We start from the raw sequence: 52,598 nt of genomic DNA on the forward strand, positions 1-52,598 counted from the left end.
TGCCTAGCAGGAGAGCACGGTGCGTTCAGCTTGCGGTCGTCACGGATGCCGTTGCAGGCCGGTGTTGACCGCTGGATCGGGCACGCGACGGGCACGGCGACCGCTGATCCCCGTTGGCGGCCCTGGAGATCTACGATCGCGATTCCCGGCACTGTTCGACAGGAGGCCACGTGAGCTTCACCGGCCGCCGACTACGCCAACGGAACACGGTGTTGTCCGGCTTCCTCACCGGCGCGCTGGTCCATGCCTTCGCCGTGGTGGCCTTCGCGGCCCTTGTGCTCTTGAAGATGGAGGGATGCAACGCCCACGACGGGCGGGCTGGGACACTGACGGCGGCTGTCATGGTTGACCTGCTGCTGACCGGACCCCTGCTCTGGATTGTTGTTCGAACCCACAGAAACGGCCGACTCGCAGTGTTGGCCGGCTGGGCATTGAGTCTCGTCTCGGCGCTTGCGCTGCTCACCGCAGCTGCGGTGCATCTCAACTCGCTGCCGGCTGGTTGCCCCGTCTAAGCGCTCGAGGCAGCGGAGGATCTCCTGCTTGCTCAAGCCCTCCGAGATGCGTCGGTGCATGTGAGATCGGCGCTGCCTGAAGCGCTACAACGCCCGAGACGCCTACCGCATGCTCATCGAGATGGGCCATCAGCAGTAGTGATATCCCGCCTAAACTGCCGCGATGGACTCGCCATCCCACGAGCGGAAAATCCGCCCGTCCCAGCCCGGTCCGGCCGCCGCTCGACGCCCAACCAGCCCTGCTCCGCACCATCCCGGCCGTCCCCAAACCCTCGGCCACGAAGCGAAGACGACGGATAGAGGAACGCAACCAGAAACAGCAGCAGGCGCGGTAGTCGGCATTATTGGCGGACTCACGGCAGTTGGGGGAATGATCTTCCTTCTCTACCAGTACAACGCACCCACCACCCCCAATCTGGTCCTCGGGGCAGCGCTCGTGTTCGGTGGCCTGCTACTCCGCATCGAGTCGGCGATTCGGGGCACGGGCGGGCGTGGGAAGTCCTGACCGCGTTACACGGTGACTCCGCTTGATGGGTTGGTCGGAGGCCATCAACCGACGGCCGACCGCTAACCTACGAGGTTCTTGGTCATGATGTGCTCGCGACGCACGCCGTCGGGCATGAGGTCGCCGAGTTCACCCGTGTCACGGAAGCCGTTCCGCTGGTAGAGCGCCCAGGCGTGCATGTTGCCCTCTACAACGGCCAGCCGCAGCGTCCGCGCGCCCACCAGCGGGGCCCACTGCTCGACCGCCTGCACGAGTTGGTCACCCACGCCTTGCCCACGTCCCATGGGTGCCACGTACATCGAAATCAGCTCGACGACCCCGTCGTGGTCGGTTGGCACCCCGCTGGCCATCCCGACGGGTTGTCCGTCGAGCATCGCCACGATGTTGTACGAGCCGGGGATGGCCAGTCGACCGCGCCAGCGTTCCTCGCGGTCGCCGTCGCCCTGCCAGTCCGCCAGCTGGGCACCGAAGGCGTACCCAGCCTCCCCCAATGCAGCGAGCCGCAGTTCCCGCCACATCTTCCAATCGCCCTCGCCGAGCACGCGTGTATCGATCATGCGGAGAGGGTTCCTCAGGCGTGGCGAGCAGGCAACCCGATATCCGGTGACGCAGTGTGACGACGAAGGCCCCTCTCGCACGGCGAACTGTCACGCCCCCGATCCGATCAGGAATCGAGAAGCGGCCGGGGGCCGTCGGCCCTAGCCTTCCTTGAGACGGCCGGCATCTCGCCGAGCCTTGAGCGTCGAAAGGCAGACCGGAAATGCCCGCGAAGAATCCCAAGACCGAGTCCGACGGCTTCAGTGCCGAGGAGCGTGCCGCGATGAAGGCGCGCGCGGCCGAGCTGCGTGCCGAGGGCAAAAAGGGAGCCAAGAAGGCCGACGGGCTGCAAGCGGTCCTCGACAGCATCGCGAAGATGGCGCCGGAGGATCGTGCGCTCGCCGAGCGCGTGCATGTGACGGTGACCGCCACCGCTCCCGAGCTGTCGCCAAAGACCTGGTACGGGATGCCCGCCTACGCGAACGCGGACGACAAGGTCCTCGTCGCCTTCAAGAACTCGGGCAAGTTCAACTCCCGCTACTCGACTCTGGAATTCCAGGACGCGGCCAACCTCGACGACGGAGACATGTGGCCGGTGTCGTACGCGCTCCAGAAGTGGAGTCCCCTCGTAGAGCAGAAGGTCATCGAGCTGGTGAAGACCGCCGTCTCCTGACCCGGCAGTCCGGATTCAGACGTTGAAGCGGAACGCTGCTTCTCCCCTGACCTGCGGCGGCCTGGTCGGCGCGCTGGTCACGCTTGCTCCTGGGCTCGCGTCGTTGATGGCTGGTTGCCGACGTTTCACAGTGTCTTGTGCCCCGTGTGTGCCCCGGAAGACTCCTTGACCCCCAGGCAACAAACACGCGGCCTTGACCTGCCGATTTACCGGCCTTCACCTGCGAACACGGTCCCTCAAGGTCCGTGCTTGTCCGCCCGCGTCCGTCTGGGTTGTCACCCAGCTAGTCACTCAGCCCCCGCAGTCGGCGAACCTCGTCGAGGATCTCGCCGTCTGTAGGGACGATGAGCACCCTGCGGTCGGCCGAGTCCCGTTCAACTACGACCATGTCCAGCGCGAGGGCCAGAGCAGCACGAAGGTCGCCGAGTTGCTGTTCCGGATCCCCGGCAAGTTCTGTGGCCGAACCCGCGACATGGGCAAGGCCGCTTCGTTGCGCGATCTCGTTGACCTCCTGGAGAGCGCCGACGAGGCTTTCAGGTCCCCCACCCTCCTCATCCCAGCGACCGGCGAAGGCAGGGCTGAGATACACCAACGCCCTTGCTCGGCCGATGTTCACGTCCAGCAGTTCGCGTACGGCATCGATGCACTCGATCTCACTCAGTCCGCCGGCTCGCAGCGTGGCCAGTACGGAGTTGGGGCGGCCCCCGGCGCTGAGGTGTCCTCTCGCGCGGTCGACTGCGGCCCGGTACCGCTCCTCCTGCATCGGCCAATCTTGACACTCGGTCTGCCCAGACGGGCGCACCGTCAGGTTGGAAGGTGCCTTGGCCGACTCCAGTCGCCGATTAGGTCTACGAGGTGAGCAGGCGTGAGACTGGTCGCGAAGGACGGAGCAGCGCGGTCCGAGGCCGTGTCGGTGCCGCTGCTGACCCGTGTTGACCGCTAGATCGGGCACGGGTCGGGCACGCTGGCAGTTTCTCCGAGTCCCTTCATTGACTGATGCCGCTACCCTACGGGTGTGGCCGGGATTCGCCTCGCGTGGCTCGCTTTGCCCCTGCTGGTCGTCCTTGTGTTGGTCGTCGTGGTACTGCGGCGTCGGCGCGGGGCGTCGTCCCTGACGGACAGCAGGCAAATGGAGCTGGCTACTGCGCGCAAGGCGATCCGTCAGAGCGCCCGCGAGAGCCGCCGGCGTCGCCGTGGCAGTCTTCGCGGTAAGGGCGGCGGTGGTAACGAGGGTCAGGCTATCGACGCCGGCTTGGCGAGTGAATCCGGCGGCATGCCGTAGTCTGCTCGGTCGTCTGTGCGCCTGATGCTGCGGCATGGATCTGGCACGCTGGGTCCTCCTGAGCGTGGCCGGCCGCCCGGCCGATGCCGGCCAGAGGTCGCCAGCAGGCCGGGGCCGGGCCAGCGTGCCCCATCCTATGGGCCGTCTTGACCCGTTCGGTGTGAACGAACGACCGGCCGGCGAGGAGCTGCGTAAGCCGCAGGGCTGAGCTGCCCCAACGGTCCGTCAACGTCCATGGGCGTCCGGCCTCGGTCGCCCCCGTCGTCACCCACTTGGTCACCCAACCGGTGTCACTGTTGCCTACCGGGTGGGGCTACGACGGCCTTCGCCGGGAGCGGTCGGCTCGGGTGCTGGCTTGCAGTCATTCGAGCACTTCACGTATGTCCGGCCAATGCCTCCCAGGACAACGGTGGACTCGCTCAGTTGGGCGTAGAGGGATGTACTGCGGTTCTCCGGGACAGTCCGAGGACCGACGGAGAGTGCGGTGATCCGTAGATTGATGACAGACATCGCCCCGCTCTTGTCGCGCTCAAGCTGCCAGGTGCCGGAGCCATCCAGGCGGTCTCGCGACTGGTCGAAGGGTGACGGTCGATACTTCTCAAGGTCACCCGAATAGAGCCTCTCAGCGATGTCTGTCGCCTCGAAACTGCCGTCGGCAGTGAAGTGCAGCAGTGCACCACTCGCCTCATGCTGCCAAGATCCGACGACGTCGGCCGGCGTCATCGACGCCGTGGACGCGTAGGTGCGGCATGACTCCCCGAAGCAGCCGGTGAGCATCGCGAGCAGCAGAATCGCGAGTACAAGCTTGCGCATGCCTGTCATCGTGACCGCGATCGATCATCAGGCACAAATCACGTGCGCCGTCGTTGGGAAACGGCGCTTGCTGATGGCCTCCGAACCTGCGTCAAGGTCACGTTGACGGCTCGTTCGAACGCCGCGACGGGTCGTCGCGCGACGAGGCTGTGGTGGGGATGCGGCGCGAGCATCACGGGCAGGCCCCCGCCTGCCGGCAACGCCGGCCCGAGGGGTCGCAGAGGCTCCGGGGTCAAGGGCGGCCCGCAGGGCCGTCGCGCAGCGATGCGAAGCACCCTTGAGGCCGGAGGGGCGGCCCCGCATCCTCCGCGCCGCATCCCCACCACGGCCGGCGGTGACTCGCCCTACGGCGCGGCGGCGCGACGGCCGCCGCGCCCCGGCCGGCTGCCGGCCCGCGAACCTTCACCATCCTCGGCGCTGCCGTCTGCGGCGGCCCCGGGCTCCCCGCTCTCCGCGCCAGCCACCGGGCGTGTTGCGTGGCCGGCGTGGAGCGACAGCGGAGCGTCGGACGCGCGCCCAGGCGGCGGCGCGTGCGGCCCGTTCAGGGCCGCCTTGACGCCTGGCGGCCGTCGTGCCCTCCGAGGTGCAGGCGTGGGCGGCTGACCGGGCCAAGGTGCTGGCTCCGTCGACCCTGCGCAACCTCGTCGGGCTGCTGCGCTCGATCTACGCAGCGGCGGTGCTGGATCGGCTCGTGGGCCGCTCCCTCGTGGTCCGGGTCAGCCTGCCGTCAGCTCACCGGGAACGCATCGTGCCGCTCACCGTCGACCAGGTGCGCGCGCTCGCCGAGGCGATTCCCGCCCGCAATCGCGCGATGGTCGTCACACAGGCCGGGTTGGGCCTACGCCTCGGCGAGCTGCTCGCGCTTCGCGTCCAGGACGTCGATTTCGCCTCGCGCCTGGTGCGCATCGAGTGGCAGTTCGCGCCGCAGTCCAAGGTGAGGACGGAACCCAAGACGCCCCGGTCCCGCCGGACCGTGCCGCTGCCGAAGATCGTCGCCGTCGCCCTCCGCGAGCACATAGCGGCCTTCCCGCCGGCTGATGACGGGACCATCTTCACGACCCGCTTCGCCGGCCCGTACCGGCACGACTACTACGGCTCGCTCATCTTCGGCGCGGCCGTCCGGAAGGCCGGCCTACCCGAGAGCATCACGACCCACGACCTGCGCCACCACTACGCCTCGGTGCTGTTGATGCAGGGCGAGTCGGTCATCGTGGTCGCCGAACGGCTGGGGCACGAAAACGCGACCCTGGTCCTGTCGACGTACGGACACCTGATGCCGGACTCGGAGGAACGCACCCGCCGGGCGGTCGATGAGGCGTGGGGGTGTGCCCCCGGTGTGCCCCAGAGCGAGGGCACACCATCCTGACCTGCGGGAACAGTCCGGATTCAGACGTTGAAGCGGAACTCGACGACGTCGCCGTCCTGCATGACGTACTCCTTGCCCTCGATCCGGACCTTGCCGGCGGCCTTCGCCGCCGCCATCGATCCGGCCGCGACCAGGTCGGCGTAGGAGACCACCTCGGCCTTGATGAAGCCGCGCTGGAAATCGCTGTGGATGACCCCCGCGGCCTCCGGCGCGGTCGCGCCGACCGGGACGGTCCAGGCCCGCGCCTCCTTGGGGCCGGCCGTCAGGTACGTCTGCAGCCCGAGGGTACGGAAGCCGACCCGGACGAGCTGGTCCAGCCCGGGCTCGGACTGCCCGATCGACTCCAGCAGCTCGCGGGCCTCCTCCTCGGGCAGGTCAACCAGCTCGGACTCGATCTTGGCGTCCATGAAGACCGCCTCGGCCGGGGCGACCAGGGCGCGCAGTTCGTCGAGGAACTCGGCGTTGCCCAGTTCGGCCTCGTCGACGTTGAAGACGTAGAGGAACGGCTTGGTGGTGAGCAGATGCAGCTCGCGCAGATGCTCCAGCTCGATCTTGGCGGCGGCCGCGCCCGCGTACAGGGTGGTGCCGCTGTCCAGGAGGTCGATGGCCTTCTTCGCGGCCTCGACGGCGGCGGCCCGGTCCTTGCGGAGCTTGGCCTCCTTCTCCAGCCGGGGCAGCGCCTTCTCCAGCGTCTGCAGGTCGGCCAGGATCAGCTCGGTGTTGATCGTCTCGATGTCGTCGGCCGGGGAGACCTTGCCGTCGACGTGCACCACGTTGGGGTCGGAGAAGGCGCGCACCACCTGGCAGATCGCCGTGGCGTCGCGGATGTTGGCCAGGAACGCGTTGCCCCGGCCCTGCCCCTTGGAGGCACCCCGGACCAGACCGGCGATGTCGACGAACGAGACCGGCGCCGGCAGCAGCTTCTGCGAGGAGAAGATCTCGGCGAGCTTGCCCAACCGCTCGTCGGGGAGCCCGACCACGCCGACGTTCGGCTCGATGGTGGCGAACGGGTAGTTCGCCGCGAGCACGTCGTTCTTGGTCAGCGCGTTGAACAGGGTGCTCTTGCCGACGTTGGGCAGGCCGACGATGCCGATGGTGAGACTCACGACGAGCCAGCTTACGCGGTTCGCCGCGACGACCGGGCAGGCAGGCCCCGCGGCGGCCGGGAAAGGGACAGCGGTCACGCCGGCCCAGGTCTTCGACGCCGTACGCCGCCGGGCTCAGCGGGACTGAGCGGTCAGCAGCCGAGGCTCGATCCGGGTCTCCCGCACGCTGCCGTCCGCTTCCCGGGTCACCCTGTACGCGGCGACGCCCTCCCGCTCCGCCACCGCCTCGGCCAGCCGGGTGCCCCGGTAGACCAGCCCGACCCCATCGTCCGTGCAGTAGCTGGTCGGCAGCGTGCCGTCGCCGACCAGCTTGTGCATCAGCGGCCGGCGCTGCTCCTCGCCGTCGTAGTGCACGCCGTTGCCGTAGGGGAGCCAGCCCAGCCCCTCAGTGAACGGTCGCAGGGTCGGGCCGAAGCTGTCGGTGGCGCCGCCCAGGTGCCAGCAGATCGACCCGGCCGAGACGCCGCCCAGCACCACCCCGGCCAGCCAGCACTCGTGCAGGATGTCCTGCAGGCCGTGCACCCGCCACACCGCGCAGAGGTTGGCGACGCTGCCGCCGCCGACCCAGATGATGTCCTGGGCGAGCAGGTGGGTCCGGAGGTCCTCGACGTTGGGCATCGGGAACAGGGCCAGGTGGGACGAGCGGAACCGGGTGCCGGCGAACGCGCCGTAGAACACGGTGTAAGAGGTGGGCTGGTCACCGACGGCCTGGTTCAGGTAGCAGATCCTCGGCGCGTCGCCGGCCTCGGCCAGCTCGGCCATCAGCTCGAAGACCGGACCGGGCTGCGCGTCCCACGGCCCGCGGTGGCGGCTGCTGAAGCCCATGCTGGTGGCGACGATGGTCGGCTCGCTGGCGGGCATGCTCGTCCTTCCGGTCGGTGACGATCGAAAACATCCTGCCCGATCGGGCTCGTCCGCCTCGGCAGCGGCCCACCGGTGATCCGGCGGCCGGGCCGGTGCTCAGCCGGCGAGCAGGCGCGGCCACTCCATCGCCTCGTCGCCCCGCTCTGGCAGCGCGCCCGGCGGCAGCTCGACCGCGGCGGCGAGCGGCAGCGTGAACCGGTGCGGGGCGGCCGGGCCGGCCAGGTACGACTGGTCGAGCAGCCAGCGCACCTCGTCGACCGTCCAGCCCAGCCCGCGCCGGCCGGCGATCTCCCGGACCAGCCGCAGGCCGACCCGGGTGTCGTCGTCGTAGAAGCGCATGCACCAGTGGTGCGCCCACATGCCGAGCGCCCGCAACCCGGCCGCGTCGAGCGAGCCGACGAGCCGGCCGCAGGCGGTCTCGGCGAAGGCGCGCCCCGGGTCGTCGGCCCGGTCCCGTTCGATCGCGCCGTACGCGGCCGCCGCCACCACCCGCATCCGGTCGTAGAAGCCCTGCACCACTGTGCGGTCCAGCCGTATCCGCCCCGACCACATCAGCGGGCACCTCGCCCGGCCACGCTCGCCATACCCCCGCACCTTTTCTTGAGTTGGTTGGCGGGACCGTACCGGCCACTACCGACACTTTCGACGGCGGAAACCGTTGCCGCGTCAGGGATAGCAGGCCTGAGCTGGATCGTCTGTATTGGTGACAGAGAAAGAGCGGGAGGGTGCGTGGACGAGGACGACCGGGCCCGGCTGGCCGATTTCGTGGCCAGCCGTACGCCGGCCCTGATGCGGGTCGCGTACCTGCTCACCGGCGACCGGCACGCCGCCGAGGACCTGTTCCAGTCGGCGCTGGCCAGGACCATCCCGAGGTGGCGGTCACTGCGGCACGCCGATCCGGAGGGATACCTGCGGACGGTCATGTACCGGGAGCAGATCAGCTGGTGGCGCCGGCTGCGCCGGCGGCGGGAGACGGCGCTCACCGGGGACGAGGCGATCCAGTCGGATCCGAGCGCGGGCACCGACGTACGCCTGGCGATGCGGGCGGCGCTGCGTCATCTGCCGCCGGCCCAGCGCGCGGTGGTGGTCCTGCGCTACTACGAGGATCTCCCCGAGGCCCGGGTGGCCGAGGTGCTTGGTTGCACGGTCGGCACGGTACGCAGCCGCACCCACCGTGCGGTGACCCGATTGCGCCAGCTCCTACCGGACGTCGAACTCCTGGAGGTACGGCAGTGACCAGCCCGTTCGAGGACCTCATCCGCACCACCCTCTCCGACCTTGCCGAGGAGGCACCACCAGTGCAGGATCAGTTGACCCCGGCGGAACGCCGGACCCGGAACCGCAAGCGCGTCACCACGGCGCTCACCGTGGCGGGAGCGGTGGCCGCCGTACTCGTCGCCGCGCCGTTCGCCGTCGCGGCGACCGGCGGGGAGGCGCCCGGCCCCGCCGCCCCGCGCCCACCGGCGGCCGACCTCCCCTCCCCGCCGCCCTCCGCCCCGGCCGACCTCCCCTCCCCGCCGCCCTCCGCCCTGGCCGACCTCCCCTCCCCGCCGCCCTCCGCCCCGGCCGACGCCCCCTCTCCGAGCGCCCCGCACTCCGCCCCGGCCGACGCCCCCTCCCCGCCGCCCTCCGCCCCGGCCGACATCCCCTCGCCCAGCCCCTCGGCTGGCTGACCAACCCACCCGCCGCACTCGAGTCGAGGCCCCTCTTTCCTGGGAAGGGGGGCCTCCCGGCGCGGAATGCCACGCTTCCGGTGAATCTGCGGGCATCTGGGGATGGGAGCCGGAGACAGGGCGTACGGTCGGGTCCGAATCCCGCCAGCCGAGGGCTGGACCTGCGAGGCAGTATCGGTGGCGTGGAGTTGGACTTCGAGCGGTGCTACCGGGCCGTCGACAGCCGCGACCAGCGGTTCGACGGCTGGTTCTACACCGGCGTGACGTCGACCGGGATCTACTGCCGGCCGTCCTGCCCGGCGACGACGCCGAAGCGGCAGAACGTCCGGTTCTTCCCGTCGGCCGCCGCCGCGCAGGGCGCCGGCCTGCGGGCCTGCCGCCGCTGCCGCCCCGACGCCGCCCCGGGCTCGCCGCAGTGGAACGTCCGGGCGGACGTGGTCGGGCGGGCGATGCGGCTGATCGCGGACGGGGTCGTCGACCGGCACGGCGTGCCGGGGCTGGCGTCCCGGCTCGGCTACACCGAGCGACACCTGCACCGGATGCTCAGCGCCGAGCTGGGCGCCGGGCCGCTCGCGCTGGCCCGGGCCCAGCGCGCCCAGACCGCCCGGATCCTCATCGAGACCACCGGGCTCGGCCTGGCCGAGGTCGCGTTCGCCGCCGGCTTCGGCAGCGTCCGGCAGTTCAACGACACCGTCCGCGAGGTGTACGGGGCGACGCCGTCCGAGCTGCGGATCAGCCGGGCGAGGCGACCGGCGGCGGGCGGGGCGGGCACGATCACACTACGGCTGGCGTACCGGCCGCCGTTGCACGCGGCGGCGCTGCTGGACTTCCTCGCCCTGCGCGCCCTGCCCGGCGTCGAGGAGGTACGCGACGGGACGTACCACCGGGCGCTGCGGTTGCCGCACGGCGCCGGCACCGTCGCGCTGACCCCGGCCGACGGGCACGTGGCCGCCACGCTGCGCCTGGCCGACATGCGCGACCTGGCGCCCGCGGTGGCCCGCTGCCGCCGTCTGCTCGACCTCGACGCCGACCCGGTGGCGGTCGACGCCACCCTGGCCCAGGACCCCGCCCTCGCCCCGGCGGTCCGGGCGGAACCGGGCGTCCGCCTCCCCCACGCCGTCGACGGCTTCGAGATGGCCGTCCGCGCCATCACCACCCAGCAGATCTCTCTCCGCTCCGCCCGCACCACCCTCACCCACCTCCTCACCGCGACCGCCGCAGGCCACCCTGTTGATCATGGAGTTGTTGCCGACCGGCCTGGCGTGTCACGACAACAAGCTCATGATCAACCCTGGCCGGAGCCGGGGTCGGACTGCGCGCTGCAGGGGTTTCCGGGGGCGGAGGAGGTGCTGTTGGTGCCGGACTCGGGGTTCCGGATGCCGGGGGCGCGGCGGGAGACGATCCGGTCGGTCGCGCGGGCGATCGCCGAGGGCGCAGTGGACCTGGAGCCCGGTGGGGACCGGGAGGAGGCGGTACGGCGGCTCACGGCGCTGCCCGGGATCGGCCCGTGGACCGCCGGCTACGTGGCCATGCGGGCCCTCGGCGACCCCGACGTCTTCCTCCCCACCGACCTGGGCGTACGGCGGGGCGCCGCGGCGCTCGGCCTACCCGACGACCCGAAGACCCTTGACGCGTACGCGGACCGCTGGCGCCCCTGGCGGTCGTACGCGGTGATCCGACTCTGGAGAGCGGTATGACCACCCTGGACAGCACCATCGTCGGCACCCCCGCCGGCCCGCTGAGCGTCCTCGCCGGACCGGACGGGGCGGTCCGCGCGGCCGGGTTCACCGCCGAGCCGGCGGCCCTGGTGCCGCTGATGCACCCGAGCCTGCGCGGTGAGCTGCGGGACCGGGCGGACCTCGGCCCGGTGACCGCCGCGGTCCGCGCCTACCTGGGCGGCGACCTGACCGCGATCGACGCGGTCCCGGTCGAGCAGCACACCGGCGGCGCCTTCCTGGCCCACGCCTGGCGAATGCTGCGCGACGTGAAGCCGGGCGAGCCGGTGACGTACACCGGTTTCGCCGAGCTGGCCGGGCGGCCGGCCGCGGTACGCGCCGCCGCGGCGGCCTGCGCCCGCAACGCCGCCGCCCTCTTCGTTCCGTGCCACCGGGTGCTGCGTACCGACGGCACGCTCGGCGGCTACCGCTGGGGGCTGGACGTGAAGAAGTGGCTCCTCGGCCATGAGCGACGCCCGACGGCAAGCTGACCGGGACGTTCCGTGGCGGACGCGGCACGGAATGCCGTGGAGCGACCCGGGTCGGCTGCCTACCATCGGCTGATGACGGATACGGCGAGGACGGCCCGCACCGGTGCCCCCGAGCGTCCAACCCTGGACGGCATCGAGGAGACCTGGGCGCGCCGCTGGCAGGAGGACGGGACGTACGCGTTCGACCGCACCCGGGCCGGGGAGCGCCAGCACGTGTACGCGATCGACACCCCGCCGCCGACCGTATCCGGCGAGCTGCACATGGGACACGTCTTCTCGTACACGCACACCGACACGGTGGCCCGGTTCCAGCGGATGCGCGGCCGGACGGTCTTCTACCCGATGGGCTGGGACGACAACGGCCTGCCCACCGAGCGGCGGGCGCAGAACGTGTACGGGGTGCGCCCCGACCCGGCGCTGCCGTACGACCCGGACTGGCGGCCGCCGGCCATCCCGGTGACCGACGACGCCCGGAAGAACCCGATGGCCATCTCCCGGCGCAACTTCATCGACCTGTGCGAGCTGCTCACCGTCGAGGACGAGAAGGTCTTCGAGGCGCTGTGGCGGCGGCTCGGGCTGTCGGTGGACTGGTCGCTGACGTACACCACGATCGGCCGGGTGGCCCGGGCGACCAGCCAGCGGGCGTTCCTGCGCAACCTGGCTCGCGGCGAGGCGTACCAGGCGGAGGCGCCGACACTCTGGGACGTCGGGTTCGCCACCGCCGTGGCGCAGGCCGAGCTGGAGGACCGGGAGCGGCCCGGCGCGTACCACCGGCTGCGCTTCCACGGGCCGGGCGGGCGCGAGGTGCTGATCGACACCACCCGGCCGGAGCTGCTGCCGGCCTGCGTGGCGCTGGTCTACCACCCCGACGACGAGCGGTACGCGGACCTGGTCGGCGCGTCGGTGCGTACCCCGGTCTTCGGGGTCGAGGTGCCGGTGCGCGCGCACCCGCTGGCGGACCCGGCCAAGGGTACGGGCATCGCGATGGTCTGCACGTTCGGTGACCTGACCGACGTGACCTGGTGGCGGGAGCTGCGGCTCGACACCCGGGTGGTGATCGGCCGGGAGGGGCGGCTGCTGCCCGAGCCGCCGGCCGGGGTGCCGGCGGAGCCCTACGCCGCGCTGGCCGGGCAGACCGTGAACGGCGCCCGGCGGACGATGGTCGAGCTGCTGGCCGACGCCGGCGACCTGGTCGGCGAGCCGCGCCCGATCACCCACCCGGTGAAGTTCTACGAGCGCGGGGACCGCCCGTTGGAGATCGTCTCGACCCGGCAGTGGTACCTGCGCAACGGCGGCCGGGACGCCGGGCTGCGGGAGGAGCTGCTGGCCCGGGGCCGGGAGCTGCACTGGGTGCCGGAACACATGCGGCACCGCTACGAGCACTGGGTGGGCGGCCTCACCGGGGACTGGCTGGTCAGCCGGCAGCGCTTCTTCGGCGTGCCGGTGCCGGTGTGGTACCGGCTCGACGACGCTGGCGAGCCGGACTGGGCCCAGCCTCTCACACCGGACGAATCGATGCTCCCAATCGACCCGTCCAGCGAGCCGCCGCCGGGATACGAGGAAGCGCAGCGCGGGCTGCCGGGCGGCTTCGTCGGCGACCCGGACGTGCTGGACACCTGGGCCACCTCGTCGCTGACCCCGCAGATCGTCGGCGGTTGGGAGACCGACCCGGAGCTGTTCCGCCTGGTGTTCCCGATGGACCTGCGCCCGCAGGGGCAGGAGATCATCCGTACCTGGCTGTTCGCCAGCGTGGTCCGGTCCCACCTGGAGCACGGGGTGCTGCCCTGGCGGGACACTGTGCTCTCCGGCTGGATCCTCGACCCGGACCGGAAGAAGATGTCCAAGTCCAAGGGGAACGTGGTCACCCCCCTGGCCCTGCTGGAGCAGCACGGCTCGGACGCGGTCCGCCACTGGGCCGCGAGCGGCAAGCCCGGGATGGACCTGGCGTTCGACCCGGCGCAGATCAAGGTGGGGCGGCGCCTCGCCACCAAGCTGCTCAACGCGTCGAAGTTCGCCCTCGGGCTGGGCGCCGCCGACGCGTTGCGCGCCCCGGCGACCGAGCCGCTGGACACCGCCATGCTCGCCGAACTCTCCGGCGTGGTCGGGGTGGCGACCGCCGCGTTCGACGGGTACGACCACACCGCCGCCCTGATGGCGACCGAGGCGTTCTTCTGGCGGTTCTGCGACGACTACATCGAGCTGGTGAAGGAGCGCGCCTACGGCTCCGGGCCGGGGGCCGACTCGGCCCGGGCGGCCCTGGCCACCGCGCTCTCGGTGCAGTTGCGGCTGTTCGCCCCGGTGCTGCCCTTCGTCACCGAGGAGGTCTGGTCCTGGTGGCGGTACGGCTCGGTGCACCGCGCCCCGTGGCCCACCACGTACGAGGTTGGCCGGGCGGTGCAGGGGCCCGGTGACCCGGAGCTGCTGCGGCTGGCCGCCGACGCGCTGGGCCAAGTGCGCCGCGCCAAGTCTGAGCGGAAGCTGTCGATGAAGGCGGAGGTGCCGCTCGCCGAGGCGCTCGGTCCGGCGGCCCTGCTCGACCAGCTCACCCTGGTCGCCGACGACGTCCGGGCGGCCGGCCGGATCACCAAACTCGACCTCCTCCCCAACCGCACGCCGGAGCTGGTCATCGCCTGCGCCTTCTGACTCGGGGCATACTCCAAGATCCACGCACCTTCGGGGAAAGTGCCGCCTCCGCACGACGGGAGGCAGCACTTTCCCCGAAGTTGCCGCCGCCCCGGGGAGGGTGGGGCGGCGGCGGGGATCAGCTCGTTTCGCCGGCCACGCTGAAGGAGCGGAGGCGGTCGACGGCGAGAGCGGTGGCGCCGATCGCGACCAGGGCGGTCAGGGTCGCGGCGACCGGGACCGAGACGGTGGTGCCGAGCAGGTCGGTGGGGGCCATCCGGTCGGCGAGAGCGATCACCCACTGCTGGATCGAGAGCACCTTGGTGCCGTCCACGAACCGGCCGAGCAGCCCCTCCCAGATCAGCACGTAGACCAGGCCGAGCAGCACGGGCCGCCGGGTCAGCAGGCTGAGCGCCAGGAACAGCGCCGAATACGCCAGCGCGCCCAGCGCCGACGCGGCGGCGAGCGCCAGTCCGAGTCGTACCGACTCGGCGAGCACCCCCGCGACGTAGAGCGGGACAGCGACGGTGGCCGCGCTGACCCCGGTCGCCACCGCGAGCTTCGGCAGCACGATCTGCCAGCGCGGCAGCGGCTTGGTGAGGATGTGCACCACTGTGCCGTCGTCGATCTCGGCGCCGAGCACGCCGGTGCCGACGATCAGCGCGACCACCGGCAGCACCACGGCCAGCCCGAGCCCGACCAGCACCGGCGGCCCCCACTGGGCCGGGTGGACGCCCAGGGCGCGGGAGACGATCGCGAGCGCCAGCAGCAGCGCGGGCAGCGGGAGCAGCAGCAGGAACCGGCGCCGGCCGAAGAGTCCGCGCGCGGTGATCCAGGTAACGGTCGACATCAGTCAGCTCCCCACCAGGTAGGAGAAGACGCTCTCCAGCGATTCGTCCTCGGGCGTCAGCGACCGGACCCGGACGCCCCGGGCCAGCGCGATCTTCGGCAGCGCCCGGGTGAAGGCGCCGTAGTCGCCGGCCCGGACGGTGAGCCCGTTCCGGCCCAGCTCCACGCCGGTCACCGACGGCTCGGCGATCAGCGCGACCGCCAGCGCGCGGTCGTCGGTGGAGCGGACCGCGAAGACGTGCGGCCGGTTGGTCATCAGCCGGCGGATGGTCCGGTAGTCGCCGGAGGCGGCCAGCCGGCCGGCGACCATCACCTGGACGGTGCCGGAGACCTGCTCGACCTCCTCCAGGATGTGCGAGCTGAACAGGATGGTCCTGCCGGCGTCGCCGAGGTGGTGCAGCAGGGCCATCATGTGCAGCCGCTGCCGTGGGTCCATCCCGTTGAACGGCTCGTCGAGCAGCAGCACCTGCGGGTCGTGGACCAGCGCGGCCGCCACCCGGGTGCGCTGCCGCATGCCCTTGGAGTACGTGCCGATCCGCCGGTCCTGCGCGTCCGCCATCTCGACCAGGTCGATCGCCCGGCGGGCCGCGGCCTCCGGGTCGGGCAGCCGGTGCAGCTTCGCGCTGGCCAGCACGAACTCGTACGCGGACAGGAAGCTGTGCACCGCCTCCCGCTCGCTGACCAGGCCGAGCCGCCGGTAGACAGCCGGGTTACGCCAGGTCGGCTCCCCGTCGAGGGTGACCGCGCCCCGGGACGGGGCGAGGAAGCCGGCCATCATGTGCAGCAGGGTGGTCTTCCCCGCGCCGTTCGGCCCGAGCAACCCGGTCACCCCGGGCCCGAGCCGCATGGTGATGTCGTTGACCGCCACCACGTTGCCGTACCACCGGGAGACCCCGGCGAGGTCGAGGGTGGACGCGGGAGTGGTTGGCGCCGCCGACTGTGGGCCGGCACTGATCGTGGTCATCGGGCGGCCACCTTCCGGTATCGCAGCAGCAGCAGGGCGACGCAGCCGGCCACCAGCATCACGGCGACGGCCACGTAGACCGGTCCGAAGTGGCCGATCTGCGCTTCGGTCTGCCCGCCGGGAGCGAGCAGGTCGCCGAGGGTGTACTGGCCGACAGCATGGATCAGGCTGGTGGGCGAGCCGAGCATCGCCAGCTCGTTGACCGTCCGGGACGGCATGATCGAGAGGATGCCGACGATCGGGGCGGTCATCAGGAACACGGCCACGATGCCGCCGGCCGCGAACGCCCGCTTGCCGGTGAGCGAGGCGATGAGCAGCCCGACCGAGGCGAAGACCACCGCCCACAGGGCCGCGTAGAGCAGGCCGGGCAGCAGGTCGAGCAGCTCGTCCCAGACACCGCGCATCCCGGTCTTGGTGGTGAACGCGGCGCCGAGGAACATCACCAGCTGCGGCGCGCCGAGGAGCATCCAGAGCGCGGTGCCCAGCGCGCCGAGCTTGGCCAGGGCGTAGTCGCCGCGCGGCAGCGGGCGGGAGAAGTAGAGCGGCAGCACGCCGCTGAGCAGGTCGCGGGAGACCAGCTCCGGCCCGACCACCGCGACGAAGAAGATGACCAGCCAGCTCATCGCGTCGGCGAATTGGGCGTACGTCATGACGACCTGGCCGGTCTGGGTGCGTACCGCGGTCAGCCCGGCGGCGACGATCACCACGATGCCGACGACCAGCCAGGGGAAGATCTTCGCCTTGGCGGAGCGACCCAGCCCGAACGCGGTCCGCAGGCCGTGCAGGTAGAGCGCCCCGAAGACGTGCCGGCGGCCCAGCCGCGGGCCGGTGTAACGCTGGTATCCGATGTCGTGGATGACGCCGGTCGGCTCAGGCATGGCTGGGCTCCCTCGTGGCGAAGAGTTCGGCCACCCGGTGCCGCCGCTGGTCCAGCCGGTGCAGCGGCAGGTCCAGCTCGGCGACCGCGCCGAGGATCAGGTCGTAGGTGGCGTCGTCGGCGAGCGGGACGAGCAGCAGCCGCCCCTCCCGGGACACCGGCAGGTCGAGCGCGGCGAGCCGAGCGGCCAGGTCCTCCGTACCCTCGCTCACCTCGACGGCGAGCACGTCGGTGGCGGAGGTCATCGCGGCCACCCGGTCGGCGCGCAGCAGCCGGCCGCCGTCGATGGCGACCAGGGTGTCGCAGATCCGCTCCACCTCGCCGAGCAGGTGCGAACAGACCACCACGGAGATGCCGAACTCGGTGCCGATCCGGTGGATCAGCGCGAGCATGGCGTCCCGGCCGGCCGGGTCGAGGCCGTTGGTGGGCTCGTCGAGCAGCAACAGGTCGGGGTCGTGCACCAGGGCCTGGGCGAGCTTCACCCGCTGCTTCATGCCGGTGGAGTAGCCACCGACGGCCCGGTGGCGCTCCTCGTGCAGGCCGACGTGGCGCAGCGCCTCGGAGGCCCGCTCCCGGGCGACCGTACGCGGCAGCCCGCTGATCCGACCCAGGTGGGTGACCAGTTCGGCGGCGGAGAGGTCGGGCGGGAGGGCGTCGTGTTCGGGCATGTAGCCGACCCGGGCGCGGACCGCCGCGGGGTCGGTGGTGGGGTCGAGGCCGAGCACGGAGACTCGGCCACTGGTCGGGGCGAGCAGGCCCAGCAGGATCTTGATCAGGGTGGACTTGCCGGCGCCGTTGGCGCCGACCAGCCCGATGATCCCCGGCTCGACCGACACCGTGAGGTCGGCCAGCGCGGTGACCCGACCCCCGTACGTCTTCGTCAGCGACTCGGTCGCGAGCAGTGTCACGACGACCAGCGTAGGCACTCGGGGCCGTTCCCGGGGCCGGCTGCGACCCCGGCGATTCCCTGATCCCTGGCGATCCGGCCCCTAGGTGGCCACCACTCGCGCCGGGTTGACACTCGGTAACGGGTCGGCAACCTAGGATGACGATCAGGCGTCCAACATGGGGAGCCGGCGTCGCCGACCGGGGCGCGGCCGGAACGGACCAAACCGGGGAAAAGTCATGACCGTCGACACGGACTGTCCCAAGGTGAGCGTGGTGGTCCCCACGCACAACTGCGGGCCGCACATCGACCGGCTCGTCGCGTCGCTGGCGCGCCAGTCGCTGCCGCCCGGGGAGTTCGAGGTGATCTTCGTCGACGACGGCTCGACCGACGACACGCCGGGGCGCCTGGCGGACCTGGCGGCCACCCACCCAAACTTCCAGGTGGTGCACCAGGAGAACTCGGGGTGGCCGTCCCGGCCGCGCAACGTCGGCGTGGAGCAGGCCCGGGGCGAGTACGTCTTCTTCGCCGACGACGACGACTGGTTCGCGGACGAGGCGATCGAACGGCTGTACTCCTGCGCCCGGACGTACGACGCGGACATCGTGGTCGGCAAGATGGCCGGGCACGGGCGCAGCGTCCCGCGCGAGCTGTTCCGGAAGAACCGGTTCGACGCCACGCTCGCCAACGCGCCGTTGATCGACAGCCTGACCTGCCACAAGCTGTTCCGGCGGGCGTTCCTCGACAAGCACGAGCTGCGGTTCGCGGAGGCCCCCCACCGCCGGCTCGAGGACCACCGCATGGTGGTCCGGGCGTACCTGGTCTCCGGGCGGACCTGCGTGCTGGCGGACTACACGTGTTACCACCACTACCGGCGGACGGACGCGGGCAACGTGACGGCCAACCGGCTCGACCCGGCGGAGTACTACGGCGCGCTGCGCGAGGCGCTCGACATCGTGGACGCGCACGTCCCCCCGGGTGCGTTGCGCGACCGGCTGCACCGGCGGTGGTTGCGCAACGAGATGGCGGAGCGGTTGCGCGGGCGCCGGATGACCGATGCCCCGGAGGACTGGATCGAGCAGGTCGCCGGGGAGATCCGGCAGATCGTCCGGGAGCGGTTCGCCCCGGGCGTCGCCGCCGGCCTGCCGCCGCTGCACCGGGCCATCGCGTCCCTCGCCGAACAGGGCCGGGTCGCGGATCTGCACCGGCTGGCCGAGTGGGAGGCGGGGGTCCGGGCGTACGCCGAGGCGCCGCGCTGGGAGCTGGCCGGTGCCACCCTGACGGTCGCCTTCGTGGCCCAGCTCCGCGCCGGCGACCGGCCGATGCGGTTCGCCGCCGACGGTACGGAGCTGCCGCTGTTCCCGGTGGACGGCATCGAGCCGCCGCCGGACGCCGCGCCGGCCGGGCGGCCGAAGGTCGACCTGGTCGCCTGCCGGCTGGAGACCCGGGAGGAGATCTTCCTGCCGGTCACCGTCGACACCCTGCGCGTACCGGACGGGGACGCCCTGCAGATCCGGCACCGGGCGACCGCGACGGTGGACTTCGCGGTGTTCAACGGCGGCCGGACCCGGGGCACCTGGCAGTTGAAGGCCCGGGTGACCGGCGCGGGCTGGACGCGGGACGTCGGTCTGGCACTGCTCGTGCACTGCGCCGCCGACGGCGCCCCACCGCGGGTGGAGTACGAGCGAGCCTTCTGGTCCCGGCTCCGCCGGCTGGTGACGCGGCTGCGCCACCGACCACGCCGCCCCCACCAGAGTTGGGAATCACTCGTCTAGGCTCCTGGCCACTCCGTACCCTGGCAACGGCGAGGCAGGAGTGGCACTCTCGACCGATCGCCGGCCGGCTGAGAAACTGTGGGACCGGTCGGTGAGTTGGGGGTTCGATGAGCAACGGGTGGGTGCTTCCCGAGGACGTACTGCGGGACGCGCCGAACTACGCGCCCCGCACCAGTGAGCTGGCCGATCTGGAGCTGCTGCTGACCGGGGCGTACACCCCGCTGGCCGGCTTCATGACCCGGGCCGACCTGGCCGCGCTGAGCCGGCGCGGCCGGCTGGCCGACGGCACGTCGTGGCCGGTGCCGGTGACCCTGCAGGTGCCGAGGGCACTCGCCGACGGGCTCGAGCTGGACGACCCGCAGCGCCGGGCGCTGGTGCTCACCGACGGCGAGGGCGCCCCGGTGGCCGCGATGGACGTGACCGACGTCTGGCCGGTCCGCGAGGGCATGGCGGGCGTCGGCGGCGCGGTACGCCGGCTCGGCGACGGCGGCCACGGGCCGTTCCAGCGGTTGCGGCGCAGCCCCGAGGAGGTCAGGGCGCTGCTGCCGCCGGGCCGGGTGCTCGGCGTCTTCGCCGACCGGCCGCTGCACCGGCCGCAGCTCGCGCAGATCGCGCACGCCGCCCGCACCCTGGGCGCGCACCTGCTGGTGATGATTCCGGTGGGCGAGGAGGGCACCGGCGGGCTGACGTCCGAGGCCCTGGTCCGCGCCGTGTTCGCGGCCCGCGACCGGATGCCCCCGGCCACCCTGGTGGCGGTGCCCCTGGTCGGGCGGCGCGACGAGATCAGCGACGCTCTGCTCCGCGCCCGGGTCGCCGCCGCGTACGGGGTGACCCATCTGCTCTCCACCGAGGGGATGCTCTCCGGGGCCGGCCTGCGGGTGCTGGTGCCCCGGGAGCTGGCGTACGACAACCGGGACGGGCAGTGGCGCTGGCGGGAGGACATTCCGCCACGCAACCGGCGGCTGGCGCTCAGCCAGGAGGAGATCGACGACCTGCTCGACCGGGGCTTCCCGCTGCCCGAGTGGCACACCCCGCCGGCGGTGGCGAAGGAGCTGGCCCGGGCCCGTCCGGCGCGCCGGCACCGCGGCCTGGTGATCTTCCTGACCGGGCTGTCCGGGTCCGGCAAGTCGACCATCGCCCGGGGCCTGGCCGACCTGCTGCGCGAGGGCGGCGAGCGCAGCATCACGCTGCTCGACGGTGACGTGGTCCGCCGGGAACTCTCCGCCGGGCTGGGGTTCAGCAAGGCCGACCGGGACGCCAACGTGCGCCGGATCGGCTGGGTGGCCGCCGAGATCGCCCGGCACCGCGGGGTGGGCATCTGCTGCCCGATCGCTCCGTACGCCGCCGCCCGGGCGGTCGCCCGGCAGATGGCGCACGCTGCCGGGGCGGGCTTCCTGCTGGTTCACGTCGCGACCCCGCTCGAGGTGTGCGAGCAGCGAGACCGCAAGGGCCTGTACGCCCGCGCCCGGGCCGGCCTGATCACCGGGATGACCGGCATCGACGACCCGTACGAGGAGCCGACCGACGCCGACCTGGTGGTGGACACCACGGACCTGGCCGTCGAGGAGGCGGTCCATCGGGTGATGGAACACCTGACCGAGACCGGCTGGGTGGAGCAACGCCTCCAGTCCGCCTGACCGTCCCCGCCGGCCGCCGCCGTTCGCGGTGCGGGCGGCGAGCCCTGTGTTCCCGTACACCGTCCCTTCCGTCGTGCCTGCCTGCGCGCTAGTGTTCAACTTTGTTCGAACACGTTGAACCACGTGGACACGTGATCGCGGGAACGGAGGTGACGGCGAGTGCTGGCACGGCAGCGGCAGGCAGCCATCCTGGAACGGGTCCGCGCCGCCGGGGGCGTACGGGTCACCGACCTGGCCATCGAGTTCGGCGTCTCCGACATGACCATCCGGCGCGACCTGGAGACCCTGCACGAGCAGGGCCTGCTGGCCAAGGTACACGGCGGGGCGACCCTCGCCGGCTCGACCGACGAGCCGGGCTTCCGGGCCAAGTCGATCCGCCAGTCGGCCGAGAAGGCGGCGATCGCCGCCCGGGCCGTCCAGCTGGTCCGCCCCGGCGCCGCCGTCGCCCTCTCCGCCGGTACGACCACCGCCGAGCTGGCCCGCCGTCTGGTGGACGTCCCCGGGCTGACCGTGGTGACGAACTCGCTGCCGGTGGCCGAGATCCTGCACGTCGGCGGCCGGCCGGACCAGACCGTGGTGCTCACCGGCGGGGTGCGTACCCCCTCGGACGCGCTGGTCGGTCCGCTGGCCGTGGCGGCCCTCGGGGCGCTCCACCTGGACCTGCTCTTCCTCGGCGTGCACGGGATCAGCGAGCGCGCCGGGTTCACCACCCCGAACCTGATGGAGGCGGACACGAACCGGGCCCTGGTGGCCGCGGCCGACCGGCTGGTGGTGCTCGCCGACCACAGCAAGTGGGGCACCGTCGGCATCTCCTCGATCGTCGGGCTGGAGGCCGCGGACGTGCTGGTCACCGACGACCGGTTGGCACCGGAGGCGCGCCGGTCACTCGCGGACAGGGTGGGCGAGCTGGTCGTCGTGCCCGGCACTGAGGGGGAAAAGTGAGGCGTACGCGGATCGAGCTGGCCGACGGCCGCGAGTTGATCTACTTCGACGAGCGGGACGACGCGGTCCGCGACCAGCCGGATCGGCGTGAGCTGCCCCCGCCGCCGCCGGCGTCCCAGCTCCGGTACGACCCGCTGACCGACGAGTGGGTGGCGGTGGCGGTGCACCGGCAGACGCGCATCTTCCTGCCCCCGGCCGACCAGTGCCCGCTCTGCCCGTCCCGGGACGGCCGGCTCAGCGAGATCCCCGCCCCCGACTACGACGTGGCCGTCTTCGAGAACCGCTTCCCGTCGCTGAGCCAGCGGGTCGCCGAGGAGCCGGCCGAGATCACCCCGTTCACCCCGGTACGCCCGGGCCGTGGCCGGTGCGAGGTGGTCTGCTTCAGCGACGACCACCACGCCTCGTTCGCCGGGCTCTCCCCGCGCCGGGTGCGGACCGTGCTGGACGCGCTCGCCGACCGGACCAGCGCCCTCAGCGAACTGCCCGGGGTGGAGCAGGTCTTCCCGTTCGAGAACCGGGGCGTGGAGATCGGGGTGACCCTGCACCACCCGCACGGCCAGATCTACGCGTACCCGTTCGTGACGCCGCGGACCCGCGCCATGCTCGCCGCCGCCCGCCGGCACGCCGAGCGCACCGGCGGCAACCTGTACGCGGACGTGCTCGCCGCCGAGCGCGCCGCCGGGGACCGGGTGGTGGCGAGCAACGCGCACTGGACGGCGTACGTGCCGGCGGCGGCCCGCTGGCCGTTCGAGGTGCACGTGGCCCCGCACCGGCCGGTGCCGGACATCCCGGCGCTGGACGACGCCGAGCGGGACGCCTTCGGGCCGCTCTACCTCGACGTGCTGCGCCGCTTCGACGGGCTGTTCGACCTGCCGATGCCGTACATCGCGGCCTGGCACCAGGCGCCGGTGCACGTCGACCGCGAACTCGGGCACCTGCACCTGCAGCTGTTCAGCATCCGGCGGGCCCGGGACAAGCTGAAGTACCTGGCCGGCTCCGAGTCCGCCATGCAGGTCTTCATCAGCGACGTCGCCCCGGAACGCGCCGCCGAACTGCTCCGCAACGCGTGAAAGGAGGGGCCCCCTGTTAACGCCTCCGGTATAGGAGGGGCCCCGTGTTAACACCTGGGCGGAGCACAACAGGGCGCGGGGGGCCCGGGACAGGGCCCCCCGCAAGGGAAGGGACGGCTGGCTGTGCGCGACAGCCGGGAAGGCTGGCTGATCGGCACTCATGCCGCGAGGCGACCGCGGTCAACCTTCCTGGGCGGGACTGGCATCCCGTCCACCGTATTCAACGAGACGCGCCACCCGCGGTGACGCGGAGGGCCGGGCGCCTGAGCCGGGCGCCTGAGCCGGACATCGACCGGCGGAGACGACGGAGCCCGCCGGCACCAGCCGGCGGGCTCCGTCGTGACGCGTACGCGGAATCAGGCGGCGAGCTTGCGAGCCAGGTTCTCGTCGAGCGCGTTCATGAACTCGTCGGTGGTCAGCCACGGGGCGTCGCGCGAGATGAGCAGCGCGAGGTCCTTGGTCATCTGGCCACCCTCGACGGTGGAGACGATGACCTGCTCCAGCGTGTTGGCGAACTCGGTGACCGCCGGGGTGCCGTCCAGCTTGCCCCGGTGGGCCAGGCCGCGGGTCCAGGCGTAGATCGACGCGATCGGGTTGGTCGAGGTCTTCTCGCCCTTCTGGTACTGCCGGTAGTGCCGGGTGACGGTGCCGTGCGCGGCCTCGGCCTCGACGGTGCGGCCGTCCGGGGTCATCAGCACGGAGGTCATCAGGCCGAGCGAGCCGAAGCCCTGGGCGACGGTGTCGGACTGCACGTCACCGTCGTAGTTCTTGCAGGCCCAGACGAAGCCGCCCTCCCACTTGAGCGCGGCGGCGACCATGTCGTCGATCAGCCGGTGCTCGTAGGTGATGCCGGCGGCCTCGAACTGCGACTTGAACTCGTTCTCGAACACCTCGGCGAAGATGTCCTTGAACCGGCCGTCGTACGCCTTGAGGATGGTGTTCTTGGTCGACAGGTAGACCGGGTAGCCACGGTCCAGGCCGTAGCGCATCGAGGCGCGGGCGAAGTCCCGGATCGAGTCGTCGAAGTTGTACATGCCCATGGCGACGCCGCCACCGGGGAAGTTGGCGACCTCCATCTCCATCGGGGCACCGCCGTCGGCCGGGGTGTAGGTGATGGTCACCGTGCCCGGGCCGGGAACGACGAAGTCGGTGGCCTTGTACTGGTCGCCGTGCGCGTGCCGGCCGATGATGATCGGCTTGGTCCAGCCGGGCACGAGCCGCGGCACGTTCGACATGATGATCGGCTCACGGAAGACGACGCCGCCGAGGATGTTGCGGATGGTGCCGTTCGGCGACCGCCACATCTTCTTCAGGCCGAACTCCTCCACCCGGGCCTCGTCCGGGGTGATGGTGGCGCACTTGACGCCGACGCCGTGCTCCTTGATGGCGTTGGCGGCGTCGATGGTGACCTGGTCGTCAGTGGCGTCGCGGTACTGGATCGACAGGTCGTAGTAGTGCAGGTCGACGTCGAGGTACGGCAGGATCAGCTGCTCCCGGATCTGCTTCCAGATGATCCGGGTCATCTCGTCGCCGTCGAGTTCCACGACCGGGTTGTTTACCTTGATCTTCGCCATCGGCCGGCGCTCCTCTCGGGGACACGTGCTCAAGCAGTACGAGCGTACTGGAAACTGCTCGGGCCGCCCCAGCCGGCCTCACCCAGTGGAACACGGTCACCGCCTCCACCCCCGTTCCCGGCGAAGTTGATCAAGGAGTTCGCGTCAGAAATCCGGCCCGTGACGGCAAACTCCTTGATCACCAGAACAGGGAAGGGGCGGGCGGCGTCAGCCGGCCCGCCCTTTCGGGAGTTTCAAGAATCACATGTTGGCGATGTCGGACTGCTTGGCGCGGACGGCCTCGGCGGCCTCCTTGAGGCTGGCGATCTCGTCGGCGTCCAGGTCGGTCTCGACGACCCGCTTGACGCCCTCGGCGCCGATCGCGGCCTCGACGCCCAGGTAGACGCCGGCGATGCCGTACTCGCCGTCGACCCAGGCGCAGACCGGCATGACCTCGCCGGAGTCCTCGGCCACGGCCTTGGCCATCCGGGCGGCGGCGGCCGACGGGGCGTAGTACGCGGAGCCGGTCTTCAGCAGCGCGACGACCTCGGCGCCACCGTTGCGGGTCTTGACGACCAGCTCTTCGATCTGCTCGGCCGGCATGACCTCGCGCAGCGGCTTGCCGTCGACCGTGCTCTTCGACGGGACCGGGACCATGGTGTCGCCGTGCGAGCCCAGAGTCAGGGTCTTCACCGACTTCACCGGCACGTTCAGCGCCTCGGCGACGAAGTTGGTGAACCGGGCGGTGTCCAGCATGCCGGCCTGGCCGAGCACCCGGTTGCGCGGGAACTGGGTGGCGATCTGGGCCAGCGCGGTCATCTCGTCGAGCGGGTTGGAGACCACGATGACGACGGCGTTAGGGGCGTACTTGGCGACGTTCTCGGAGACCTGGCGGACGATCTTGGCGTTGGTCTCCAGCAGGTCCATCCGGCTCATGCCCGGCTTGCGGGGCAGGCCGGCGGTGATGACGACGACGTCCGAGCCCTCGATGCCCTCGTAGCCCTCGCCGTTCGGGCCGGTGGTGACGCCGACGACCTTGGTCTCGAAGCCCTCGACGGCGCGCGACTGGTTGAGGTCCAGCGCCAGACCCGCCGGCTTGCCCTCCACGATGTCGGTGATCACGACGGTGTCGAAGACGTCGTACTCGGCCAGGCGCTGCGCGGTGGTGGAGCCGTAGAAGCCGGCCCCGACGACAGTGACCTTCTTACCCATGGTCGTCCCACTCTCTGCTACCAGTCGGTTTTCCGGACCGTATCAGCCATCCTGGCACCGATCAGGCCCGGGGCGGACGGTTATGCCGTGCTTGGGTGGTCGGTCACACCTGCCGCTCGGCGCGTTCCACCACGTTGGTCAGGAGCATGGCCCGGGTCATCGGCCCGACGCCGCCCGGCATCGGCACCAGCTTGCCGGCCACCTCGGCCACCTCGGGGTCGACGTCGCCGGTGTAGCGGCCCTTGCCGTCCGGGCCGATCACCCGGGTGATGCCGACGTCGACGACCGTCGCGCCGGGCGTAATCATCTCGGCCGTGAGCAGGCCCGGTACGCCGGCTGCGACGATCACGATGTCGGCGGCGCGGGTCTGCTCGGCCAGGTCCAGCGTGCCGGTGTGGCACAGGGTCACGGTGGCGTTCTCGCTGCGCCGGGTGAGCAGCAGGCCGAGCGGGCGGCCGACGGTGTTGCCCCGGCCGATCAGCGCCACCCTGGCACCGCGCAGCGGGACGTCGTGCCGGCGGAGCAGCTCGACGATCCCGCGCGGGGTGCAGGGCAGCGGTGCGTCGTAGCCGAGCACCAGCCGGCCCAGGTTCACCGGGTGCAGCCCGTCGGCGTCCTTGGCCGGATCGATCATCTCCAGCGCCCGCTGCGTGTCGAGGTGGCCGGGCAGCGGCAGCTGGACGATGTAGCCGTGGCACGCCGGGTCGGCGTTCAGCTCGGCCAGGACATCGTCCAACTGCTCCTGGGTGGCGTCGGCGGGCAGCTCGCGACGGATCGAGGCGATGCCCACCTCGGCGCAGTCGCGGTGCTTCCCGTTCACGTACGCCTGGGAGCCGGGATCGGCGCCGACCAGGACCGTGCCGAGCCCCGGGATGGTCCCGCGCTCCGCCAGCGCCTTGACCCGTGTTCGCAGCTCGTCCTTGATCTCTGCCGCCGTCGCCTTGCCGTCCAGGATCATCGCCGTCACGCCTGGATCGTCTCACGTCACACGGCCGCCCGAACGACGACGACAAATGGTGACCCTCTGCTACGTGGCGTTCGTCACTCATTGTAACTTAACGTGAATCGCGCCACATGCTGAGACGGACACCAATGATCAACCGGGACGCGGCGGACGAGCGACCGGGCAAGCGCACGAAGGCGTCGAGAGTACGCCCTGGACACGAGCCGCCGACTCAAAAGCCGCCACTGGCCAGCTATTTTGCCACCACTGCCACAGGAGAGACCTGACCTGGAGCCAAGACGGGGGGCCGCTGTCCGTTACCACATCCCAACGCTCTCGTTGCCGAAACGGCCCGCGACGACCTACCGTTGCCGATCGTTGCACAGCGTTACCCAGCGCCGGGCCTGACTGCGCAGCGTAAGGAGATGAGGAGACTCCAATGCGTGTTCGTAGGCTCGCCGCCTGGACCGCTCTTCCGCTCGCGGTGGCCCTGGGCCTGGTGGCCTGCGGCTCGGGCGGCGGCAGCGGCGGCAGCGGCAGCGGCGGCAGCGGCGGCAGCGGCGGCAGCGGCGGCCGAACCTGATACGCATCCCCTCCGGCTGCCCGTTCCATCCCCGGTGCCCGTACGTGCAGCCGGTCTGCGCGGACGAGTTGCCCCACGACCTGGCCCTCGGCGAGGGCCGGGCCAGCGCGTGCCACTTCGCCCAGGAGGTCCGTGATGACAGCACCCGCTAGCCCGACCAAGGTCCGCGGCGAGACCATCCTCACCGTCGACAACCTGGTCAAACACTTCCCGATCACCCGGGGCGTGCTGTTCAAGAAGCAGATCGGGGCGGTCAAGGCGGTCGATGGGGTCAGCTTCGAACTGCGCCGCGGCGAGACGCTCGGCGTGGTCGGCGAGTCCGGCTGCGGCAAGTCCACCCTCGCGCGGCTGCTGATGCGGCTGGAGAAGCCGACTGCCGGCCGGGCATCGCTGGAGGGGAAGAACCTGTTCAAGTCCTCCGGGGCGGAGCTGCGCCGGCTGCGCCGCAACATGCAGATGGTGATGCAGGATCCCTACACCTCGCTGAACCCACGGATGACGGTCGGCGACATCATCGGCGAACCGTTCGAGATCCACCCCGAGGCGGCGCCGAAGGGCAGCAAGCGGCGGCGGGTACAGGAGTTGCTGGATGTGGTCGGGCTCAACCCCGAGCACGTCAACCGCTACCCGCACCAGTTCTCCGGCGGGCAGCGCCAGCGCATCGGGATCGCCCGGGCACTCGCCCTGCGACCCGAGATCATCGTCTGCGACGAGCCGGTGTCGGCCCTGGACGTCTCCATCCAGGCCCAGGTGATCAACCTGCTGGAGCAGCTCCAGGACGAGTTCGGGCTGTCGTACATCTTCATCGCGCACGACCTGTCGGTGGTCCGGCACATCTCCGACCGGGTGGCGGTGATGTACCTCGGCAAGATCGTGGAGATCGGCACCGAACAGGAGATCTACGAGCGGGCCACCCACCCGTACACCCAGGCGCTGCTCTCGGCGGTGCCGGTGCCCGACCCGGACGCCCGCGACGACCGGAGGATCATCCGGCTCACCGGAGACGTGCCGAGCCCGGCCGACCCGCCGTCGGGCTGCCGGTTCCGCACCCGGTGCTGGAAGGCGCAGGACATCTGCGCCACCCGGGAACCGTTCGCGGTGCTCCGCGCCGCGGATCCGCACCCCTCGGCCTGCCACTTCGCCGAGGTACGCCCCGCCGCCTGATCTGGCACCGGGGGTGGACACGAGACGGGCCCCGCCCCCGGAGGAATAGGGGCGGGGCCCGCGGTCGCGACCGAAGGCCGGCCGGCTGCCAGCAGCCGGTCGGCCTTGGCGGTCAGAGCTGGGACAGGTTGTACGCCCAGATGCCGCGACCATGGGTCGCGACGTATACCGAGTTGTCGACCGCGTTGTACTCGACGTCCATGCCGACGGTCAGCGGCAGGCCGGAGCCGAGCCGCTGCCAGTTGGTGGCACCGGGCGCGCGGTAGAAGGTGGCCAGGTCGGTGGGCAGCACCAGCGCGCCGTTGGACAACTGCTTGATCGAGCTGGCCGGCACGTCCGGCAGGTTCGCCGATACGTCCCTCCAGGTCGCGCCCGCGTCCGTGGTCTCGTAGACGTGGCCGTAGCCGGCACCCGGTCCCTCGGTGAACCGGCGGGAGAACCCGTTGATCGCGAGGAAGGCGTGCGAGGCGTTCGCCGGGTCGATCCCGACGCCCTGCACGAACCGGTTCGGGAAGTCACCCGGCAGGGTGAGCTGGTGCCAGCTCGACGGGTCGTCGACCTTGCCGGCCGCCACGCCCCGGGCGAACCCGGCGTTGTTGCACGGCCCGCACCAGCTGACGTACGCCATCCCGCCGGAGACGGCGACCGCGGTGGCGGTGTGGCCGGCACCCAGGTCGAAGAGGTTCGCCCAGCCCTTGCCGTTCTGGATCGCGTAGCCCTTGGTGTTCGCCCAGACGTGCTGGCCACCGGCGACCCAGACGTTCGCGTCGTGGTCGTCGGGCGCGAACGGCGCGATGAACCGGGCCGGCTCGTCACCCGGCCGGGAGGTGTACGGCTGGATGTCCCGGGAGGTGGAGGTCGCCGCCGTGCCCGGGCCGGGGTTCTCGTTGCAGTTCTCGGTCACCCGCATGGCCAGATTGGTGTACTCCTGGACCTGCCGGCAGCCGTTGGCCGGGTCGGCCAGCGAGTCGCCACCGTCACCGCCGAAGTTCGAGCCCATCACGGTGTCGCCGGCACGCAGCACCGAGACGCCGTTGTCCTGGAGCCCGCCGGAGACCACGGTGCCGGCCCTGGCCGGGTCCTTGCCCACCGAGACCGAGTAGTACTGCAGAGCGTCGATGGTGCCGTCGTTGAGGCTCTGCCAGTCGGTCGCGTGACCGGCCTTGTCGGTCCTGCCGTTGATCGGCCGGCGGTAGACGCCACCGTCGTTGCCGACGTAGACGAACCCGTTGCCCACCGCCACCGAGTGCTGGTCGGAGTGGGTGGTCTTGTTGCAGGCGTTCTGCGCGTCGTAGATGTCCCAGCAGGAGAAACCGAAGTTCCAGTACGGGCCGACGGTCTTCCAGGTGGCACCCGCGTCGCTGGTCTCGTAGACCTCCTCCAGGCCGGCCCAGAGGTGGTTCGGGTTGGCCGGGTCCACCGCGAGGAACTGGTTGTACCAGGCCTGGATGCCCGGGCCGTAACCCTTGCCGATCACGGTCTGCTTGAGGGCCGAGCCGGAGTTGCCCAGCTTCGACGAGTCGGCGATCTTGTTCCACGGGCCGGCCGGGCTGCCGGTGTTGGAGACGTAGATGCCGTCCAGGTAGCTGTTCACGTTGCCGGCCGGCTTGTTGAGCAGCCGCGGCGACTGGTTGATCGCGTACAGCTTGCCGCCGTCGCCGGAGAAGGCGAACGTGACGTAGCCGATGTCGTCGGCCGGCATGGCACCGGTCGGGTTGACCTTCGCCCAGCCGCCCGCGGTGTAGTCGCGGGTCTCGTAGAAGCCGTTGTACGCGTCGCCGGAGCGCCAGGCCGAGGCCACCACCACGTGCTTCGGGTTGCGCGGGTCGGCCGCCACGTCGTTGACGATGTTCTTGTACGCGGCGTTCGCGTCGCCCGCGTTCGCCCCGCCCGGCAGGTAGCTCGGGTTCGGCGTGAACTCCCGCTGCCAGGCGCCGGACGTGCTGCTCATCGAATGCGAGTACAGGCCCCGGTTTGTGGCGGCCCAGACCTTGCCGTCGAAGAAGCGCAGCTTGTTGATGACCGTGCTCTCCAGCTCGGTCCCGCCGATCCGGTTGGTGGCCGCGAACCTGCCGGTCCTCGGGTTGGCCAGCCGGTAGACGCCGGCACCGACGTACGAGGTGGCGCCGGTGTTCGCCTCGCCGGTGGCGTACCAGAGCGAACCGTCGGCGGCGAGCACGACGTCGCCGCTGGACAGGGTGGGCAGCGCGTCCGCGATCGGCGTCCATCTCCCGCCGCCGGTCGAGGAGCGCCACACGCCGCCGTCGGCGCCGGCCGCGTACACGTAGCCGCTGTTGTCCGCCGCCAGGCCGGTGATCCGCCCGGTGACCAGGCCGGCGCCGCCGGAGGAGTTGGACGCGTAGTCGCGGTAGCGCGGGTCGTCCCCGTCGTACTTGATGTTGGTGACCTCGCGCCAGGTGCCCTTGGTGACCGCGAGCGCGTTGAGCTGGCTCAACGCGTTGGCGTACGCGCCCGGCGAGACGATGCCCGGCGCGTACCGGGCCTGGGCGAACTGCTCGGCGATGGTGCGGGCCTCGAAGGCCTCCTCGCCGGCCTCCTCGGACGACTCGCCGGCCGCCATCTCCATGAACTCCCTGGGATGCCAGGGCAGGTTGGCGCCGGGCTCGTCGGCCAGGCCGAGCTTCTCCCGCACCTCGTGGTTGGTGGCGACGACGCCACCGAGCGCGGCGGCCAGCACCAGCACGCCCGCGATTGTCGCCGGCTTACGCCAGCGGGACTTGGACATGTGACTCCTCCGTGATGGGGTCCCGAGCGGATGGCCCGGGGTGGGAACCATGGCGACGGATAGCCGCCACGGCACGTTCGAGATCGGACGCGAACCGTCCAGGTCCGACAGTCGCTTCCGCACGGCACCGGCCTCTACGGGCGGGTCACTCGTGACGGGCCGCGCGAAAGGGTCGGGCGGCCGGGCCGGCGGGGTGCCGGAACGGGTCAGGCGCGGGCCGGCGGGGCCCGGGTGGGCAGGGTGCCGCCCGGCGGCAGCGGTACGGCCGGCGGCCGGTAGCGGGGCGCGGCGACAACCCGGTCGGGCGGGTCGCCGACCCGCACGGGTGCGGCCGGGAGGAGATCGTCGGGGCCGTCGGTGAGAACGACGCCGGCGCGGTGGTCACCACGGTTTCCGCCGGATAACTCCGTCCGCGCGTCCGGCGGAGCGTCGGGGTGCGCGAGACGCGCCACGACGACTCGGGGGTCGCCGGGGGGAGGGGCGGGACGTGCCGGCGTGGCGACCGGCCAGTCGTAGACGATCGACCGGTGCGCGGCGGTGACCACCGCGCCGGGCGCAGGGGTCTCCCCGCGGGCGGGCGCACCCAGGCCGACCAGGACGAACGCCAACGCGACGACGACGGCGGTCAACCGGTCGAGCACGCGCATGGGGCGGACCTGTCGGCTAGGAGGGGAGCCGCTCGGGCGGGCGGCACGAGGGCCGCGGGTGGGAGCCGGCCGTGAGGAGAACGGAAAGGATCGATCGCTTTGTGCCGAGGGCCACGCTAGCAACAACATTTGTCGGCGGGCAATGGCAACCTGCCGTACTAACGGCTGGTCAAACGACCCCACCACGACAGCGCCCCTGGTCGGGCCGGCCGGGCATGCCACGCCGGGCGCGGCTGCTCGACCGCGCCCGGCGGGTGACTGTGCTCAGTGGAAGAAGTGCCGGGTGCCGGTGAGGTACATGGTCACGCCGGCCTCCTTGCAGGCGGCGATGGTCTCGTCGTCGCGGATCGACCCGCCCGGTTGGACGATCGCCCGAACCCCGGCCTCGATGAGGATCTTCGGGCCGTCGGCGAACGGGAAGAACGCGTCCGAGGCGCAGACCGACCCACGGGCCCGGTCGGCGCCGGCCCGGCTGACCGCGAGCCGCGCCGAGTCGACCCGGTTCACCTGGCCCATCCCGACGCCGACGGTGGCGCCGTCCTTCGCCAGCAGGATCGCGTTGCTCTTCACCGCGCGGACCGCGCGCCAGGCGAACACGAGGTCGCGCAGGGTCGCCTCGTCGGCCGCCTCCCCGGTGGCCAGCCGCCAGTGCGCCGGGTCGTCGCCCTCGGCGTCGATCCGGTCCCGCAACTGCACCAGCACGCCGCCGGTGACCTGCCGCCACTCGGCCGGGAGCGGGTTGAACTCCGGGGCGTGCAGCAGCCGGATGTTCTTCTTGGCCTGGAGGATCTCGACGGCGCCGGGATCGAAGCCCGGGGCCACCAGCACCTCGGTGAAGATCTCCGCGACCTGCCGGGCCAGCTCGACGGAGACCGGCCGGTTCACCGCGATCACCCCGCCGTACGCGGAGACCGGGTCGCAGGCGTGCGCCCGGCGGTGCGCCTCGGCCACGTCCGCGCCGACCGCGATGCCGCACGGGTTGGCGTGCTTGATGATCGCCACCGCCGGCTGCTCGGGGAAGTCGTTCGCGGCCCGCCACGCGGCGTCCGCGTCGACGTAGTTGTTGTAGGACATCTCCTTGCCGTGCAGCTGCTCGGCCTGCGCCAGCCCGGCCGGGCTGGCCGGGTCGGCGTAGAGGGCGGCCGCCTGGTGCGGGTTCTCGCCGTAGCGCAGCACCGCCTGCCGGCGCAGCGCCAGGCCGGCGAACTCCGGCCACCCGTCGGCGGGCGGTGCCAGGGTGGCCGCGAACCAGTCGGCGACGGCCACGTCGTACTCGGCGATGTCGGCGAACGCCCGGGCGGCGAGGGCCCGGCGCTGGGCCAGCGTGAAGCCACCCGCGGCGAGCGCGGCCAGCAGCGCCGGGTACGCCGCCGGGTCGGTCACCACGGCGACCGAGGCGTGGTTCTTGGCCGCGGCCCGGACCATCGCCGGGCCGCCGATGTCGATCTGCTCGACGCACTCGTCCTGGCTCGCGCCGGAGGCGACCGTGGCCTGGAACGGGTAGAGGTTGGAGACCAGCAGGTCGATGCCGGCGATGCCGTGCTCGGCGAGCTGGTCGGCGTGCGCGTCCTTGCGCAGGTCGGCGAGGAGCCCGCCGTGGATCTTCGGGTGCAGGGTCTTCACCCGCCCGTCGAGGATCTCCGGGAAGCCGGTCACCCGCTCGACCGGGGTCACCGGGACGCCCGCGCCGGAGATCGTCGACGCGGTGCTGCCGGTCGACACGATCTCCACCCCGGCCTCGTGCAGGGCCCGGGCCAGCTCGACCAGGCCGGTCTTGTCGTAGACGCTGACCAGCGCCCGCCGGATCGGGCGGCGCACGTCCTCGGTGGAGCTCATGGAACAGTGACCTTTCTGCCGGTGATCGTCCAACCTTCACGAACCAGCCGACCGACCTGCTCCACGAGCTGGCGCCGCTCGGCCTCCTTGATGCGCTCGGTGAGCGTCTCCTCGTCGTCGTCGTCCAGCACCGGCACGGCGACCTGGGCGACGATCGGGCCGGTGTCCATCCCGGCGTCGACGAAGAACAGCGTGGCGCCGGTGACCTTCACGCCGTAGGCGAGGGCGTCCCGGGGGCCGTGGATGCCGGGGAACGCCGGCAGCAGGGTGTTGTGGGTGTTCAGGTAGCGGTCGCCGAACGCGGCCAGGAAGTGCGGGCCGACCAGCTTCAGGAACCCGGCGCTGATCACCAGGTCGGGCTCGTGCTCCGCGACACGGGCGGTGAGCGCGAGGTCCCAGTCCTCGCGGGACGGATGGTCCGCCAGCCGCTCCACGAAGGCGGGCACACCGGCCGCGGCCGCCCGGTCCAGGCCGGCGATCCCGTCGCGGTCGGCGCCGACGGCCACCACCCGCGCCCCGTAGCCGGGACCGCTGGCGTCCAGCAGCGCCTGGAGGTTGCTGCCGGAGCCGGAGACGAGGACGACGAGACGGGCGACGGACGCGGGCTCGCTCACCCCGCCACCCTATCGGGCAGGTCGGGACGCCCATATCCCGGGCGGCGGCATCACGCGGGTGATCTCCGGGTGGCGCCGGCACGATACGCTGCCGTCGCCCGGTGCTGGCGTACGTCCGGCCCGGTGTCGGCATCGTGACCTTGGTCCCGGGCCCGTGTGCCGCGGCGCCCCGGTGCTGGGCGGAATGATGATCGGCAACAACCGACCAGACCGTCGACCAGTTTGGAGCACCCCGCAATGCAGCCCGGTTATCCCGGTCAGGACCCCTACGGCCAGCAGCCGCAGGACCCGAACGCCCCGCAGCAGCCCCACGACCCGTACGCCCAGCCGCCCGTGGCGCCGCAGTACGGGCAGCAGCCCACCTCGGGCCAGCCGTACGGGCAGCAGCCCACCTCGGGCCAGCCGTACGGGCAGCAGCCCTACCAGGACCCGTACGCCCAGCAGCAGCCGTACGGCGCCGTGCCGACGTACCCGAACGCCGGCTACCCGCAGGGACAGGGGCAGGGGCAGAACAACACCCTCGGCCTGGTGTCGATGATCCTCGGTATCGCGTCGATCCCGCTGGTTTGCTGCTTCTACCTCGGCATCCCGGTCGGCATCGCCGCCGCGGTCACCGGCTACCTCGGCCGGCAGAAGGCCGCGCAGGGGCTGGCCAACAACGACGGCCAGGCGAAGACCGGCCTGATCTGCGGTGCCGTCGGCGCCGGCCTGGGCATTCTGCTGATCATCGCGGCGGTGGCGCTCAACATCAGCCTGCCCGGCCAGTAATTCACCCGGTCCTTGAGGGGCGCCCCGGAGCATCCGGGGCGCCCCTCGCCTGTTCCGCCCGGGTCCGCCCCCGGCCGCCGGTGCCGACCGGGCGGGTGAGGAGCCTGGTGGCGGCGGCTCCGAGCAGCGCACTGACGGCGACGACCGCCGTGGCCACCCCGGCCACCTGCCACCACACCGGGCCGATCTCGGCCAGCCGGCCGCCGCCGAGCGGCCCACCGGAGATCGCGGCGGCCACGCCGAGCAGCACCCCGGCGACCGGGCCGGCGAGCGCCGCCGGCACGAGCAGCGCCGGCCAGCCGACCGCCGACGCGGCCTCCGCGCGGTCGCTGCGGCGGGTCGGCGCGGCGGCCCGCCCGCCGGCCGCGCTCCTCGCCAGCCGCCTGGCCAGCAGCCAACCGGCGGCCATCCCGGCCAGCACCGGCACCGCGAGCAGTCCGGCGCCGAGCCCGTCCATCGGCCCGCGCGGCAGCCCGGCCAGCAGCGGTACGGCCGGCAGCGCGCCGACCGACACCTCGCTGGTGCGTACGGCCGTGTCGGTGCCGACGGCGAACCCAGGCCCGAGCAGGTAACTGGCCGACCAGACACTGGCGTTCGGGGCGTAGGCGAGGCTGACCAGGGTGATGCCCGCCTGGCCGGCCACCCCGGTCCGGTACGCCCCGATCAGGTCGGCCGCGTCGCCGCCCCCGGTCGCCACGGCGAGCCCGGCCGCCCCGGCACCGGTGCCGAGCAGCAGCAGCCCGGCGACCAGCCCGGTCCGCACGCCGTCCCGCAGCGGCGGCGCGGACCGCCGGGCCAACAGCACCCACACACCGGTGGTACGCACCGCGCCGACCAGGGCGGCGAGCGTGCCCAGCAGCGCGAAGGTCAGCCCGGCCCGGACCGGGGACACCCGCGGCCCGCCCGCGCTGACCGCGACCGCGGCGAGGGCACCGAGGAGCGCGTACCCGATGCCGACGGCGACCGCGACGGTGAGCGCCTGTCGGGGAGAGCGACCACCGCGGGCGCCGATGGCCCGGCTGGCGTGCACGCCGGCCCGGGTGAGCCGCCAGACGGCGAGCGCGGTCAGGGCGAGCGGCGCCAGGCCGAGCGGCCCGGCGGAGGTCTGCAGCGGCACCCCGTGACCGAGCAGCCAGCCGGCGAGGCCGGCGCGCAGCGCGCCGGGCAGCGAGCCGGCGTCCTCGCTGAGCTGAGCCAGACCGAGCACCAGGGCCACCGGCAGCCAGGACGTCAGGGCGGCCCAGGCGGCTGCCACCCCGGCGGCGACGGGCAGCGGGGCCCGCCCGCGCGGCGCCTCCCCCGACCGGGGCGCGGGCACCCGGGTACGGCCGATCGGCCGGCCGTCGGCGGCGACACCGGCGGGACGGCGGGGCTGGTCAGGGGTGACGGGTGACATCGGCTCTACTCTGGCATGTCGCGCGAGCGGCGGCAGTCCGATACCGCCCCCGTTGCCGCGGCGAGTTCAGTGATCACGCGGCCGACGCCGCTGATCCGGTCTAGCCTCGGCCGAGGGACGCGACCGTCTCGTCGCGGCACCGACCGCTCGGAGGAAGCCGTGAACGCTCCGCATCCGCCACCGCCACCGCCGCCGGCCGCCGGCCGGGACCGGACCACCCTCTGGGGCGTTCTGGGGATCATCCTCGGCCTGCTGTGCTTCGGCATCCTCGGCATCGTCTTCGGCTATCTGTCGATCCGGGACGCGAAGCGCTTCGGGCGCTCCCAGCTGCTCGGCTGGCTGGCGATCGCGTTCGGCGTCATCAACCTCATCGCCCGCGCGATCTTCTGGGCCCGGGGCCCCTACTACCCGTACTGGCACCGCTGAGACGACGAGGGGGTCGACCGGTCCGGTCGACCCCCTCGGTACGTGACACCCGACCGCTCAGCGGCCGGACATGATCTCCCGCATCAGCTTGGCGGTCTCGGTCGGCGTCTTACCGACCTTCACGCCGACCGCCTCCAGCGCTGCCTTCTTCGCCTCGGCGGTGCCCGCCGAGCCGGAGATGATCGCGCCGGCGTGGCCCATGGTCTTGCCGGGCGGGGCGGTGAAGCCGGCGATGTAGCCGACCACCGGCTTGGTGACGTTGGCCTTGATGAACTCGGCCGCCCGCTCCTCGGCGTCGCCGCCGATCTCACCGATCATCACGATGGCGTCGGTCTCCGGGTCCGCCTCGAACGCGGCCAGCGCGTCGATGTGCGTGGTGCCGATGATCGGGTCACCGCCGATGCCGACGCAGGTCGAGAAGCCGATGTCGCGCAGCTCGTACATCATCTGGTAGGTCAGCGTGCCGCTCTTGCTGACCAGGCCGATCCGGCCGCTGCCGGTGATGTCGGCCGGGATGATGCCGGCGTTGGAGGCGCCGGGCGAGGCGATGCCCGGGCAGTTCGGGCCGATGATCCGGGTCCGCTCGCCCTTCGCCACGTTGTACGCCCAGAGCGCGGCGGTGTCGTGCACCGGCACGCCCTCGGTGATCACCACGGCCAGGTCGATGCCGGCGTCGATCGCCTCGATGGCCGCGGCCTTGGTGAACTGCGGCGGCACGAAGATGACCGTGACGTCGGCCCCGGTCTCCTTCATGGCGTCGGCGACGGTCGCGAAGACCGGCAGCTCGGTGCCGTCGAAGTCGACGGTCTGACCCGCCTTGCGCGGGTTGACGCCGCCGACGACGTTGGTGCCGGCGGCCAGCATCCGCCGGGTGTGCTTGGAACCCTCGGAACCGGTCATCCCCTGCACGATGACCTTGGATTCCTTGGTCAGCCAGATAGCCATTGGTCAGACCCCCGCAGCTGCCAGCTCGGCGGCCCGCTCGGCCGCGCCGTCCATGGTGTCGACCCGCTCGATCAGCGGGTTGTTCGCGCCGTCGAGGATCGCCCGACCGGCCTCGGCGTTGTTGCCGTCGAGGCGGACGACGAGCGGCTTGGTGACCTGCTCGCCGCGCTGCTCGAGCAGGGCGAGCGCCTGCACGATGCCGTTGGCGACGGCGTCGCAGGCGGTGATGCCACCGAAGACGTTGACGAAGACGCTCCTGACCGAGGGGTCGGAGAGGACGATCTCCAGGCCGTTCGCCATCACCGCGGCGCTGGCGCCACCGCCGATGTCGAGGAAGTTGGCGGGCTTGACGCCGCCGTGCCGCTCGCCCGCGTACGCCACCACGTCGAGGGTGGACATGACCAGGCCCGCGCCGTTGCCGATGATGCCGACCTCGCCGTCGAGCTTGACGTAGTTGAGGTCCTTCTCCTTGGCGGCCTGCTCCAGCGGGTCCACCGCGGCCTGGTCGACCAGTGCCTCGTGGTCCGGGTGCCGGAACGCGGCGTTCTCGTCCAGGCTGACCTTGGCGTCCAGCAGCAGCAGCTTGCCGTCCTTGGTCGTGGCCAGCGGGTTCACCTCGACCAGCGTGGCGTCCTCGGCGACGAACGCCTGCCACAGCTTCACCGCGACGTCGACGACCTGGTCGGCCACCTCGGCCGGGAAGCCGGCGGCGGTCACGATCTCGCGCGCCATCGCCTCGTCCACGCCGGTGTTGGCGTCGATCGGGGCCTTGACAACCTTCTCCGGGGTCTCGGCGGCGACCTGCTCGATGTCCATGCCGCCGGCGACGCTGGCGATGCAGAGGAAGGTGCGGTTCGCCCGGTCGAGCAGGTACGAGAAGTAGTACTCCTCGGCCACGTCCGCGGTCACGGTGATCATGACCTTGTGGACCGTGTGACCCTTGATGTCCATCCCGAGGATGTCGGTGGCCCGGGCCACCGTCTCCTCCGCGCCCTCGGCCAGCTTCACGCCGCCGGCCTTGCCACGGCCGCCGACCTTCACCTGCGCCTTGACGACCACCCGGCCGCCGAGACGCTCGGCGATCGCGCGGGCCTCCTCCGGGGTCGTGGCGACGCCGCCGGCGAGCACGGGCAACCCGTGCCGCTCGAACAGGTCCCGCCCCTGGTACTCGTACAGGTCCACGATTGCGCGTCCCGTCCCGTCTCCGCGACGCGCCCTCGCGCCGCCACCAGCGTTGGAAAATCAGTTTGACGCCTGTCATCAGACGAGACAGGCCATTTGCCGCAGCCTAACGAGATGGGAACCGGGGGCAACCGAGCGGGTATGGGGTGTGCGGTAATGCACAGCACAGCCACCCGGCGCGATCGGGTCAGCCCACCCGGCAGCGGCGAGGCCATCCCGGTCTCGGTGACCCGGCCCGATTTGGGCGGTTCAGGCATGGGCCGTCAGCCATCCGGGGGATGTTGGGGAACGGGCGTAACCCCCTGTCGGGGGCGTCGTTGAGTCTGATGTCGGAGCGCTGGTCAGGCGCGACGGCGGGAGCGGCCGATGCCCTGTCGGTCGAGGGGTGGCGGCGGGGCATCGTGCATAGAGGGGCCGGGCGTGTGAGGGGTGCGTCCGGCCCCTCCCCCTGTCCGGAGACCGGCGACCCGCCCCGACCGCGCCACCGCCAACGGTCAGCTGACCGGCTGGGCGACGTTCCCCCGGACCCACTCCACGATGGACTGGGTCGTGGCGCCCGGGGTGAAGATCTTCGCGACGCCGAGCCGTTCCAGCTCGGGGATGTCGGCGTTCGGAATGATGCCGCCCCCGAAGACCACGATGTCGGCCGCGTCGCGCTCGGCGAGCAGCTCCAGCACCCGCTTGAACAGGGTCATGTGCGCGCCGGACAGCACGGAGAGGCCGATCGCGTCCGCGTCCTCCTGGATCGCGGTCTCCACGATCTGCTCCGGGGTCTGATGCAGGCCCGTGTAGATGACCTCCATGCCGGCGTCACGCAGGGCACGCGCGACGACCTTCGCGCCCCGGTCGTGGCCGTCCAGGCCGGGCTTCGCGACGACTACCCGGATACGAGAGCTCATCTGCGCACACCTTTCCCCGGCTCCGACACGGTCACCTGAACGAACGGTAACCCGGCCGGTCGGGGGCCGGGGAACCGGGCGGCACCACTACCGGCCGCCACCGCCCACCGGAAGCCGAACACCTCCGCCGAACGGTCACTGTGCGCTACGAACGGCCAGTCCTGGGGCCATCCGACCGGCGGCACGAGCCATGACAAGAACGGATGTAAACGGACAGAACGAAACGCCAATTCGGCGCTTTGGCTTGTGACAGGAGTGGCTGTTGGCTAACGTGTCCACGGTTGTCATCAGGTCCACCGACGGGTGACGACGTGATCGCCGGACGTTCGACGAAGCTGCACCGAACGGTTGGCGGTCGCATCGGATCCCCGACAACGGAGGGTGTGCGTGCGCCAGCGCCTGTCGTCTGAGCCCGATCGTTATCGCGGTCGTCGCCGCGTACCCACCCCTCCGCGGAGCCGCTACGCCGCGGTGGTCACCACCGCTTTCGTGGGAGCCGGCATCGTCGCCCTCGGCGCGAACGCCCTCCCGGACGCCAAGAGCGTCAACCCGTCGGTCCTCGACGAGCTCAAGCAGGCCTCGATCACCAGCCAGGACGTGGCGGCCCGTGGCGACAGCGGCGATCGCGCCTCCCGGGACAGCCGCGCGGACAGCAAAGCCGCCACCGAGCAGGACGTCTGGCTGCTCCCCCTGCACTCGTACGACTTCAACACGGCCTACGGCATGCGCTGGGGCAAGCTGCACACCGGCATCGACCTGGTCGCCCCGGAGGGCACCCCGTACCTCGCCATCCACGATGGCACGGTCACCAAGGCGGGCTGGTTCGGCGGCTACGGCTACGCCGTGATCGTCCAGCACCCGGACGGCAGCGAGGCCATCTACGGCCACTCCTCCGAGATCAACGTCCAGGAGGGCCAACAGGTCAAGGCCGGCGACCAACTCGGCCTGGTCGGGAACACCGGCCACTCGTACGGCTCGCAGCTGCATCTTGAGGTGCATGTCAACGGGCAGCCGGTGGACCCGGTGCCGTGGCTCAAGGACCGCGGGGTGGACATTCAGCTGCAAATCGAGGCAATCTACAGCGACGCAGCCGCCTCCTGACGCTTCGTAACGCCCATTGGCCCGCCCGGATCAGCCGATCCGGGCGGTTTTCGTTGCCGCAAAGTCTATCGGGTCACATCGACAAATGTGAGCGGCGCCACACCAGGCGATGATCCTCTTTCCCAGCAAACCGCCCGGAGTGTGACGAGACCGGGCAGCAGGCATCGCCGGGCACACCCGTCACTCCGGAGTCGCCGCCCGTCATGGTCCAGGCCGCCACCAGTATTTCGAGGTCACGTGCCCCTCGACTGATGAAGGCCCCCGTGCAGGAAGACAGCTCCATCCAGAACGAGAAAGCCCCGAACACCCCCGGCCGGCACCGGCTGCGCAAGCGGACAGGTCGGCGCACCACCTACCTTCTCCTGGGCGCGGTCGCCCTGGTCGCCCTCGGCCTCGGCGGCGTCTCCGTCGCCGTCGCCACCGCCGACCACGGCGCCCCGGCCGCCGACCCGGCCGCCGTCGACTTCGACGCGCAGGCCCGCGCCGAGGCCGCCGCCCGCGCCGACCGCTCAGCCCGAGAATCGACCGCGCCGGTCACTCCGTACGCGACCCTGGTCAGCCCGTCGCCGAGCCCGACCACCGCGAGCCCGACAACGGCGAGCCCGACAACGGCGAGCCCGGCCACGACGAGCCCGGTCACGGCGAGCCCGAAGCCGACGCCGGCGAAGACCGCCACCGCCAAGCCGAAGCCCAAGCCGACGAAGACCACCGCGCCGAAGCCCGCATGGGTGATCCCGATGGCCGGTGCCACGATCACCTCCTGCTACGGGCAGCGATGGGGCACCCTGCACGCCGGCATCGACTTCGCGATGCCCGACGGAACCCCGATCCACGCCGCCGCGGCGGGGACCGTGGTCAAGGCGGGCAACGCCGGCGACGGCTACGGCAACTCGGTCTTCATCGACCACCACAACGGCTACCTGACCCACTACGCGCACCAGAGCCGGCTGATCGTCAGCGTCGGCGACAAGGTGAGCGCCGGCCAGATCGTCGGCTACGAAGGTGCCACCGGGGACGCCACAGGTCCGCACCTGCACTTCGAGGTGCACAAGGGCGCGATGTGGAACCAGATCGACCCGGCACCCTTCCTGCGCGCACGGGGCATCGACGTGGCCTGCTGACGGCCACGGCACGAGGAAGGGCCCGGTCCGGCACCACGCCGGGCCGAGCCCCGCCGTCAGAGCTTGTCGATCGGGGCGTGCCGGAGCACCAGCCACAGGGTCTGGTCGCCGAAGTCGATCTGCGCCCGGGCGCCCGGACCGTGCCCCTCCACGGCCAGCACCCGGCCGAGGCCGTAGCGCTGGTGGTTCACCCGATCCCCCGCCGACACCTTCGGCACCTGCTTCAGCTCGCTGGCGGTGGACAACCGGCTGGCGTCCACCCCGAGCCGCTTGGCGAGCTGGGTCGCCTTCGGCGTACCCCCGGTGAAGCCGCCACGCCCGCCGGGCGTGCGCTCCGCGCGGCCGCCGACGCCGCCACCGCCGCCGGCCCACGAGGTGTACGAGGCCTCGACGCGCTCCCAGCGCACCAGCTCCGGCGGCAGTTCCTCCAGGAACCGCGACGGCGGGTTGTACGCCGGCTGCCCCCACGCCGACCGGGTGACCGCGCGGGACAGGTGGAGCCGCTGCCGGGCGCGGGTGATCCCGACGTACGCCAGCCGCCGCTCCTCCTCCAGCTCGCGGTTGTCGCCGAGCGAGCGCAGGTGCGGGAAGACGCCGTCCTCCAGGCCGGTCAGGAACACCACCGGGAACTCCAGGCCCTTCGCCGTGTGCAGCGTCATCAGGGTGACCACGCCCTGGTGGTCGGGGTCGTCGGTGGGGACCTGGTCGGCGTCGGCGACCAGCGCCACCTGCTCCAGGAAGCCGGCCACGGTTGCCCGCTCCCCCTCCTCCCCCAGCGCCTCGATCCGCTCGGTGTACTCGCGGGCGACGCTGACCAGCTCCTGGAGGTTGTCCACCCGGCCGGCGTCCTGCGGGTCCAGGCTCTCCTCCAGCTCGGTGAGGTAGCCCGAGCGGGTCAGCAGGGCCTCCAGCACCTCCTCCGGGGCGCCGGTCACGGCCAGTTCGCGCGCCGAGTCGAGGAGCGCGATGAACTCGGCGATGCCGTTGGCGGCCCGGGTGGAGATCCCGGGTGCGTCCTTGGCCCGGCGCAGCGCCGCGCCGAAGGAGATCCGGTCCCGGCTGGCCAGCGCCTCGACGCACGCCTCGGCCCGCTCGCCGATGCCCCGGCGCGGCGTGTTCAGGACGCGGCGCAGGCTGACCGTGTCGTCGTCGTTGACCACCGCGCGCAGGTAGGCCAGCGCGTCGCGGACCTCCTTGCGCTCGTAGAACCGCACCCCGCCGACCACCTTGTACGGCAGGCCGACCCGGATGAACACCTCCTCGAAGACCCGGGACATGGCGTTGGTGCGGTAGAAGACCGCCACGTCGCCCGGGCGGGTGTCGCCGGAGTCGACCAGCCGGTCGATCTCCCGGGCCACCCAGTCCGCCTCCGCGTGCTCGGTGTCGGCCACGTACCCGACGATCCGCTCGCCGGCCCCGGCGTCGCTCCACAGCCGCTTGGGCTTACGCGAGGTGTTCCGGTCGATCACCGCGTTGGCGGCGTTGAGGATGGTCTGGGTGGAGCGGTAGTTCTGCTCCAGCAGGATCGTCCGGGCGTCGGTGAAGTCGCGTTCGAACTCCAGGATGTTGCGGATGGTCGCGCCCCGGAACGCGTAGATCGACTGGTCGGCGTCGCCGACCACGCACAGCTCCGCCGGCTCGACCCCGTCGGTGCCGGAGACCAGCTCCTTGATCAGCACGTACTGGGCGTGGTTGGTGTCCTGGTACTCGTCGACGAGGACGTGCCGGAACCGGCGCCGGTAGCTCTCCGCCACGTGCGGATGCGACTTGAGCAGGTGCACCGTCGCCATGATCAGGTCGTCGAAGTCCAACGCGTGCGCCTCGCGCAGCCGCCGCTGGTAGAGCGTGTACGCCTCGGCCAGAGCCCGCTCGTTCGGCCCCTTGGCCCGGGCGGCGAACTCCTCCGGGTCGACCAGTTCGTTCTTGAGGTTGGAGACCTGGGCCGCCAGCCCCCGTGCCGGGTAGCGCTTGGGGTCGAGGTCCAGCTCCCGGGCGACCAGTTGCATCAGCCGACGCGAGTCGTCCGCATCGTAGATCGAGAAGGTGGACTTCAGGCCGGCGTGCTCGTGCTCGGCGCGCAGGATGCGGACGCAGGCCGAGTGGAAGGTCGACACCCACATCAGCCGGGCCCGCGGACCGACCAGCGCGGCCACCCGGTCCTTCATCTCGCCGGCGGCCTTGTTGGTGAAGGTGATCGCGATGATCTCGCCCGGGTGCACGTCCCGCGCGGCGAGCAGGTACGCGATCCGGTTGGTCAGCACCCGGGTCTTGCCGGAGCCGGCACCGGCCACGATCAGCAGGGGGGAACCGGCGTGGGTGACGGCGTCCCGCTGCGGGCCGTTCAGCCCGCTGAGGAGGGCCTGCGGGCCCGGCCTGGCCGACGGCTCCAGGTCGCTGCGCGGCGACAGACGCGCCGAGCTGGAGTCGTCGTCAGCCGAGCGCGCCAGATCGCGGTGCGGCGGGTCGGGCCGGGACTCAGGCGCGGGCGGGGACGCGGGAATGTCGAAGAGAGGATGCATCGCACGGCGAGTCTATGCCGCCGAACCGACATCTCCGGTAGGCGCGGGCCCGGGGCGGGACGAAGGCGCCGAATCCCACAGGTTGGCGGTTTCCTTGCGCACCCCGCCCACGGGTCGGCATACTCGACGACGTGTTCGATCAGCGCTTCTACTTTTACTACGGCACCGGGAGTCCGGCAGCCGTAGGTCGCGCCTGATCACAGACCTGCGAAAAAGCCCCGGGCTCCTGGAGCCCGGGGCTTTTTCGTCCCGGGATCCGCCGCCCCCGGCCCGAGACCCGAGAGGTACGACGATGATGACTGACGTGGTGGAGTCCAGCGGCAGCCTGCCGCGGCACGACGGGGCCGGCGACGCGAACCCGACCGAGGCAGCGGCGGCCCGGACGGGCACCGACGACTCGACGGCCGCCGAGCGGATCGTGGCCATCCGGGAGCGGATCGACGAGATCGACGGCACCATCATCGCGCTCTGGCAGGAGCGGGCCGCGCTGTCCCAGGAGGTCGGGGCCACCCGAATGGCCGCCGGCGGGACCCGGCTCGTGCTCTCCCGGGAGCGGGAGATCCTGGAGCGGTTCCGTCAGGCGCTCGGCGCGGACGGCACTCAGCTCGCCCTGCTGCTGCTGCGCGCCGGCCGCGGCCCGTTGTGACGCGGCCCGTTGTGACGCGGCCCGCCGGGGCGAGGGGGCCACGGTCGGGCGGTCCGGCGGGGGTGCCGGCAGCCGGGCGGAACGCCCGGCCCGCTGGCGCGCGGGGTGGAAGGCCCGGCCCGCGCTGGCGCGCGGGGCGTACCGCAGGGGCGACGGACGGACGCCGCACCGGCGCGACCGGTCCTGGAAACGACGGACCGTTCTGCCGGCGTCGCACTGACGCCGGCAGAACGGTCCGGACGGATCACGCCTCGTGGGTGGCCACGATCTCCCGCTGCTCGGCGAAGTGGCAGGCGCTCGGGTGGTCCGAGCCCCGCCGGATCTGGAGCAGCGGCACGTCCTGGGCGCACACGTCCTGCGCCTTCCAGCACCGGGTGCGGAACCGGCAGCCCGAGGGCGGGCTCACCGGGGAGGGGACGTCACCGGTGAGCCGGATGATCGCCTTGCTCTCCCGCACCGTCGGGTCCGGCACCGGCACCGCCGAGAGCAGCGCCTGGGTGTACGGGTGCGTCGGCCGCTCGTAGATCTCGTCCTCGGTGCCGATCTCCGCGATCTTGCCGAGGTACATCACGGCGACCCGGTCGGAGAGGTGGCGCACGACCGACAGGTCGTGGGCGATGAAGACGTACGACAGACCGAACTCGGTCTGGAGCTTCTCCAGCAGGTTCATCACCTGCGCCTGGATCGACACGTCCAGGGCCGACACCGGCTCGTCGCAGACGATGACCTCGGGCCGCAGGGCGAGCGCCCGGGCGATGCCGATGCGCTGCCGCTGACCACCGGAGAACTGGTGCGGATACCGGTTGATGTGCTCCGGGTTCAGGCCGACCAGGTCGAGCAGCTCCTTGACCTTGCTCCGGCGGGACCGCTTCGGAGCCACCTCGGGGTGGATCTCGAACGGCTCGCCGACCAGGTCACCGACCGTCATCCGGGGGTTGAGCGAGGTGTAGGGGTCCTGCATCACCAGCTGGATCTGTCGGCGCAGGCGCCGCAGCGCCGACCCGGAGAGCTTGGAGATGTCCTGCCCCTTGTAGAGCACCTGGCCGGAGGTCGGCCGCTCCAGGTTCATCAGGACCCGGGCCAGCGTCGACTTGCCGCAACCGGACTCGCCCACCACGCCGAGGGTCTCGCCGGCCTTCAGCTCGAAGGAGACGCCGTCGACCGCCTTGACCTGACCGATGGTCTTCTTGAACACGACGCCCCGGGTGACCGGGTAGTGCTTGACCAGGTCACGAACCTCGATGATGTTCTCAGTCACGGTTCACGAGCTCCTCGGCGAAGTGGCAGGCGCTGGCCCGGCTGCTGCCGACCTGCAGCAGCGTGGGCACCTTCTCCCGGCACACCGGCTGCGCCATGGGGCAGCGGGGGTTGAACGCGCAGCCCGACGGGATGTTCATCAGGTTCGGCGGAAGGCCCTTGATGGTACGGAGCTCCTGCCCCTTCTCGTCCATCCGCGGGATCGAGTTGAGCAGGCCGAGGGTGTACGGGTGCGCCGGCTTGGCGTACAGGTCGTACACGTCGGCTTCCTCGACGATCCGGCCGGCGTACATGACCGCGATCCGGTCCGCGACGTCGGCGACCACGCCGAGGTCGTGGGTGATCAGGATCATGCCCATCTGCCGCTCCCGCTGGAGCTCGCCGAGCAGGTCCATGATCTGGGCCTGCACGGTCACGTCCAGCGCGGTGGTCGGCTCGTCGGCGATCAGCACCTCGGGGTCCAGCGCCAGCGACATCGCGATCATGGCGCGCTGCCGCATACCACCCGAGAACTGGTGCGGGTAGTTGCTGTACCGGCCCTTGGCGTTCGGGATCTTCACCTGGTCGAGCATCTCGATCGCGCGCTTCTTGGCGTCCGCCCGGCTCATGCCGCGTCGGACGCGGAACTGCTCGGCGATCTGGAAGCCGACGGTGAAAACTGGGTTGAGGGCGGAGAGCGAGTCCTGGAAGATCATCGCAATGCCTTCGCCCCGGATCCGACGCCGCTGCTCGGGGGACATCTTGAGCATGTCCTTGCCGTGGAAGCGGATCTGGCCACCGGTGACGAAGCCGGGCGGGGTGTCGAGGATGCCCATGACGGTCTGCGCGGTGACGCTCTTGCCGGAGCCGGACTCGCCGAGCACGGCGAGGGTCTCCCCCGCGTCGACGTGGTACGTCACTCCGTTGATGACCTTGGCGACGCCGTCCCGGGTACGGAACTCCACCCGCAGGCCGTCGACCTCGAGCAGCCGGCCCGTGGGGCGGCCGTCACCGGCCGCTGCGGACTGCTCGGACACGAGAATGTCGGACAACTCAGTTCCCCTATCGGAGCTTCGGGTCGAGGGCCTCGCGCACCGACTCGCCGAGCATGACGAAGCTCAGCACGGCGGCGACGAGGAACGCGGCGGGGAAGAACAGCAGATAGGGCGCGACTCGGATCAACTGCTGCGACTCGCTGATCATGATGCCCCAGGACACGACGGGGGTCTTCAGACCGATACCCAGGAAGGAGAGCGTGGCCTCGGCGCCGATGAAGGAGCCGACCATGATCGTGCCGTACACCAGGATCGGCGCGAGGCAGTTGGGCAGCAGGTGCTTGAAGATGATCCGGCCGGTGCCGGCGCCCAGCGCCCGGGCCGCGACGATGTAGTCGGCCTCCTTGGTGGCCAGCACCGAGGAGCGCATCAGCCGCATCACGACCGGCCAGCTCAGCACGGTCAGCGACATGATCACCAGCGCCATGATCATCCACTCGCTGTTGTCCGTGCCCGAGCCGTTGAAGGTGGTCAGGATGACGATCGAGCCGAGCACGAACGGCAGGCCGAAGAAGACGTCCGCGATCCGGGAGAGCAGCGCGTCCACCCAGCCGCCCCGGAAACCGGCGACCATGCCCATGGTGCCGCCGATCAGCAGGGTGCCCATCACGGAGAGCAGCGCCACCACGATCGAGGCGCGGGCACCGTAGATCGTCCGGGCGAACACGTCCCGACCCTGGAAGTCGTAGCCGAACCAGGCGTCCGCCGACGGCTTCACGATGCTGCGGGACAGATCGCCGTTCACCGGGTCGCCGGAGGTGAACAGCGACGGGAAGGCGGCCATCACCACGAACAGCAGAATGAACACGGCGGAGATCCAGAACAGCGGCTTCCGGCGCAGGTCGTACCAGGCGTCGCCGAGCAGGCCGCGCGGCTTCTGCTGCTTCTGCGCGCTCTCGGGGAGACCGGCGTTGGCCGGAGCGGTCGGCTGCTCGATGCGGGGGGTGCTGACAAGCGATGCAGCGCTCGGGTCACTCATAGCGAATCCTCGGGTCCAGGGCGGCGTAGAGCAGGTCCACCAGCAGGTTCATCAGGAGGTAGACCATCACCAAGACCACCACGATGCCGACAACGGTAGCGCTCTCCTTGGTGACGATCGAGCGGAGGACCTGGCGGCCGACACCGTTGATGCCGAAGATGCCCTCGGTCACGATCGCGCCACCCATCAGGGCGCCGAGGTCGGTGCCGAGCAGGGTGACGACCGGAATGAGCGAGTTGCGCAGCAGGTGCACGCCCACCACCCGGCGCATCGGGAGACCCTTGGCGATGGCGGTACGCACGTAGTCGGCGCGGCGGTTCTCCGCGATGCTGGTGCGCGCCACCCGGGCGATATACGCCATCGAGGCGCTGCCGAGCACGAAGCCCGGCAGGATCAGCTCGGTGATCCGCATCTCAGAGGAGACGGTGGGGGTGACGATGCCCCACTTGACGCCGAAGAACCACTGGAGCACGAAGCCGATGACGAAGACCGGCAGCGCGATCAGGAAGAGGGTGGAGACCAGGACCAGATTGTCCAGGAAGCCGTTGCGCCGGAGACCGGTCAGGACGCCCGCGCCGAGACCGATCACGGCCTCGATGCTGAGCGCGACCACCGCCAGCTTCAGGGTGTTCGGGTACGACGTCGCGATGATGTCGCTGATCGGCCGGCCACTGTAAGTGGAGCCGAAGTCACCCTGGAAAAGATTCTTCATATAGCTGGCGTACTGCACCCAGATCGGCTGGTCGAGGTGGTACTTCTCGGTCATCATCGCCACGTAGTTCGGCGGGCAACCGCGGTCGCCACACTTGCCGGCGAAGGGGTCTCCGGGCACCGACCAGACGAGCCAGTAGATCAGGAACGTCGTACCGATGAACACCGGCACGAGTTGCAGCAGCCGTCTCAAGAGATAACGGCCCATGGGGTGGTCCTCCAGAAGGGGTGCGCGTCGGGTCGGCCGACACGGTGGTGACAACGTGCGAGGGGTTTGTTGTACACCCCCTCGCGGAACGGCCCCGGGTCGGGCCCACCTGTAGGCGAGCCCGACCCGGGGTCAGATCGTTCGGATCAGAGCTCGACCGAGCTGATGTCGAGCTCGCCGACGTTGGTCAGCTCCATCTTCTTGATCTTGTCGGAGTGCCCGGACTGCTGGCCACCGAAGTAGACCGGGATGGCCGGGACGTCCTGGTCGATGAGCTGAACGGCCTCAGCGAACAGCTTGTGCGACTCCTCCAGGCTGGGGGCCGCGAGGGCCGCCTTCGCCTTGGCGTCGACCTCCTTGTTGCTGTAGCTGCCGTCGTTGGAGGAGCCATTGGTCACGTAGAGCGGCATGACCCAGTTCTCCACGTCCGGGTAGTCCTGCTGCCAGCCGGCCCGGTACATGCCGGTCATCTTCTTGGCCTTGATGTTGGCCCGGAAGACCGCGAAGGTCGGCACGCCGACGGCGACGGCGTCGATGCCCAGGGTGGTCTTGATCTGCTGGGCGACGGCCTCCATCCACTCCTTGTGGCTGGCGTCCGCGTTGTACGACAGGGTCAGCTTGCCGGTGAAGCCGCTGGACTCCGCGAAGAGCTTCTTGGCCTCGGTCGGGTCGTACTTGCAGACGGTGCAGTTGCCCGGCTCGGCGCCCGGGGTCAGCGGGTTGGCCCAGCTGTCGGCCGGCTTCCGGTTACCGAAGAAGATCTTGTCGGTGATGTCCTGCCGGTTGATCGACAGCGAGATCGCCTTGCGCAGCTTCGGGTCCTGGAAGCGCTTGTCGTAGAGCGGGAAGGAGATGATTCCCGTCGACGGGGTGGTGGCAGCGATGGCCTTGTCGCCCAGGTCGTTCTTCCACTTGTCACCGGCCAGCGACGAGACCGGCACCTGCTGCATGAAGTCGATGTTGCCGGAGACCAGGTCGTTGTACTCGGCCGTGTCGTCCTGGTAGATCTTGACGGTGACGTCCTTGACCTTCACCTTGTCGCGCAGGTTGTAGTCATCGAAGCGGGTGAGCTTGATGTCGACGTCGTCCTGCCACGAGACGAACTTGACCGGGCCGTTACCGATCGGGTTCTTGCCGAACTTGTCCGGCTCCTGGCTGAAGAAGGCGTCCGGCATCGGCACGAAGGCGCTGTAGCCGAGCTTGGTCGGGAACACCGCGGTCGGCGCGTTGAGGGTGACCTCGAAGGACCAGTCGTCGAGGACCTTGAGGCCGGACATCTCCTTGGCCTTGGGCTCCGGCGCCTTCTCGCCCTCCTTGGCGGGCTCGGTGTAGACGTCGTCGAAGCCCTGGATGTCGGCGAAGAAGCTCGCGTTCGTCGCGCCGTTCGGGCCGTACGCCCCCCAGTTCCAGGCCTTGACGAAGTTCTCGGCCTTGACGGGGGTGCCGTCGTGGAACTTGGTGTTCGGCTTGATCTTGATCGTGAAGACCTTGGAGTCCTTGGTCTCGATCGACTCGGCAAGGGCGTTCTGCGGAGCGCCACCGTTGTTCGGGTACTCGACCAGCCCGGTCCACAGGTAGTCGACGATCCGGCCGCCACCGGTCTCGGTGGTGTTCGCCGGAACCAGGGGGTTCTGCGGCTGGGTGCCGCCGAGAATAATCGCGCCATCCGTGCTGGCGTTGGGCTCGTTGCCGCCACCGCCACCGCTGGAGCAGCCGGACGCGACGAGCGCGAACGCCGCGCCCACCGCGAGCGCGCCGCTCGCCCGCTTCGAGACTCTCATTCCGAGGGGCCTCCTCTTTCTAACCTGGTTCCGTCGTGAATTTCACGCACGTCTGGGGGGTGACACCGACCGCCGACCCGAATCACGGGTCGCCGGTTTACCGCAGAGGAAATCGGGACACCCCAGGGGCGCCGATCCGCCGGGCACCGCACCCCGGCGCACAGCACCAAGCAGGGCCAGCGGCCACTCAACGTCACATCGAGGCGACGTCGAGTGATGATCGGCAGGCCCGACGAGGTGCCACACCCCAGGGGTGAGGTGCTGCCACTGTGACACTCACCGGCCCATTCCGTGAAGGTGCCGTTATCAAGCCGTTAGTTGGCTGCCGCGTTGCCGATACTTGAGAAAAGATCATGATAGGGGCGAGTCGTACCACTCTGAACAGGTAAGACACGGTCACGCCGGGCCGGGCACCCGCGTAGGCTCGGTGGCCGTGAGCTTCCCCGCCTCCGCTCCGGCGCTCCCCGACGTCCGTCGGGCCCTGGCCGTATTTGCCCATCCGGACGATGTCGACTTCGGCTGTGCGGGCACGATCGCCGGCTGGGTGGACGAGGGTATCGAGGTGGCTTACCTGATCGTGACCCGAGGTGGTGCCGGCGGGTTCGACGACAGCCCGCGCGAGGAGATGCCCGCCCGGCGCGACGCGGAGCAGCGGGCGGCGGCCGCCGTGGTCGGCGTACACCGGGTCGAGTTCCTCGACGGCCACCCCGACGGCACCCTCGTACCCAGCCGGGAACTGCGCCGCGACATCGCCGCCGGAATCCGCCGGTTCCGGCCGGACCGGGTGCTCACCAGCTCCCCGCTGCGCCGCTGGGACCTCCTCACCGGGCCGAGCCACCCCGACCATCTGGCCGTCGGCGAGGCCGCCACCTGCGCGGTCTACCCCGACTCGCGCAACCGCTTCGCCTTCCCGGAGCTGCTCACCGAGGGCCTGGAGCCGTGGGTGGTCCGGGAGATCTGGTACGCGGGCGGCCCCGGACCGGACCACGTCGTCGACGTGACCGACCAGGTCGACCGGAAGATCGCCGCGATGCGGGCGCACCACTCCCAGACCGCGCACATGGACGTTGCGGCCTGGGTACACGACCTGCTCGGCACGATCGCCGACGACGCCGGACTCCCCGCCGGCCGGCTGGCCGAGGCGTTCACCGTGCTGCGCACCGAGTAA

Annotated in this window: 48 protein-coding genes and 1 pseudogene; 22 read left to right on the plus strand and 27 right to left on the minus strand. The window is 71.3% G+C overall.

The genetic code is table 11. The features are described from left to right. Positions 1-170 precede the first annotated feature (170 nt). Together ACNAW0_RS11625 and ACNAW0_RS11630 are read left to right on the plus strand one after the other, a co-directional pair. Positions 171-512, plus strand: coding sequence for a hypothetical protein (locus ACNAW0_RS11625; protein WP_416287790.1), 342 nt, complete (start codon positions 171-173; stop codon positions 510-512). 370 nt (positions 513-882) lie between these two features. Then, positions 883-1,017: a hypothetical protein gene (locus ACNAW0_RS11630; protein WP_416287792.1), complete on the plus strand. Its 135-nt coding sequence runs from the start codon at positions 883-885 to the stop codon at positions 1,015-1,017. A 62-nt stretch (positions 1,018-1,079) separates the two neighbouring features. Here ACNAW0_RS11630 and ACNAW0_RS11635 read toward each other — a convergent pair whose 3' ends face one another. Beyond that, positions 1,080-1,574 carry a GNAT family N-acetyltransferase gene (locus ACNAW0_RS11635; protein WP_416287793.1) on the minus strand — a complete coding sequence of 165 codons (495 nt, stop codon included), beginning with the start codon at positions 1,572-1,574 and terminating at the stop codon, positions 1,080-1,082. Between the two features lie 203 nt (positions 1,575-1,777). Here ACNAW0_RS11635 and ACNAW0_RS11640 point away from each other — a divergent pair, with 203 nt between their 5' ends. Beyond that, on the plus strand, positions 1,778-2,227 hold the full coding sequence (locus tag ACNAW0_RS11640) for an iron chaperone (protein ID WP_416287794.1): 450 nt from the start codon (positions 1,778-1,780) through the stop codon (positions 2,225-2,227). A 283-nt stretch (positions 2,228-2,510) separates the two neighbouring features. On the opposite strand, the gene ACNAW0_RS11645 is transcribed toward ACNAW0_RS11640, so the two are convergent. Next, positions 2,511-2,990 (minus strand): hypothetical protein, encoded by a 480-nt coding sequence (locus ACNAW0_RS11645; protein WP_416287795.1) that lies wholly within the window; start codon positions 2,988-2,990, stop codon positions 2,511-2,513. Positions 2,991-3,809: 819 nt separating this feature from the next. Beyond that, on the minus strand, positions 3,810-4,322 hold the full coding sequence (locus ACNAW0_RS11650; RefSeq protein ID WP_416287796.1) for a membrane lipoprotein lipid attachment site-containing protein: 513 nt from the start codon (positions 4,320-4,322) through the stop codon (positions 3,810-3,812). 571 nt (positions 4,323-4,893) lie between these two features. Between ACNAW0_RS11650 and ACNAW0_RS11655 the strand changes: the two genes are divergently transcribed. Continuing rightward, entirely contained in the window at positions 4,894-5,688 is a 795-nt protein-coding gene (locus ACNAW0_RS11655) for a tyrosine-type recombinase/integrase (RefSeq protein WP_416287797.1), read from the plus strand. 20 nt (positions 5,689-5,708) lie between these two features. Here the strand turns inward: ACNAW0_RS11655 and ychF are convergent, their stop codons facing one another. The 3 genes from ychF to ACNAW0_RS11670 form a co-directional block, all read right to left on the minus strand. Next, the gene (gene ychF, locus ACNAW0_RS11660) at positions 5,709-6,794 is read right to left on the minus strand and encodes a redox-regulated ATPase YchF (RefSeq protein ID WP_416287798.1); all 1,086 of its coding nucleotides are present in this window, start codon (positions 6,792-6,794) and stop codon (positions 5,709-5,711) included. 114 nt (positions 6,795-6,908) lie between these two features. Beyond that, positions 6,909-7,655 (minus strand): Type 1 glutamine amidotransferase-like domain-containing protein, encoded by a 747-nt coding sequence (locus ACNAW0_RS11665; RefSeq protein WP_416287799.1) that lies wholly within the window; start codon positions 7,653-7,655, stop codon positions 6,909-6,911. A gap of 99 nt (positions 7,656-7,754) precedes the next feature. Then, positions 7,755-8,210 carry a hypothetical protein gene (locus ACNAW0_RS11670; RefSeq protein ID WP_416287800.1) on the minus strand — a complete coding sequence of 152 codons (456 nt, stop codon included), beginning with the start codon at positions 8,208-8,210 and terminating at the stop codon, positions 7,755-7,757. A 177-nt stretch (positions 8,211-8,387) separates the two neighbouring features. On the opposite strand from ACNAW0_RS11670, the gene ACNAW0_RS11675 reads away from it, so the two are divergent. The 5 genes from ACNAW0_RS11675 to valS all read left to right on the plus strand — a co-directional run bounded on the left by ACNAW0_RS11675 (position 8,388) and on the right by valS (position 14,180). Beyond that, positions 8,388-8,894: a SigE family RNA polymerase sigma factor gene (locus tag ACNAW0_RS11675; RefSeq protein ID WP_416287801.1), complete on the plus strand. Its 507-nt coding sequence runs from the start codon at positions 8,388-8,390 to the stop codon at positions 8,892-8,894. Continuing rightward, positions 8,891-9,331: a hypothetical protein gene (locus tag ACNAW0_RS11680; protein WP_416287802.1), complete on the plus strand. Its 441-nt coding sequence runs from the start codon at positions 8,891-8,893 to the stop codon at positions 9,329-9,331. The genes ACNAW0_RS11675 and ACNAW0_RS11680 overlap by 4 nt, the downstream gene beginning before the upstream one ends. A 182-nt stretch (positions 9,332-9,513) precedes the next feature. Next, positions 9,514-11,028 (plus strand): DNA-3-methyladenine glycosylase 2 family protein, encoded by a 1,515-nt coding sequence (locus tag ACNAW0_RS11685; protein ID WP_416287803.1) that lies wholly within the window; start codon positions 9,514-9,516, stop codon positions 11,026-11,028. Then, on the plus strand, positions 11,025-11,537 hold the full coding sequence (locus ACNAW0_RS11690; protein WP_416287804.1) for a methylated-DNA--[protein]-cysteine S-methyltransferase: 513 nt from the start codon (positions 11,025-11,027) through the stop codon (positions 11,535-11,537). The genes ACNAW0_RS11685 and ACNAW0_RS11690 overlap by 4 nt, the downstream gene beginning before the upstream one ends. Before the next feature lie 72 nt (positions 11,538-11,609). Next, positions 11,610-14,180 carry a valine--tRNA ligase gene (gene valS / locus ACNAW0_RS11695; protein WP_416287805.1) on the plus strand — a complete coding sequence of 857 codons (2,571 nt, stop codon included), beginning with the start codon at positions 11,610-11,612 and terminating at the stop codon, positions 14,178-14,180. Between the two features lie 118 nt (positions 14,181-14,298). Here valS and ACNAW0_RS11700 read toward each other — a convergent pair whose 3' ends face one another. Genes ACNAW0_RS11700 through ACNAW0_RS11715 form a run of 4 tightly spaced genes read right to left on the minus strand, consistent with a single transcriptional unit; the run spans position 14,299 to position 17,757 of the window. Next, positions 14,299-15,009: an ABC transporter permease gene (locus ACNAW0_RS11700; protein WP_416287806.1), complete on the minus strand. Its 711-nt coding sequence runs from the start codon at positions 15,007-15,009 to the stop codon at positions 14,299-14,301. A 3-nt stretch (positions 15,010-15,012) separates the two neighbouring features. Beyond that, on the minus strand, positions 15,013-15,972 hold the full coding sequence (locus ACNAW0_RS11705) for an ABC transporter ATP-binding protein (protein WP_416287807.1): 960 nt from the start codon (positions 15,970-15,972) through the stop codon (positions 15,013-15,015). After that, complete coding sequence (locus ACNAW0_RS11710; protein WP_416287808.1) at positions 15,969-16,850, minus strand: ABC transporter permease; 882 nt, start codon at positions 16,848-16,850, stop codon at positions 15,969-15,971. The genes ACNAW0_RS11705 and ACNAW0_RS11710 overlap by 4 nt, the downstream gene beginning before the upstream one ends. Continuing rightward, positions 16,843-17,757, minus strand: a complete 915-nt coding sequence (locus ACNAW0_RS11715) for an ABC transporter ATP-binding protein (protein WP_416287809.1) — start codon at positions 17,755-17,757, stop codon at positions 16,843-16,845. Before ACNAW0_RS11715 ends, ACNAW0_RS11710 begins: the two co-directional genes overlap by 8 nt. Before the next feature lie 217 nt (positions 17,758-17,974). Here ACNAW0_RS11715 and ACNAW0_RS11720 point away from each other — a divergent pair, with 217 nt between their 5' ends. The 4 genes from ACNAW0_RS11720 to galT all read left to right on the plus strand — a co-directional run bounded on the left by ACNAW0_RS11720 (position 17,975) and on the right by galT (position 23,159). Continuing rightward, the gene (locus ACNAW0_RS11720) at positions 17,975-19,510 is read left to right on the plus strand and encodes a glycosyltransferase family 2 protein (RefSeq protein WP_416287810.1); all 1,536 of its coding nucleotides are present in this window, start codon (positions 17,975-17,977) and stop codon (positions 19,508-19,510) included. Positions 19,511-19,617: 107 nt separating this feature from the next. Next, positions 19,618-21,147 (plus strand): adenylyl-sulfate kinase, encoded by a 1,530-nt coding sequence (gene cysC / locus ACNAW0_RS11725; protein WP_416287811.1) that lies wholly within the window; start codon positions 19,618-19,620, stop codon positions 21,145-21,147. Between the two features lie 159 nt (positions 21,148-21,306). Beyond that, complete coding sequence (locus ACNAW0_RS11730; RefSeq protein WP_416287813.1) at positions 21,307-22,089, plus strand: DeoR/GlpR family DNA-binding transcription regulator; 783 nt, start codon at positions 21,307-21,309, stop codon at positions 22,087-22,089. After that, a complete protein-coding gene (gene galT, locus ACNAW0_RS11735; protein ID WP_416287814.1) occupies positions 22,086-23,159 on the plus strand; it encodes a galactose-1-phosphate uridylyltransferase in 1,074 nt (357 codons plus the stop codon). Before ACNAW0_RS11730 ends, galT begins: the two co-directional genes overlap by 4 nt. 356 nt (positions 23,160-23,515) lie before the next feature. Here galT and ACNAW0_RS11740 read toward each other — a convergent pair whose 3' ends face one another. The 3 genes from ACNAW0_RS11740 to ACNAW0_RS11750 all read right to left on the minus strand — a co-directional run bounded on the left by ACNAW0_RS11740 (position 23,516) and on the right by ACNAW0_RS11750 (position 26,891). Further along, positions 23,516-24,733, minus strand: a complete 1,218-nt coding sequence (locus ACNAW0_RS11740; RefSeq protein WP_416287815.1) for an NADP-dependent isocitrate dehydrogenase — start codon at positions 24,731-24,733, stop codon at positions 23,516-23,518. A gap of 240 nt (positions 24,734-24,973) precedes the next feature. After that, on the minus strand, positions 24,974-25,924 hold the full coding sequence (locus ACNAW0_RS11745) for a malate dehydrogenase (protein ID WP_416287816.1): 951 nt from the start codon (positions 25,922-25,924) through the stop codon (positions 24,974-24,976). Positions 25,925-26,027: 103 nt separating this feature from the next. Next, complete coding sequence (locus ACNAW0_RS11750) at positions 26,028-26,891, minus strand: bifunctional methylenetetrahydrofolate dehydrogenase/methenyltetrahydrofolate cyclohydrolase (protein ID WP_416287817.1); 864 nt, start codon at positions 26,889-26,891, stop codon at positions 26,028-26,030. Positions 26,892-27,306: 415 nt separating this feature from the next. Here ACNAW0_RS11750 and ACNAW0_RS11755 point away from each other — a divergent pair, with 415 nt between their 5' ends. The 3 genes and pseudogenes from ACNAW0_RS11755 (at position 27,307) to ACNAW0_RS11765 (ending at position 28,614) form a co-directional block, all read left to right on the plus strand. Then, positions 27,307-27,450, plus strand: a complete 144-nt coding sequence (locus tag ACNAW0_RS11755) for a hypothetical protein (protein ID WP_416287848.1) — start codon at positions 27,307-27,309, stop codon at positions 27,448-27,450. Next, a pseudogene (locus tag ACNAW0_RS11760) lies at positions 27,441-27,602 on the plus strand (methionine ABC transporter ATP-binding protein); the annotation flags it as partial. The gene ACNAW0_RS11755 and the pseudogene ACNAW0_RS11760, both read left to right, overlap by 10 nt. Further along, the gene (locus ACNAW0_RS11765) at positions 27,586-28,614 is read left to right on the plus strand and encodes an ABC transporter ATP-binding protein (RefSeq protein WP_416287818.1); all 1,029 of its coding nucleotides are present in this window, start codon (positions 27,586-27,588) and stop codon (positions 28,612-28,614) included. The pseudogene ACNAW0_RS11760 and the gene ACNAW0_RS11765, both read left to right, overlap by 17 nt. 112 nt (positions 28,615-28,726) lie before the next feature. Here ACNAW0_RS11765 and ACNAW0_RS11770 read toward each other — a convergent pair whose 3' ends face one another. From ACNAW0_RS11770 to purN, 4 genes are all read right to left on the minus strand, one after another. Then, complete coding sequence (locus tag ACNAW0_RS11770; protein WP_416287819.1) at positions 28,727-31,360, minus strand: glycosyl hydrolase; 2,634 nt, start codon at positions 31,358-31,360, stop codon at positions 28,727-28,729. A 206-nt stretch (positions 31,361-31,566) separates the two neighbouring features. After that, positions 31,567-32,007 (minus strand): hypothetical protein, encoded by a 441-nt coding sequence (locus tag ACNAW0_RS11775; RefSeq protein WP_416287820.1) that lies wholly within the window; start codon positions 32,005-32,007, stop codon positions 31,567-31,569. Between the two features lie 264 nt (positions 32,008-32,271). Further along, positions 32,272-33,843 (minus strand): bifunctional phosphoribosylaminoimidazolecarboxamide formyltransferase/IMP cyclohydrolase, encoded by a 1,572-nt coding sequence (gene purH, locus ACNAW0_RS11780; RefSeq protein ID WP_416287821.1) that lies wholly within the window; start codon positions 33,841-33,843, stop codon positions 32,272-32,274. After that, positions 33,840-34,457: a phosphoribosylglycinamide formyltransferase gene (gene purN, locus ACNAW0_RS11785; protein ID WP_416287822.1), complete on the minus strand. Its 618-nt coding sequence runs from the start codon at positions 34,455-34,457 to the stop codon at positions 33,840-33,842. The genes purH and purN overlap by 4 nt, the downstream gene beginning before the upstream one ends. Positions 34,458-34,694: 237 nt before the next feature. Here purN and ACNAW0_RS11790 point away from each other — a divergent pair, with 237 nt between their 5' ends. Further along, positions 34,695-35,225 carry a hypothetical protein gene (locus tag ACNAW0_RS11790; protein WP_416287823.1) on the plus strand — a complete coding sequence of 177 codons (531 nt, stop codon included), beginning with the start codon at positions 34,695-34,697 and terminating at the stop codon, positions 35,223-35,225. A gap of 1 nt (position 35,226) precedes the next feature. Here ACNAW0_RS11790 and ACNAW0_RS11795 read toward each other — a convergent pair whose 3' ends face one another. Further along, the gene (locus tag ACNAW0_RS11795; RefSeq protein WP_416287825.1) at positions 35,227-36,621 is read right to left on the minus strand and encodes a DUF6350 family protein; all 1,395 of its coding nucleotides are present in this window, start codon (positions 36,619-36,621) and stop codon (positions 35,227-35,229) included. Between the two features lie 159 nt (positions 36,622-36,780). Between ACNAW0_RS11795 and ACNAW0_RS11800 the strand changes: the two genes are divergently transcribed. After that, positions 36,781-37,047 (plus strand): DUF4190 domain-containing protein, encoded by a 267-nt coding sequence (locus ACNAW0_RS11800; protein WP_416287826.1) that lies wholly within the window; start codon positions 36,781-36,783, stop codon positions 37,045-37,047. Between the two features lie 57 nt (positions 37,048-37,104). Here the strand turns inward: ACNAW0_RS11800 and sucD are convergent, their stop codons facing one another. The 3 genes from sucD to ACNAW0_RS11815 all read right to left on the minus strand — a co-directional run bounded on the left by sucD (position 37,105) and on the right by ACNAW0_RS11815 (position 40,073). Further along, complete coding sequence (gene sucD / locus ACNAW0_RS11805; RefSeq protein WP_416287827.1) at positions 37,105-37,992, minus strand: succinate--CoA ligase subunit alpha; 888 nt, start codon at positions 37,990-37,992, stop codon at positions 37,105-37,107. 3 nt (positions 37,993-37,995) lie between these two features. Then, positions 37,996-39,174 carry an ADP-forming succinate--CoA ligase subunit beta gene (gene sucC, locus ACNAW0_RS11810; RefSeq protein ID WP_416287829.1) on the minus strand — a complete coding sequence of 393 codons (1,179 nt, stop codon included), beginning with the start codon at positions 39,172-39,174 and terminating at the stop codon, positions 37,996-37,998. 494 nt (positions 39,175-39,668) lie between these two features. Further along, positions 39,669-40,073: a cobalamin B12-binding domain-containing protein gene (locus ACNAW0_RS11815; RefSeq protein ID WP_416287830.1), complete on the minus strand. Its 405-nt coding sequence runs from the start codon at positions 40,071-40,073 to the stop codon at positions 39,669-39,671. 387 nt (positions 40,074-40,460) lie between these two features. Here ACNAW0_RS11815 and ACNAW0_RS11820 point away from each other — a divergent pair, with 387 nt between their 5' ends. Both ACNAW0_RS11820 and ACNAW0_RS11825 read left to right on the plus strand, forming a co-directional pair. Beyond that, positions 40,461-41,174 carry a M23 family metallopeptidase gene (locus ACNAW0_RS11820; protein WP_416287831.1) on the plus strand — a complete coding sequence of 238 codons (714 nt, stop codon included), beginning with the start codon at positions 40,461-40,463 and terminating at the stop codon, positions 41,172-41,174. Positions 41,175-41,425: 251 nt separating this feature from the next. Next, positions 41,426-42,295 carry a M23 family metallopeptidase gene (locus ACNAW0_RS11825; RefSeq protein WP_416287832.1) on the plus strand — a complete coding sequence of 290 codons (870 nt, stop codon included), beginning with the start codon at positions 41,426-41,428 and terminating at the stop codon, positions 42,293-42,295. Positions 42,296-42,351: 56 nt separating this feature from the next. On the opposite strand, the gene pcrA is transcribed toward ACNAW0_RS11825, so the two are convergent. Further along, positions 42,352-44,814, minus strand: a complete 2,463-nt coding sequence (pcrA, locus tag ACNAW0_RS11830; protein WP_416287833.1) for a DNA helicase PcrA — start codon at positions 44,812-44,814, stop codon at positions 42,352-42,354. A gap of 292 nt (positions 44,815-45,106) precedes the next feature. Between pcrA and ACNAW0_RS11835 the strand changes: the two genes are divergently transcribed. Further along, positions 45,107-45,460 (plus strand): chorismate mutase, encoded by a 354-nt coding sequence (locus ACNAW0_RS11835; protein ID WP_416287835.1) that lies wholly within the window; start codon positions 45,107-45,109, stop codon positions 45,458-45,460. A gap of 244 nt (positions 45,461-45,704) precedes the next feature. Here ACNAW0_RS11835 and ACNAW0_RS11840 read toward each other — a convergent pair whose 3' ends face one another. The 5 genes from ACNAW0_RS11840 to ACNAW0_RS11860 form a co-directional block, all read right to left on the minus strand. Further along, the gene (locus ACNAW0_RS11840; RefSeq protein WP_416287836.1) at positions 45,705-46,718 is read right to left on the minus strand and encodes an ABC transporter ATP-binding protein; all 1,014 of its coding nucleotides are present in this window, start codon (positions 46,716-46,718) and stop codon (positions 45,705-45,707) included. Beyond that, positions 46,711-47,733: an ABC transporter ATP-binding protein gene (locus ACNAW0_RS11845; RefSeq protein ID WP_416287847.1), complete on the minus strand. Its 1,023-nt coding sequence runs from the start codon at positions 47,731-47,733 to the stop codon at positions 46,711-46,713. The genes ACNAW0_RS11840 and ACNAW0_RS11845 overlap by 8 nt, the downstream gene beginning before the upstream one ends. A 25-nt stretch (positions 47,734-47,758) precedes the next feature. Continuing rightward, positions 47,759-48,730 (minus strand): ABC transporter permease, encoded by a 972-nt coding sequence (locus ACNAW0_RS11850; RefSeq protein ID WP_416287837.1) that lies wholly within the window; start codon positions 48,728-48,730, stop codon positions 47,759-47,761. Next, the gene (locus ACNAW0_RS11855; RefSeq protein WP_416287839.1) at positions 48,723-49,649 is read right to left on the minus strand and encodes an ABC transporter permease; all 927 of its coding nucleotides are present in this window, start codon (positions 49,647-49,649) and stop codon (positions 48,723-48,725) included. The genes ACNAW0_RS11850 and ACNAW0_RS11855 overlap by 8 nt, the downstream gene beginning before the upstream one ends. 146 nt (positions 49,650-49,795) lie before the next feature. Continuing rightward, positions 49,796-51,430, minus strand: coding sequence for a peptide ABC transporter substrate-binding protein (locus ACNAW0_RS11860; RefSeq protein WP_416287840.1), 1,635 nt, complete (start codon positions 51,428-51,430; stop codon positions 49,796-49,798). 433 nt (positions 51,431-51,863) lie between these two features. On the opposite strand from ACNAW0_RS11860, the gene ACNAW0_RS11865 reads away from it, so the two are divergent. Continuing rightward, the gene (locus tag ACNAW0_RS11865) at positions 51,864-52,598 is read left to right on the plus strand and encodes a PIG-L deacetylase family protein (RefSeq protein ID WP_416287841.1); all 735 of its coding nucleotides are present in this window, start codon (positions 51,864-51,866) and stop codon (positions 52,596-52,598) included.

The sequence above is a fragment of the Micromonospora sp. SL1-18 genome, assembly GCF_047921505.1.
Lineage (GTDB): Bacteria > Actinomycetota > Actinomycetes > Mycobacteriales > Micromonosporaceae > Micromonospora.

Bases quoted from the DNA above. Each gene is read 5' to 3' on its own strand.
- ACNAW0_RS11815 (WP_416287830.1), bottom strand. From the start codon at position 40,073: ATGAGCTCTCGTATCCGGGTAGTCGTCGCGAAGCCCGGCCTGGACGGC.
- ACNAW0_RS11825 (WP_416287832.1), top strand. From the start codon at position 41,426: ATGAAGGCCCCCGTGCAGGAAGACAGCTCCATCCAGAACGAGAAAGCC.
- ACNAW0_RS11855 (WP_416287839.1), bottom strand. From the start codon at position 49,649: ATGGGCCGTTATCTCTTGAGACGGCTGCTGCAACTCGTGCCGGTGTTC.
- ACNAW0_RS11770 (WP_416287819.1), bottom strand. From the start codon at position 31,360: ATGTCCAAGTCCCGCTGGCGTAAGCCGGCGACAATCGCGGGCGTGCTG.
- valS (WP_416287805.1), top strand. From the start codon at position 11,610: ATGACGGATACGGCGAGGACGGCCCGCACCGGTGCCCCCGAGCGTCCA.
- ACNAW0_RS11635 (WP_416287793.1), bottom strand. From the start codon at position 1,574: ATGATCGATACACGCGTGCTCGGCGAGGGCGATTGGAAGATGTGGCGG.
- ACNAW0_RS11835 (WP_416287835.1), top strand. From the start codon at position 45,107: ATGATGACTGACGTGGTGGAGTCCAGCGGCAGCCTGCCGCGGCACGAC.
- ACNAW0_RS11670 (WP_416287800.1), bottom strand. From the start codon at position 8,210: ATGTGGTCGGGGCGGATACGGCTGGACCGCACAGTGGTGCAGGGCTTC.
- ACNAW0_RS11860 (WP_416287840.1), bottom strand. From the start codon at position 51,430: ATGAGAGTCTCGAAGCGGGCGAGCGGCGCGCTCGCGGTGGGCGCGGCG.
- ACNAW0_RS11790 (WP_416287823.1), top strand. From the start codon at position 34,695: ATGCAGCCCGGTTATCCCGGTCAGGACCCCTACGGCCAGCAGCCGCAG.
- ACNAW0_RS11700 (WP_416287806.1), bottom strand. From the start codon at position 15,009: ATGTCGACCGTTACCTGGATCACCGCGCGCGGACTCTTCGGCCGGCGC.
- ACNAW0_RS11645 (WP_416287795.1), bottom strand. From the start codon at position 2,990: ATGCAGGAGGAGCGGTACCGGGCCGCAGTCGACCGCGCGAGAGGACAC.
- ACNAW0_RS11850 (WP_416287837.1), bottom strand. From the start codon at position 48,730: ATGAGTGACCCGAGCGCTGCATCGCTTGTCAGCACCCCCCGCATCGAG.
- ACNAW0_RS11745 (WP_416287816.1), bottom strand. From the start codon at position 25,924: ATGGGTAAGAAGGTCACTGTCGTCGGGGCCGGCTTCTACGGCTCCACC.
- ACNAW0_RS11650 (WP_416287796.1), bottom strand. From the start codon at position 4,322: ATGCGCAAGCTTGTACTCGCGATTCTGCTGCTCGCGATGCTCACCGGC.
- ACNAW0_RS11630 (WP_416287792.1), top strand. From the start codon at position 883: ATGATCTTCCTTCTCTACCAGTACAACGCACCCACCACCCCCAATCTG.
- ACNAW0_RS11690 (WP_416287804.1), top strand. From the start codon at position 11,025: ATGACCACCCTGGACAGCACCATCGTCGGCACCCCCGCCGGCCCGCTG.
- sucD (WP_416287827.1), bottom strand. From the start codon at position 37,992: ATGGCTATCTGGCTGACCAAGGAATCCAAGGTCATCGTGCAGGGGATG.
- ACNAW0_RS11775 (WP_416287820.1), bottom strand. From the start codon at position 32,007: ATGCGCGTGCTCGACCGGTTGACCGCCGTCGTCGTCGCGTTGGCGTTC.
- ACNAW0_RS11710 (WP_416287808.1), bottom strand. From the start codon at position 16,850: ATGCCTGAGCCGACCGGCGTCATCCACGACATCGGATACCAGCGTTAC.
- purH (WP_416287821.1), bottom strand. From the start codon at position 33,843: ATGAGCTCCACCGAGGACGTGCGCCGCCCGATCCGGCGGGCGCTGGTC.
- ACNAW0_RS11665 (WP_416287799.1), bottom strand. From the start codon at position 7,655: ATGCCCGCCAGCGAGCCGACCATCGTCGCCACCAGCATGGGCTTCAGC.
- pcrA (WP_416287833.1), bottom strand. From the start codon at position 44,814: ATGCATCCTCTCTTCGACATTCCCGCGTCCCCGCCCGCGCCTGAGTCC.
- ACNAW0_RS11705 (WP_416287807.1), bottom strand. From the start codon at position 15,972: ATGACCACGATCAGTGCCGGCCCACAGTCGGCGGCGCCAACCACTCCC.
- ACNAW0_RS11640 (WP_416287794.1), top strand. From the start codon at position 1,778: ATGCCCGCGAAGAATCCCAAGACCGAGTCCGACGGCTTCAGTGCCGAG.
- ACNAW0_RS11740 (WP_416287815.1), bottom strand. From the start codon at position 24,733: ATGGCGAAGATCAAGGTAAACAACCCGGTCGTGGAACTCGACGGCGAC.
- ACNAW0_RS11795 (WP_416287825.1), bottom strand. From the start codon at position 36,621: ATGTCACCCGTCACCCCTGACCAGCCCCGCCGTCCCGCCGGTGTCGCC.
- cysC (WP_416287811.1), top strand. From the start codon at position 19,618: ATGAGCAACGGGTGGGTGCTTCCCGAGGACGTACTGCGGGACGCGCCG.
- ACNAW0_RS11755 (WP_416287848.1), top strand. From the start codon at position 27,307: ATGCGTGTTCGTAGGCTCGCCGCCTGGACCGCTCTTCCGCTCGCGGTG.
- ACNAW0_RS11765 (WP_416287818.1), top strand. From the start codon at position 27,586: ATGACAGCACCCGCTAGCCCGACCAAGGTCCGCGGCGAGACCATCCTC.
- ACNAW0_RS11720 (WP_416287810.1), top strand. From the start codon at position 17,975: ATGACCGTCGACACGGACTGTCCCAAGGTGAGCGTGGTGGTCCCCACG.